Source organism: Amycolatopsis sp. NPDC051716 (assembly GCF_040681595.1).
In the GTDB taxonomy this organism is placed as follows: domain Bacteria; phylum Actinomycetota; class Actinomycetes; order Mycobacteriales; family Pseudonocardiaceae; genus Amycolatopsis.
On the sequence record NZ_JBFAZA010000027.1, the window covers coordinates 1 to 56,530 of the forward strand.

At 71.8% G+C, this 56,530-nt stretch carries 56 protein-coding genes and 1 tRNA gene (1 of these 57 cut by a window edge); 41 read left to right on the forward strand and 16 right to left on the reverse strand.

The genetic code is table 11. From position 1 onward, the window contains the following. Positions 1–530 (forward strand): DUF5753 domain-containing protein (locus tag AB0M30_RS31270; RefSeq protein ID WP_364591005.1); only part of this gene is annotated, 530 nt, incomplete at its 5' end. A gap of 1 nt (position 531) precedes the next feature. Further along, on the forward strand, positions 532–702 hold the full coding sequence (locus tag AB0M30_RS31275) for a DUF397 domain-containing protein (RefSeq protein WP_364591008.1): 171 nt from the start codon (positions 532–534) through the stop codon (positions 700–702). Here AB0M30_RS31275 and AB0M30_RS31280 read toward each other — a convergent pair. Next, positions 686–1,093, reverse strand: coding sequence for a hypothetical protein (locus AB0M30_RS31280; RefSeq protein WP_364591011.1), 408 nt, complete (start codon positions 1,091–1,093; stop codon positions 686–688). The genes AB0M30_RS31275 and AB0M30_RS31280 overlap by 17 nt on opposite strands. Before the next feature lie 85 nt (positions 1,094–1,178). Here AB0M30_RS31280 and AB0M30_RS31285 point away from each other — a divergent pair, with 85 nt between their 5' ends. From AB0M30_RS31285 to AB0M30_RS31320, 8 genes are read left to right on the forward strand one after another with little or no spacing between them, the layout of a single operon-like run. Further along, entirely contained in the window at positions 1,179–2,204 is a 1,026-nt protein-coding gene (locus AB0M30_RS31285; protein WP_364591013.1) for a hypothetical protein, read from the forward strand. Further along, entirely contained in the window at positions 2,201–3,133 is a 933-nt protein-coding gene (locus tag AB0M30_RS31290) for a MazG family protein (RefSeq protein WP_364591016.1), read from the forward strand. Before AB0M30_RS31285 ends, AB0M30_RS31290 begins: the two co-directional genes overlap by 4 nt. Positions 3,134–3,187: 54 nt before the next feature. Beyond that, positions 3,188–3,745 (forward strand): sigma-70 family RNA polymerase sigma factor, encoded by a 558-nt coding sequence (locus AB0M30_RS31295; protein WP_364591018.1) that lies wholly within the window; start codon positions 3,188–3,190, stop codon positions 3,743–3,745. After that, complete coding sequence (locus AB0M30_RS31300) at positions 3,742–4,530, forward strand: zf-HC2 domain-containing protein (protein ID WP_364591021.1); 789 nt, start codon at positions 3,742–3,744, stop codon at positions 4,528–4,530. The genes AB0M30_RS31295 and AB0M30_RS31300 overlap by 4 nt, the downstream gene beginning before the upstream one ends. Positions 4,531–4,570: 40 nt before the next feature. Further along, entirely contained in the window at positions 4,571–5,374 is an 804-nt protein-coding gene (locus AB0M30_RS31305; protein ID WP_364591023.1) for an ABC transporter ATP-binding protein, read from the forward strand. Next, entirely contained in the window at positions 5,371–6,720 is a 1,350-nt protein-coding gene (locus tag AB0M30_RS31310) for a hypothetical protein (protein ID WP_364591026.1), read from the forward strand. Before AB0M30_RS31305 ends, AB0M30_RS31310 begins: the two co-directional genes overlap by 4 nt. Continuing rightward, a complete protein-coding gene (locus AB0M30_RS31315; RefSeq protein ID WP_364591029.1) occupies positions 6,717–7,280 on the forward strand; it encodes a hypothetical protein in 564 nt (187 codons plus the stop codon). Before AB0M30_RS31310 ends, AB0M30_RS31315 begins: the two co-directional genes overlap by 4 nt. 18 nt (positions 7,281–7,298) lie before the next feature. Beyond that, complete coding sequence (locus tag AB0M30_RS31320) at positions 7,299–7,811, forward strand: S1 RNA-binding domain-containing protein (protein WP_364591032.1); 513 nt, start codon at positions 7,299–7,301, stop codon at positions 7,809–7,811. Positions 7,812–7,827: 16 nt separating this feature from the next. Here AB0M30_RS31320 and AB0M30_RS31325 read toward each other — a convergent pair whose 3' ends face one another. The 6 genes from AB0M30_RS31325 to efeU form a co-directional block, all read right to left on the reverse strand. Further along, on the reverse strand, positions 7,828–8,238 hold the full coding sequence (locus tag AB0M30_RS31325) for a PPOX class F420-dependent oxidoreductase (protein WP_360163180.1): 411 nt from the start codon (positions 8,236–8,238) through the stop codon (positions 7,828–7,830). A 17-nt stretch (positions 8,239–8,255) separates the two neighbouring features. Further along, entirely contained in the window at positions 8,256–9,398 is a 1,143-nt protein-coding gene (locus AB0M30_RS31330) for a GDSL-type esterase/lipase family protein (protein ID WP_364591036.1), read from the reverse strand. Beyond that, positions 9,395–9,964: a WHG domain-containing protein gene (locus tag AB0M30_RS31335; protein WP_364591039.1), complete on the reverse strand. Its 570-nt coding sequence runs from the start codon at positions 9,962–9,964 to the stop codon at positions 9,395–9,397. Before AB0M30_RS31335 ends, AB0M30_RS31330 begins: the two co-directional genes overlap by 4 nt. A 62-nt stretch (positions 9,965–10,026) precedes the next feature. Beyond that, on the reverse strand, positions 10,027–11,301 hold the full coding sequence (gene efeB, locus AB0M30_RS31340; RefSeq protein ID WP_364591042.1) for an iron uptake transporter deferrochelatase/peroxidase subunit: 1,275 nt from the start codon (positions 11,299–11,301) through the stop codon (positions 10,027–10,029). Next, positions 11,298–12,443, reverse strand: coding sequence for an iron uptake system protein EfeO (gene efeO, locus AB0M30_RS31345; protein ID WP_364591045.1), 1,146 nt, complete (start codon positions 12,441–12,443; stop codon positions 11,298–11,300). The genes efeB and efeO overlap by 4 nt, the downstream gene beginning before the upstream one ends. Next, the gene (gene efeU / locus AB0M30_RS31350; protein WP_364591048.1) at positions 12,440–13,285 is read right to left on the reverse strand and encodes an iron uptake transporter permease EfeU; all 846 of its coding nucleotides are present in this window, start codon (positions 13,283–13,285) and stop codon (positions 12,440–12,442) included. The genes efeO and efeU overlap by 4 nt, the downstream gene beginning before the upstream one ends. 369 nt (positions 13,286–13,654) lie before the next feature. Between efeU and AB0M30_RS31355 the strand changes: the two genes are divergently transcribed. Next, a complete protein-coding gene (locus tag AB0M30_RS31355; RefSeq protein WP_364591318.1) occupies positions 13,655–14,401 on the forward strand; it encodes a murein transglycosylase in 747 nt (248 codons plus the stop codon). 232 nt (positions 14,402–14,633) lie between these two features. On the opposite strand, the gene AB0M30_RS31360 is transcribed toward AB0M30_RS31355, so the two are convergent. Then, complete coding sequence (locus AB0M30_RS31360; protein WP_103336926.1) at positions 14,634–15,038, reverse strand: tetratricopeptide repeat protein; 405 nt, start codon at positions 15,036–15,038, stop codon at positions 14,634–14,636. A 72-nt stretch (positions 15,039–15,110) separates the two neighbouring features. Here AB0M30_RS31360 and AB0M30_RS31365 point away from each other — a divergent pair, with 72 nt between their 5' ends. The 14 genes from AB0M30_RS31365 (at position 15,111) to AB0M30_RS31430 (ending at position 30,464) form a co-directional block, all read left to right on the forward strand. Further along, positions 15,111–15,557, forward strand: coding sequence for a VOC family protein (locus AB0M30_RS31365; protein ID WP_364591051.1), 447 nt, complete (start codon positions 15,111–15,113; stop codon positions 15,555–15,557). 96 nt (positions 15,558–15,653) lie between these two features. Continuing rightward, positions 15,654–16,940 (forward strand): phosphopyruvate hydratase, encoded by a 1,287-nt coding sequence (gene eno, locus AB0M30_RS31370; protein ID WP_360163166.1) that lies wholly within the window; start codon positions 15,654–15,656, stop codon positions 16,938–16,940. 194 nt (positions 16,941–17,134) lie between these two features. Then, a complete protein-coding gene (locus AB0M30_RS31375) occupies positions 17,135–17,497 on the forward strand; it encodes a septum formation initiator family protein (protein WP_086845214.1) in 363 nt (120 codons plus the stop codon). Between the two features lie 123 nt (positions 17,498–17,620). Then, positions 17,621–18,130, forward strand: coding sequence for a DUF501 domain-containing protein (locus AB0M30_RS31380; RefSeq protein ID WP_091318049.1), 510 nt, complete (start codon positions 17,621–17,623; stop codon positions 18,128–18,130). Between the two features lie 140 nt (positions 18,131–18,270). Then, the gene (locus AB0M30_RS31385) at positions 18,271–19,458 is read left to right on the forward strand and encodes a lytic transglycosylase domain-containing protein (RefSeq protein ID WP_364591054.1); all 1,188 of its coding nucleotides are present in this window, start codon (positions 18,271–18,273) and stop codon (positions 19,456–19,458) included. 27 nt (positions 19,459–19,485) lie between these two features. Beyond that, entirely contained in the window at positions 19,486–20,439 is a 954-nt protein-coding gene (locus AB0M30_RS31390; RefSeq protein ID WP_364591056.1) for a Ppx/GppA phosphatase family protein, read from the forward strand. Between the two features lie 286 nt (positions 20,440–20,725). Beyond that, a complete protein-coding gene (locus AB0M30_RS31395; RefSeq protein ID WP_233225615.1) occupies positions 20,726–22,357 on the forward strand; it encodes an ABC transporter substrate-binding protein in 1,632 nt (543 codons plus the stop codon). 105 nt (positions 22,358–22,462) lie between these two features. After that, positions 22,463–23,392, forward strand: a complete 930-nt coding sequence (locus AB0M30_RS31400; protein WP_364591058.1) for an ABC transporter permease — start codon at positions 22,463–22,465, stop codon at positions 23,390–23,392. Further along, on the forward strand, positions 23,385–24,338 hold the full coding sequence (locus AB0M30_RS31405; protein ID WP_364591060.1) for an ABC transporter permease: 954 nt from the start codon (positions 23,385–23,387) through the stop codon (positions 24,336–24,338). The genes AB0M30_RS31400 and AB0M30_RS31405 overlap by 8 nt, the downstream gene beginning before the upstream one ends. A gap of 6 nt (positions 24,339–24,344) precedes the next feature. Next, positions 24,345–25,340, forward strand: coding sequence for an ABC transporter ATP-binding protein (locus AB0M30_RS31410; protein ID WP_364591063.1), 996 nt, complete (start codon positions 24,345–24,347; stop codon positions 25,338–25,340). Then, positions 25,333–26,331: a dipeptide ABC transporter ATP-binding protein gene (locus tag AB0M30_RS31415; protein WP_364591066.1), complete on the forward strand. Its 999-nt coding sequence runs from the start codon at positions 25,333–25,335 to the stop codon at positions 26,329–26,331. The genes AB0M30_RS31410 and AB0M30_RS31415 overlap by 8 nt, the downstream gene beginning before the upstream one ends. 74 nt (positions 26,332–26,405) lie before the next feature. Beyond that, positions 26,406–28,130 (forward strand): S8 family serine peptidase, encoded by a 1,725-nt coding sequence (locus tag AB0M30_RS31420; protein WP_364591069.1) that lies wholly within the window; start codon positions 26,406–26,408, stop codon positions 28,128–28,130. Between the two features lie 514 nt (positions 28,131–28,644). Beyond that, positions 28,645–29,682 (forward strand): hypothetical protein, encoded by a 1,038-nt coding sequence (locus tag AB0M30_RS31425; RefSeq protein ID WP_364591072.1) that lies wholly within the window; start codon positions 28,645–28,647, stop codon positions 29,680–29,682. Then, positions 29,679–30,464, forward strand: coding sequence for a hypothetical protein (locus AB0M30_RS31430; protein ID WP_364591075.1), 786 nt, complete (start codon positions 29,679–29,681; stop codon positions 30,462–30,464). Before AB0M30_RS31425 ends, AB0M30_RS31430 begins: the two co-directional genes overlap by 4 nt. On the opposite strand, the gene AB0M30_RS31435 is transcribed toward AB0M30_RS31430, so the two are convergent. Further along, positions 30,442–31,935 carry a peptidase S10 gene (locus tag AB0M30_RS31435; RefSeq protein ID WP_360163137.1) on the reverse strand — a complete coding sequence of 498 codons (1,494 nt, stop codon included), beginning with the start codon at positions 31,933–31,935 and terminating at the stop codon, positions 30,442–30,444. The genes AB0M30_RS31430 and AB0M30_RS31435 overlap by 23 nt on opposite strands. A 48-nt stretch (positions 31,936–31,983) precedes the next feature. On the opposite strand from AB0M30_RS31435, the gene AB0M30_RS31440 reads away from it, so the two are divergent. The 4 genes from AB0M30_RS31440 (at position 31,984) to AB0M30_RS31455 (ending at position 35,056) form a co-directional block, all read left to right on the forward strand. After that, positions 31,984–32,643 (forward strand): endonuclease V, encoded by a 660-nt coding sequence (locus AB0M30_RS31440; RefSeq protein WP_364591078.1) that lies wholly within the window; start codon positions 31,984–31,986, stop codon positions 32,641–32,643. 5 nt (positions 32,644–32,648) lie between these two features. Continuing rightward, positions 32,649–32,933: a hypothetical protein gene (locus AB0M30_RS31445; protein WP_364591081.1), complete on the forward strand. Its 285-nt coding sequence runs from the start codon at positions 32,649–32,651 to the stop codon at positions 32,931–32,933. Between the two features lie 20 nt (positions 32,934–32,953). Further along, positions 32,954–33,637, forward strand: coding sequence for a uracil-DNA glycosylase (locus AB0M30_RS31450; RefSeq protein ID WP_364591321.1), 684 nt, complete (start codon positions 32,954–32,956; stop codon positions 33,635–33,637). An 84-nt stretch (positions 33,638–33,721) separates the two neighbouring features. Further along, positions 33,722–35,056, forward strand: coding sequence for an NAD(P)/FAD-dependent oxidoreductase (locus AB0M30_RS31455; RefSeq protein WP_103336939.1), 1,335 nt, complete (start codon positions 33,722–33,724; stop codon positions 35,054–35,056). Positions 35,057–35,116: 60 nt separating this feature from the next. Here AB0M30_RS31455 and AB0M30_RS31460 read toward each other — a convergent pair whose 3' ends face one another. After that, a complete protein-coding gene (locus AB0M30_RS31460) occupies positions 35,117–35,287 on the reverse strand; it encodes a hypothetical protein (protein ID WP_364591084.1) in 171 nt (56 codons plus the stop codon). 78 nt (positions 35,288–35,365) lie between these two features. Next, entirely contained in the window at positions 35,366–36,076 is a 711-nt protein-coding gene (locus AB0M30_RS31465) for an NUDIX domain-containing protein (RefSeq protein WP_364591087.1), read from the reverse strand. A 205-nt stretch (positions 36,077–36,281) separates the two neighbouring features. Here AB0M30_RS31465 and AB0M30_RS31470 point away from each other — a divergent pair, with 205 nt between their 5' ends. From AB0M30_RS31470 to AB0M30_RS31480, 3 genes are all read left to right on the forward strand, one after another. Continuing rightward, a complete protein-coding gene (locus tag AB0M30_RS31470; protein ID WP_364591090.1) occupies positions 36,282–37,145 on the forward strand; it encodes a 5'-methylthioadenosine/S-adenosylhomocysteine nucleosidase in 864 nt (287 codons plus the stop codon). Further along, on the forward strand, positions 37,142–39,259 hold the full coding sequence (locus AB0M30_RS31475) for a hypothetical protein (protein WP_364591093.1): 2,118 nt from the start codon (positions 37,142–37,144) through the stop codon (positions 39,257–39,259). Before AB0M30_RS31470 ends, AB0M30_RS31475 begins: the two co-directional genes overlap by 4 nt. Before the next feature lie 48 nt (positions 39,260–39,307). Beyond that, positions 39,308–39,384 (forward strand) — tRNA-Leu (locus AB0M30_RS31480). A gap of 76 nt (positions 39,385–39,460) precedes the next feature. On the opposite strand, the gene AB0M30_RS31485 is transcribed toward AB0M30_RS31480, so the two are convergent. From AB0M30_RS31485 to AB0M30_RS31495, 3 genes are all read right to left on the reverse strand, one after another. Continuing rightward, entirely contained in the window at positions 39,461–40,210 is a 750-nt protein-coding gene (locus AB0M30_RS31485) for an RNA methyltransferase (RefSeq protein ID WP_364591096.1), read from the reverse strand. 85 nt (positions 40,211–40,295) lie between these two features. Then, a complete protein-coding gene (locus AB0M30_RS31490; protein ID WP_364591099.1) occupies positions 40,296–41,786 on the reverse strand; it encodes an FAD-dependent monooxygenase in 1,491 nt (496 codons plus the stop codon). A gap of 75 nt (positions 41,787–41,861) precedes the next feature. Next, complete coding sequence (locus AB0M30_RS31495) at positions 41,862–45,017, reverse strand: BTAD domain-containing putative transcriptional regulator (RefSeq protein WP_364591102.1); 3,156 nt, start codon at positions 45,015–45,017, stop codon at positions 41,862–41,864. 124 nt (positions 45,018–45,141) lie between these two features. Between AB0M30_RS31495 and AB0M30_RS31500 the strand changes: the two genes are divergently transcribed. The 7 genes from AB0M30_RS31500 (at position 45,142) to AB0M30_RS31530 (ending at position 52,519) form a co-directional block, all read left to right on the forward strand. After that, positions 45,142–46,308, forward strand: coding sequence for a GDSL-type esterase/lipase family protein (locus AB0M30_RS31500; protein WP_364591105.1), 1,167 nt, complete (start codon positions 45,142–45,144; stop codon positions 46,306–46,308). A 67-nt stretch (positions 46,309–46,375) separates the two neighbouring features. Further along, entirely contained in the window at positions 46,376–48,808 is a 2,433-nt protein-coding gene (locus AB0M30_RS31505) for a tetratricopeptide repeat protein (protein ID WP_364591108.1), read from the forward strand. Positions 48,809–49,029: 221 nt separating this feature from the next. After that, positions 49,030–49,197, forward strand: a complete 168-nt coding sequence (locus AB0M30_RS31510) for a hypothetical protein (protein WP_014467740.1) — start codon at positions 49,030–49,032, stop codon at positions 49,195–49,197. 70 nt (positions 49,198–49,267) lie between these two features. After that, positions 49,268–49,768, forward strand: coding sequence for a MauE/DoxX family redox-associated membrane protein (locus AB0M30_RS31515; protein WP_364591111.1), 501 nt, complete (start codon positions 49,268–49,270; stop codon positions 49,766–49,768). Beyond that, the gene (locus AB0M30_RS31520) at positions 49,768–50,271 is read left to right on the forward strand and encodes a TlpA family protein disulfide reductase (protein WP_364591113.1); all 504 of its coding nucleotides are present in this window, start codon (positions 49,768–49,770) and stop codon (positions 50,269–50,271) included. Before AB0M30_RS31515 ends, AB0M30_RS31520 begins: the two co-directional genes overlap by 1 nt. A gap of 2 nt (positions 50,272–50,273) precedes the next feature. After that, positions 50,274–52,091, forward strand: a complete 1,818-nt coding sequence (locus AB0M30_RS31525) for an ABC transporter ATP-binding protein (RefSeq protein WP_364591116.1) — start codon at positions 50,274–50,276, stop codon at positions 52,089–52,091. Beyond that, a complete protein-coding gene (locus tag AB0M30_RS31530) occupies positions 52,088–52,519 on the forward strand; it encodes a S26 family signal peptidase (RefSeq protein WP_364591119.1) in 432 nt (143 codons plus the stop codon). The genes AB0M30_RS31525 and AB0M30_RS31530 overlap by 4 nt, the downstream gene beginning before the upstream one ends. A 40-nt stretch (positions 52,520–52,559) precedes the next feature. On the opposite strand, the gene eno (AB0M30_RS31535) is transcribed toward AB0M30_RS31530, so the two are convergent. Then, positions 52,560–53,843, reverse strand: coding sequence for a phosphopyruvate hydratase (gene eno / locus AB0M30_RS31535; RefSeq protein WP_364591122.1), 1,284 nt, complete (start codon positions 53,841–53,843; stop codon positions 52,560–52,562). Between the two features lie 112 nt (positions 53,844–53,955). Continuing rightward, on the reverse strand, positions 53,956–55,032 hold the full coding sequence (locus AB0M30_RS31540) for a HAMP domain-containing sensor histidine kinase (protein ID WP_364591125.1): 1,077 nt from the start codon (positions 55,030–55,032) through the stop codon (positions 53,956–53,958). A gap of 46 nt (positions 55,033–55,078) precedes the next feature. On the opposite strand from AB0M30_RS31540, the gene AB0M30_RS31545 reads away from it, so the two are divergent. Further along, on the forward strand, positions 55,079–55,996 hold the full coding sequence (locus tag AB0M30_RS31545; protein WP_364591128.1) for an aminoglycoside phosphotransferase family protein: 918 nt from the start codon (positions 55,079–55,081) through the stop codon (positions 55,994–55,996). 128 nt (positions 55,997–56,124) lie between these two features. Then, positions 56,125–56,530, forward strand: partial view of a GTP-binding protein gene (locus AB0M30_RS31550; RefSeq protein ID WP_364591131.1) — the 5' end (the start) only. 3,092 nt of this gene lie beyond the right edge of the window; the window shows 406 of its 3,498 coding nt (coding positions 1–406); its start codon is at positions 56,125–56,127; its stop codon lies off the right edge, out of view.

The window sequence follows — 56,530 nt, forward strand, 5'->3', positions numbered from 1 at the left end:
CAAAAACGGCCTGCATATCATTACCGCGCTGCGTGACGCCATCACCGGAAACCCTTGGCTGCCAACGAACACCGAAATGGCCTGAACAGTTACCCGACAAGCTTGATGAACATGTTTTCGCTCGGCTCTCGCGGCAGGCGATCCTCACTCGGCCGCGCGTGCGATTCCGCTTCTTCGTGCACGAATTCGCGCTCCGCCTCCCGGTCGGAAGTGTGGAAGTGATGAACGGCCAGCTTCGGCAGCTCACGCGGACTTCCCAGCAACCCAACGTGGCAATCCGGATAGTGCCGGCAAGTCTGGGTGGCCACCCCGCATCGGCGGGACAGTTCCAGCTGATGGAATCCAGTTCCTATCCGCCGGTGGTCAGCATCGAAAGCGAGGCAACCTCGATCTACCTGGAGGAGGCCTCGGAGATCGGAGCGTATCGGCGCGTGCTCAGTGGCCTGGACCGTGGGGCCCTCGATGCGGCACAATCGCGGGAGTTGATCGCCGACCTGATGCGCGAACTCTACCCGCCGGGGGTGCAATAACATGCCGAGCGAATGGCGCAAGAGTTCTTACACCAATGTTGGTGATTGTGTTGAGGTCGCCCTCGACCGGACTGTCCTGATCCGGGACACCAAAGACCGTGAAGGCGGCATCCTCACCGCCTCCACCTCCACCTGGCGCGAACTGCTCAGCCGGCTCAGCAAACTTCGCTGAACATCGGCGGCAGAGCCTCCGCCAGCCCCATCCGCACCGACTCCTCCGGTACCGGAACCGCCCCGGCGCCCGCCATCGGCAACGGCCGGGGCCGCCGCGGCATGCGCGACGCCGAACCTCCGCCCCGGCCCGGGTACACCAGCAACCCCCGCGCCGGGTCCGGGACCGCGTCCAGCGCCGCCGTCACCGCCGGCAGCGCCCTGAACGCGTCTCGCCTCTCTTCGGTCAAAAACTCGATCTCCAGCACCACGCCCCAGCGGTGCTCGTGCCAAACCCACTGCTCAGCGCCGTTCGTCAGCGCTGCTTCGGTGAGAGCGTCCCCTTGAGCCAGGCGCCACAGCGAAGCCGAATGCTCCCCGTCGAACACTTCGATGGTCAGCCAATGGTCCATAAGTCGACATTACCGCCGCCGCGTCCTCATGGGTGTTGCGTTTCGGGGGCGATGGTGTGAGAGGGTATGGCCTGTGATGCGGATCATGGGGCGCCCTCGCGCGCTGGTCGCGGTCGTTGCCGGTGCACTTCTGCTCGCCGGGTGCGGCTCGGGCCCCAGCCAGGTCGGCAGTGCCGTCATCGTCGGGGACCGAGCTGTCTCCCTCGACCGGGTCCAGTCGATGATCGACCAGGCCGTCCGCGAACACCCGTACGCGCAGAAGCTCGCCAGTGAGCACAAGCTCGAGCTGCTGGGCCGCGAGATCGTCCGGCAGACCGTGCTGCACGAACTGACCCTGCGCGCCACCAAGCAGGAAAACCTCGTCGCCGACCAGGCGAAGGTCGCCGCGCTGGCCGCGCAGGTGACGCCTGCCCCGGTCACCGACACCGGGCAGGGCGACCCGGTCGCCGTCACGCAGATCGTCTCGAAGCTGCGCGACCGGAACGAGGTCGCGAGCGACGTCCTCCTCGAGCAGGAGCTCGCCCGGAAGGTGCTGCCGAAGCTGTCGGTCGGCGCGGACTACGTCGGCATCAGCGCGACCGGCGACAACGACCAGGCCGCCCGCACCCGCGCCTTCGGCCTCGCGAAGGAGTTCGCCGACGACCCCGGCAAGGTCCAGGGGGTCGTCCAGCAGGCGCAGCAGGAAGGCCAGCAGGCCCAGCAGACCGGCGCTCCCGGCCCGGGCGGGTACTCCGCCGGCCAGACCGCCGAGCTCTTCGGCGCCGCGCAGTACCCCGGCCTCGCGCAGACCGCGCTCTTCGGCTCGGAAAAGAACAGCGTCGTCGTCTTCCAGGCGCAGAAGCCGCAGAGCGCGGACTGGTTCATCTTCGTCATCCGCGCCCGCGGCACCGACAAGCCGGTGCCGGCCGACCAGGAAGCGCAGAAGCCGACGGACGCCCAGCTGACCGCGATCGGCACCCGCCTGCTGCAGCCGTACCTCGGCCAGAGCGGCCTGCGCGTCAACCCGCGGTACGGCGTGTGGGATGTTGTGGGCATGAACCTCGTGCCCAACTCCGACGCCACCCAGGGCGTCGTGCTGCCCATTCGCGGTGCCGCGACCGCACAGCAGTGAGCACGGGTGTCGTCGTCATCGTCCGCGGGACGACGCTGCCCGGCGCGGCGCTCAAGATCCTGCGTGACTCTGCCGCCGTCTACGCGGCCACGGACGTCGATCCGGCCGCGTTCGGCGTCCCGGCCGTCATCGAGGCGCCTTCGCTGAAGGACGTCGTGCTGCTGGCCGGGTCTCGCGACGAGCCCGCGGCGTCGCTGCTCATCGCGACCGGCGCGGAGGTCATCGAGACGCCGGTGCCGCCGCTGGTCGAGGCCGCGGAGGTGATGGACCGGCTCCGCTCGCCGGGCGGCTGCCCGTGGGACGCGGTGCAGACGCACGATTCGCTGCGGCAGTACCTGGTCGAGGAGACCTACGAGCTGCTCGACGCCATCGAAGAAGGCGACCGCGAGGCCCTGCGCGAAGAGCTCGGTGACGTCCTGCTGCAGGTCCTCTTCCACGCGCGGGTCGCGGCCGAGGACGCCGAAGACCCGTTCGGCATCGACGACGTCGCCGCGGCGCTCGTCGCGAAGCTGGTCGGCCGGCACCCGCACGTCTTCGCCGGCGCCGACCAGGTGCACACCGTCGAGCACCAGAACCTCAAGTGGGAAGAGCTGAAGCAGCGCGAAAAACAACGTCGGTCCATTGTGGACGGCGTCGCGCTCGGCCAGCCCGCCGTCGCGCTGGCGGGCAAGCTGGGGCAGCGCTCCGGGCGTGCGGGCATCCCGCTCGACCTCTTCCCCGAAGGGACCGCGGCGGCCGCCCAGCTGTTCCGCATCGCGGCCACCGCGCGCCGGGCGGGTGTCGACGCCGAGGGCGAGCTGAGGGCGGTGGCCAAGCAGTTCGCGAAGGACATCCAGGCCGCCGAGCAGGCCGCCCGCGACGCCGGGCTGGAGCCGACGACCCTGGAGGCCGACGGCTGGCGGAAGTTCTGGCCGCCGCGCCCACTGTGACGCAGCACACGTCCGGGTGAGAACCGTTTCCGAGCATCCGGCGTCTTGCCTGGTGTGAAGCACACGCCACTGGAGGACGCCGACGAGGACCACCTCGTCCGGCGCACCGCCCAGGGCGATCGCGCGGCGTTCGAGGAGCTCTACCGCCGCACGGCGCCCTGGCTCGCCGTGCGCCTGCGCCGCCGCTGCGCGGACGAGCAGCTCGTCGCGGAGGTCGTGCAGGAGACGTTCCTGGCCGTCTGGCGGGCGGCGGCGTCGTTCGCAGGCGCCACCACCGGCGGGAGCGCGGTCGGCTGGGTCTGGACGATCGCCGCGCGCCGGCTGGTCGACGCGTTCCGGCGCCGGGCGCACCACGCGCAGCCGCCGCCGGCGGTGGCCCTCGACGTCGCGCCGGTGGTGGCGGCCGAAGACGAGGCGCTGGCAGCGACGATCGGCGACGAGGTCGGTGCCGCGCTGCGCGACCTCGCGCCGGAGCTGCGGGCGGTGCTGCAGGCGATGGTGCTCGACGGGCTGACCGTGCGGGAGACCGCCGTCCTGCTGGGGTTGCCGGAGGGGACCGTCAAGACCCGGGCGCGCCGGGCCCGGATCGCATTGCGGGAGGCACTGTCATGAACCACGCGCCGGAGCGGCTCATCGTCGCGTACGCGGTGGGCGACGACCTCCCGGGTGACCAGCTGTGGGGCCTCGAGGCCCACCTCGAGGCGTGCCGCGAATGCCGGGCGCGGCTCGCGCGGGCCGCACCGGTCCAGCCGGTCGTGGACCTGGTCTGGGAGCGGCTTTCGGCCGAGGTCCGGCAGCCGCTCGCCCGGCCGCGGCGCCGGAGCCGGTGGCTCGACACCTGGGTGACGCCGGCGATGGCGCCGTGGCTGGCGATGATCGTGGCCGTCACGCTGGCCGCGCTCCTGCTCGACAGCGTGTGGCACGCGGTGCTCGACGTGCCGGCGGTGCAGCTCTTCGCCCCGGTGCTGCCGGTGCTCGGGGTCGCCGTGTCGTGGGCGCGGGGGCTCGATCCGGCCTACGAGGTCGTCACCGCGACCCCGCGGGCGGGGCTGTACCTGGTCGCCCGGCGGACGGTGGCGGTGCTCGTCGTCGTCCTGCCGGTGCTGGGGGTCGCCGGGTGGCTGACCGGCACCCAGCCGGCGCTCTGGCTGCTGCCGAGCCTGGCCTTCACCACCGGCACGCTCGCGCTCGGCGGGCTGATCGGCGTCAGCCGGGCGGCGTACGCGCTGGTCGCGGTGTGGGTGGTGATCGTCGTCCTGCCGGCGTTCGTCCAGCGGGGGCAGGCGTTTTCGCTCGGCACCGGCGCGCTGCCGGTGTGGGCGGCGGTCTTCGTGCTGACCACGGTGGTCGTCGCCCTGCGCGGGCCGGCGTTCACCCGGCTCGGCGCACGTCATTAGGACTTCGGTCTCCAGTCTTCAGGTCTTCAGGAGGAAGCGCATGCGGGCAGTAGGGGCCGCCGAGGTCGCACCGGCGACGTACGCCTGGGAAATCCAGGCGCAGGGGCTGCGGGTGCGGGTGGGGCGGCGGACGATGGCGGTGGACGGGCTGGACCTGTCCCTCGGCAAGGGGGTGCACGGGCTGCTCGGACCGAACGGTGCCGGCAAGACGACGCTGATCCGGGCGTTGGCGACGGTGCTCCGGCCGGCGTCGGGCAGCTTGTCGCTGCTCGGCACCCCGGCCGCCGGGAGCTCGGGCCAGCGGGAGCTGCGCCGGCGGATCGGGTACCTGCCGCAGAACTTCGGCTACTACAAGCGGTTCACCGTCCGCGAGTTCGTCGAATACCTGGCGTGGCTGAAGGAGATGTCCAAAGAGGACATCCCGGGGGCCGTCCAGCGGGCGGTGGAGCGCGTCGGCCTGGCCGACCGCGCGAACGACCGCATGAAGACGCTCTCGGGCGGGATGGTGCGCCGGGTCGGCATCGCCCAGGCGATCGTCAACGACCCGGACATCCTGCTCCTCGACGAGCCGACGGCCGGCCTCGACCCGGCGCAGCGGGTCCGGTTCCGCGAGCTGGTCCAGGAACTGGGCCGCGACTCGTGCGTGCTGATCTCGACGCACCTGGTGGAGGACGTGGCCACGGCGTGCACGGACGTCGTGCTGTTCGCCGGGGGAAAGCTGGTGTTCCAGGGAACGCCGGACGGGCTGGCCGCCGCGGGCACCCTCGAGCACGTCGGGGACAGCCCGATCGAACGCGGTTATTCGGCGCTGCTGAACCACGAGCCGGGCCAGGGGGCGTGGTGATCTTCCGCATCGAACTCCGGCGCTCGATCGCGCCCTGGGCCGGTCTGGCGCTCGTCGTCTTCGCGCTCGCGTTCCTCTTCCTGCTCTCGGGGCCGTGGTGGAAGACCCCGGCACCCTGGTCGGCGAACACGACCACGACCGCGATCTGGGTCCGGTTCCTGCTGCAGTTCCTCTGGCCCGTCGTGGTCGGCGCCGGGGCCATCCAGGGCATGCGTGACAGCCGCTCCGGCATGACCGAGCTGCTGGCCACCACCCCGCGGCCTGGGTGGCACCGGGCGATCCGGCTCGCCGGCGCCGTCGGCGCGCTGACCGCGCTGGCCTACCTGGTCGTGTTCGGCGTGGGCGTCGCCGAAGTCCTCGCCCACGGCGGGTTCGTCTCGGCCGTCTTCCTCCCGGTGCTGGGCGTCGGGGTGCTCGCGGTGGTCGCCGGTGGCTGGCTGGGGCTGGCCGTCGGGCGGCTGCTGCCGCACCCGCTGACGGCCCCCGGGCTGGCCGTGCTCACCCTCGTCGGGACGGTCCTCTGCTGGATGTCGCTCGAAGGGGGCCTGGACGCCGTCGTGCCACGCCGGGCCGGGCCGCTGGCGCCGGCGCTGGCCGAGCCGCGCGGGTCGATGGTGACGACGGCGGCGTCGCTCGACGTGGGGCAGGCGGCGTGGTTCCTCGGCCTCGCCGTCACCGGGTTCCTGCTGCTGTCGGTGCGGTCGGTGCGAGCGCGGCTGCTGAGCCTGCTGCCGCTCGTCGCCGGGGCCGCCATCGCGCTGCCGCTGTTCCCGGCGGAGGCCCTCACCGCCGACAGCCCCGCCGCCCGGAAGGTCTGCGACGGCCCGGTCTGCGTGGCCGAACTGCACCGGGACCGGCTGGCCGCGCTGGCCGGCCCCGGGCGTGAAGCGCTCGCGATGCTGGCGAAGCTGCCCGGAGCGCCGACCCGGGTCGAGGAGCAGGTCGCGCCGGTCTCCCCGCTCGAACGCACCCAGCGCGACCCCGGCGTCGTCCTGCTCGACTTCCAGCGCAACGACGCACTGCTGACGGCGGACGCGAGCGACCTGCGGGTGGCGGTGCTCTCCGGGGTCGGCGTGCCGTCCTGCGAGCGGCCGAGTGCGCCCAGCCTGTCGGACACGGGCGCGCGGATGATCGCGGCGGCGTACTTCACCGGGGAGCTGAAACCGCTGCCCGAGCTCTTCCGAAACTGGTTCAGGAGTCAGTCCGGCCCGATCGAGCAGGCCTGGCGGCAATTCCGGGCCCTGCCGGCGGACGTCCGGTTCGCGCGGATCGTCGCGCTGCGCCAGGCGTTGCTGACGTGCCAGGGCGATCCGATGGACACGCTGGTGCCGGGAGCGCTCCGATGAGGTGGGCGACGCTGTACGCCCGCTCGCGGCAGCTGCCGGTGGCCTTCGCGGCCCTGCTGGTGGCGACCTCGGGGGTGTGGTTCCTGGGGCGGGACTCGTGGAACACGGTCGTCGTCGCGCTGACGCTGACCACGGCGGTCGCGGTGGCGGCGATCGGGCTCAGCGGCCAGGACCCCGACCTCGACCGGACCGCGGCGCTGCCGTGGCCGATCCGGCGGTTCGCCCACCTGGCGCTGATCGCGATCGTGGCCGGCGCGGTGGTGCTGGGGGTGCAGGAGCTGGGCCCGTCGGCGGTCGCGGCGTCGATCATCGTCCGCGACGCGGCCGGGCTGGCGGGCTTGGCCGGCCTGGCGGCCACGATGGCGGGCGGCCAGTTCGGCTGGACGCTCCCGCTGGCGTGGTCCGCGGTCAGCCCGTTCGTCCCGCGGGACTCTTCGACGCTGAGCCGGGTCCTGACCTGGGCCTTGCAGCCCGCGGAAACCCCGGCGGCCACCTGGACGGCGGTGCTCCTGGCGGCCACGGGAGCGGCGGCGTACACCGCCTGGGGTGGCCGCCGGTGACGTGAGAGCCTGGAGACCATGATGGGCCGAGCCGAGCACCCCGAGCTCTGGGAGTTCCTCGAAGCACGGCACCACGGCGAGGTCCTGTCCGGCACCGTCGCGGCGATCGAACCGTTCGGCGTGTTCGTGGCGCTGGACGACGGCCCCGAGCACCCGGTCTTCCCCGGCGTCGGGTTCGTCGCCTACCCCGAGCTGGCGTGGCGCCGGTTCGAAGCCGCCACCGAAGTCGTGCGGGTCGGCGGGCGCGTCTCGGGGGAGTTTCTCGTGTTCGACACCACGAACCTGGAAGCCCGGCTGTCCTTGCGGGCGTTGCAGCCGGATCCGTTCCAGGCGTTCGCCGACGACACCGCGGTGGGGCAGCAGCTGCCCGGCCGGGTGATCCGGTCGACCCCGATCGGCGTCTTCGTCGAGGTCGCCGACGGAGTCGAAGGGCTGGTCCGGGAGCCCATCGGCGAAAGCCGGGCCGGTGCCGCGATCACGGTCGTCGTGATCGGGATCGACCGCGAGCGGCGCCGGCTCACGCTCGCCTGACGCCACCGCCCGGCGATCACACGTTGCGGATGTTCGTCTCCAGCTCCAGGGGCTCCCGGTCCCAGTCCTCCACGCCGAAGGCGAGGATGCGTTCCGGGTGGATCCGGATCACCGCGTCGTCGAAGTGGTTGTCCGGCAGGTTCACGCCCACCAGGGCCTCCGCGCGGCCGCGGATCTCCAGGCACCGCACCCGCCACGGGTTCGTCGAGGGGAGGTCGTCCACGACGAACGCCACGCGGTCGTGCGTCGCGATGTTGCGGAACTTCTTGCTGGTGCGCAGGTTGTGCCCGGTGACGTCGATGGTCTTCTCGTCCGGGTTGTAGCGGAAGCCGACCGGGTTGGCCTGCAGGGTTCCGTCGGGCTGCTGGGTCGCCAGCCGGCCCAGTGGCTGGGCGGCGAGGTAGGCGAGTTCTGCTTCGGTGAACATGCCCGAAGCTTCCAACTTCAAGCTCCCTTGAAGTCAAGGGCCAGCGAAGCGAACCGTGCGCCGATCCGGCGGTGGGCCGCCGGGGACGGGTGGAGGTCGTCCGGCAGCGGTAACTCCGCGAAGTCCTCCGGGCCGTACAGCGAGAGGCCGTCGAGGTAGGTCAAGTGCGGGTCCGACTCCTGCCGCTGGGCCACGATCCGGGCCAGCTCGTCGCGGATGACCTCCAGGGTCAGCTTGCCCGCCGCGCGCTCGGCCGGGTCGCCGGTCGCGCGGAACCGGACCTCGCCGCGGGCCAGTGCCTCGTGGTCGAAGTCGCCCGGCCCGGGTGTCTGCTCGTGGATCGGGCAGTACAGCGGCGAGACGACCACGAGCGGGGTGTCCGGGTGGCCGTCGCGGATCGTGTCGAGGAAGCCGTGCACCGCGGGCCCGAACGCGCGCAGGCGCATCAGGTCCGCGTTGACCACGTTGATCCCCAGCTTGACGCTGATCAGGTCGGCGGGCGTGTCGCGCAGCGCCCGCGCGGTGAACGGGTCGAGCAGTGCGCTGCCGCTGAAGCCGAGGTTGACCAGCTCGACGCCGGCCGCGGTGGCGGCGAGCGCGGGCCACGTCGTCGCGGGGCTCGCCGCGTTCGAACCGTGGCTGATCGAGCTGCCGTGGTGCAGCCACACGCGGCCGAGCGGCACGGGCTCGACCGGCGCGTCGGTGCGCAGGGCGATCAGCTCGGTGAGCTCGTTGTGCGGCAGCCAGAGCTCGACGTCCTTGGGGTGCCCGCCCAGCCCGGCGAACCGGACGACACCGGGTTGCCCCGCGGTAAGCGAGGACGCCCCGGTCGTCATGTCGACGTTCAGGGTGTTGCCGCCGGCCACGCTCGCCTGGGCGGCCAACGAGCCGTCGACGAGCAGGTCGTACACCCCGTCCGGCCGCGGTGGGGCGCCGGCGAAGAGCTGCTTGGTCGGCAGCGTCTCCAGCTCGACGACGTCCGCCCGGGTCCGGAACCGCAGCCGGATGCCCGCGGGCTGCGCTTCGACCACGGCGAGCCGCGGGTCGCTGTTCTGCGCCCGCGCGCGAGCCGGGAGCCGGTGCGGCAGCAGGCCGCGCTCGGTGCGTTCGAGTTCGAGGGCACCGCGGACGAGGTCCGCGGTCAGGGGAATGTCGATCACGACCGTGGCCAATCACGCAGGAGGGAATCGAGGACGGCGAGGATGCGGACCCAGCTTTCGGGCGCGGCGGGCGAGCTGTGGTCGAACCCGCCCTGGGTTTCGAGGCTGATGAACCCCTGGAAGACGCTGCCCAGCAGCCGCACGGCGTGCGTCTCGTCCGGCCCGGTCAGGTCGTAGCCGCGGAGGATCGCGCGCATCATTTCGGCGTGCCGGGGGCCGGCGCTCGCCGCGGCGGTCTCCGGATCGAGCCGCAGCTGTGCGGCGGCGTACCGGCCGGGGTGCTCGCGGGCGTAGTCGCGGTAAACGTCGGCGAAGGCGACGAGCGCGTCTCGCCCGGCGCGGCCCGCCAGAGCTGCGGCGGCCCCGTCGGCGAGCTCGTCCAGCGCCAGCAGCGCGACCTTCGTCCGCAGGTCGTGCGCGTTCTTGACGTGCGAATACAGGCTGGCGACCTGGACGCCGAGCCGCCGGGCCAGCTCCGACGGCGTCACCCGGTCGAAGCCCGCCTCATCGGCCAGCTCCGCGCCGGCGCGCACCACGCGTTCGGTGGTCAATCCCGCCCGAGCCATCAGCCCTCTCCCGTTTGCCTAAAGCCAGAGTAGATCAACCTAAAGGCTTTAGGCAAACGGGGTCAGGAGAACAGGGCGTCCGCCCAGCTCGACTCGCGGGTCACGCCCGGCGGGACCGCGAAGTGCGCGGAGCCGGTGTGCTGGACGTACTCCATCATCGCGTCCTTCGACGACAGCGCCTGCTGCATCGGCACGTACTGCTTGCGGGTGTCGCGGTTGAACGCCAGGAAGAACAACCCCGCTTCGAGGTGCCCGACGCCGTCGGAGCCGTCGACGAAGTTGTAGCCGCGCCGCAGGATCCGGACGCCGTTCAGCGCCTGGTGGGAGGCCAGCCGCACGTGCGCGTCCGCCGGGATCAGCTTCTCGCCGCCCGCGCCGCCGACGTCGAGGTCCAGCTCGTCGAACTCCGCGGTCTGGCCCAGCGGGGCGCCGGTGCCCTTCGTGCGGCCGATGATCTTCTCCTGGCCGTCGAGGGTCTCGCGGTCCCACGTCTCGATGTGCATCCGGATCCGGCGCGCCACCAGGTACGAGCCGCCCGCCATCCAGGCCGGGCCGTCGGCCGCGGTGGCCCACACCTGGTCGCCCAGCACGTCGGGTTCCTCGGCCTTGATGTTGTTCGTGCCGTCCTTGAACCCGAAGAGGTTCCGGGGCGTCTGCTGCTCCCTCGACGTCGACGAGCTGCGGCCGAAGCCGAGCTGCGACCAGCGGACCTCGGTGACGCCGAAGCCGAGCCGCACCAGGTTGCGGACCGCGTGCACCGCCACCTGCGGGTCGTCCGCGCAGGCCTGGATGCACAGGTCGCCGCCGCTGCGGGCCGGGTCGAGCTTGTCCTTCGGGAACAGCGGCAGGTCGATCAGCTGCGGCGGGCGCTTGCCCGCCAGGCCGAACCGGCCGTCGAACAGCGACGGCCCGAACCCGATGGTCAGCGTCAGGTTCGAGGGCGGCAGGTCGAGCGCCTCACCGGTGTCGCCGGGCGGGGCGTACGCGCCGTTGCCCACCGCGCCGTTCGCGACGACCTCCTGGCCCGCCGTCATCCGGCGGGCCGCGTCGGTCCACGTCTTGAGCAGCTGCCGCAGCTTTTCGCGGTCTTTCGTCGTGACGTCGAGGGCCGCGAAGTGCAGGTTGGCCTGCGCCGGCGTGACGATCCCGGCCTGGTGCTCGCCGTGGAAGTCGACGGTGTTCGTCGACGCCTCGGCGTGGCCGCTCGTCGCCTTGTCGATCCCGATACCGGCGGCGGCCCCGGCCCCGGCGAGCGCGACACCCGCGCCCGCCAGGCCGAACAGCTTCCGCCGCGAGACGCGCGTGCCCTCCGCTTGGATGCCCTCTGCCGACGTCACTTGGAGACGACCTCCGCAACTTTGCTCAGCGGTTCGCTCAGCGCGTCGACGGCCGAGGCGAACTCCTTGACCTGGTCCTGGGACAGCTCGGTGTAGGACTTGAAACCGTCACCGGCCCGCTGCTTGTCGAGCAGGCCCTGGACGTTCGCGAACTCCTTGTCCAGAGTGGACACCAGCGCGGGGTCCTTGGCCTGCAGGACCGGCCGCAGCGCGGTGATCGCGCCCTTCGAGCCGTCCACATTGGCCTGGAAGTCCCAGAGGTCGGTGTGCGAGAAGGCCTCTTCCTCGCCGGTGATCTTGCCGGTCGCGACCTCGTCGAGCAGGCCCTTCGCGCCGTTCGCGAGGTCCAAAGCGGACAGTTCGAGCGTCTTCGTCTTGGCGACCAGGTCCTTGACGTCGGTCACCAGCTTGTCGGCGATCTGGCCGCTGTCGGGCTGCAGGCCGGTCTGGAACAGGTCCTTCTCCAGCCGGTGGAAGCCGGTGAACTGCTGGTTCGGCTCGAGGTCGGCCTCGCGGACGTCGATGGCCGGGTCGAGGTCGCCGAACTTCTCGGCCACCGGCTCGATCCGCTCGTAGTAGACGCGGGTGCGCGCGTACGCGGCCTTCGCCTCGTCGACCTTGCCCGCCTTCACGAGGTCGGCGAACTTCCCCGTCTCGTCCTGCAGCGCGGAGGTGTTGTTCGCGATGTAGTCGGCGTAGCTCTTGGTGGCCTGGGCCTTCTGCGCGTTGCTGTCGTTCTGCTTCGCGACGCCGCCGGTGACGGTGAAGTCGCCGCGGATGCCGGTGCCGGACATGCCCGGCTTGCACGCGGTCTGGTACTTGCCGGCGTCGGCGACCTCGACGATCAGCCGCCGGTTGAGCCCGGGCGCGATGTTCTCGACCTCGCCCATGATCCGGTCACCCTCGGCGTAGAGGTAGAACTCGGTGACCTTGGTGCCCTTGTTGGTGATCTCGAAGGTGAGGTTGCCCGCACCGGCCGTGGTGGCGGAGACCTCGCACGCGGCGTCGGACGCCGAGACCTTGATCGGGCCACCGCCGGCCGAGGCGCCCGCGGGGTCGCTCTTGCCGTCGCACGCGGCCAGCGTCACCAGGACGGCGGCGCCGGCCAGTACGGCCAGCGAGGGGGTCTTGCGCACGGTCACTCCTTCGAGGCGGCCGCGACGGCGGGCGCCGGCGCGGTCTTCTTGCTGGGCTTGAGGAAGAGGGGCAGCACGACGGCGACGTAGGCCACCCAGGCGACGGCCTGCAGCACGGTCGTCTGCTGCGAGTAGTTGAAGATGCCCTTCAGCAGCGCGCCGTACCAGGACGTCTCGGGCAGCGCGGCCGAAGCGTCGAAGGCGAGGGTGTCGATGCCGGGCAGGAACGCGGCCTCCTGCAGGTCGTGCAGGCCGTAGCCGAGCACGCCCGCGGCGACGAACACCAGCAGCACACCGGTGATCGTGAAGAACTTGGCGAGGTTGAACCGCACCGCGCCCCTGTAGAGCAGGTACGCGAGCACCACCGCGGCCGCGATGCCGATGGCGAAGCCGATCAGCGGCTGCACGGTCTCGTTCTGCGCGGCCTGGACGGTCGAGTAGAAGAACACCGCCGTCTCCAGCCCCTCGCGCCCGACCGCGAGGAACGACAGCAGCAGCACGGCCGCGGGGCCGACGTCCAGCGCGTCGTCCATCTTCCCGCGCAGCTCGGCGGCGATGCTCTTCGACGCCTTGCGCATCCAGAAGATCATCGCGGTGACGAACACGACGGCGACGATCGACAGGCTGCCGCCGAGCAGCTCCTGGTGCTTGAAGGTCAGCTGGGCGGTCGTGAAGGTGAGGACCGCGCCGACGGCGACCGACAGCAGCACCGCGGCGCCGACACCCGGCCACACCCAGCGCAGCGCGTGGCGCCGGTCCGTCTTGACCAGGAACGCCACCAGGATGCTGACGACCAGCGCCGCTTCCAGGCCTTCGCGCAGCCCGATCAGCGCGCTCGAGAACAACACCGGTCCGCCTCCCTGAGTTCTGCTTCCGTGATGTTTTTAGGTAAGGCTCACCTGTAAGTCCAGTGAGCGTACGCCCGGCGGACCCGGAGTAATCGGGCAAAAGGGACTCGATTTTGAAGTTAGGTTAGGGTAACCGCAGGTCAGGGGCCTGCGCGTCGACTCGGTAACAAAATTTGTGATGTCGCAGGCAGGGAGAGGGTTTTTACCTTCCGCTTGCCTGGTCAGGCTTCCGGGGGTCCCTCTTGAGTGCGTCCGTAACCTGTTCGGGTGGCCGATACCGCTCAGCCGACCGTCACGCCTCCGGGACCGCCTCCTTCGGGTGGTCCGCCGCGGCGGTATCTCGGCCGGGCGGCCCTCGCGGTGGGGCTCGTGCTCACCGGCGTGGTCCTGGTCGTCACCATCGGTGTCCGGAACCCGGACGCACCGACGGCGTCGCCGTCGGTCCAGCCGGCGCTCGCCATCCCCGAACAGCGTCCGCAGCCCGGCGCCGAAGCACCGCGGGCCGGGCTCGCCGCGCCGGTCGACCGGCCGCAGGTGTCCGACCGGGCCGAGCTGGACGCGTGGGCGACCCGCGTCGCGGACAAGACGCACGTCCCGGTGCGCGCGCTGGGGGCGTACGGGCGGGCGGAGATGTGGATGCAGCGCCAGAAACCGACGTGCCACCTCTCGTGGGCGACCCTCGCGGGCATCGGCCGGGTCGAGAACGAGCGCGGGGAGTTCGACCTCGCGGCGATCGGCGCGGACGGCCGGGTGGCGAAGCCGGTGGTCGGTCCGCCGCTGGACGGCTCGCCGGGCATCCCGGCGGTGCACGACAGCGACGGCGGCAAGCTCGACGGCGACAAGTCGTGGGACCACGCGATCGGCCCGATGCAGTTCCTGCCGTCGACGTGGAAGAAGTACCAGGAGCGCGCGAGCGGCGACGGCGGCACCCCGGACCCGCAGAACATCGACGACGCGGCCTTCACCGCGGCCCGGTTCCTGTGCTCGGGCGGCGACGACCTCGGCACGCCGGCCGGCTGGTGGCGGGCGATCCTGTTCTACAACCAGGCCCTGGCGTACGGCCAGGACGTCTTCAGCGCGGCGGACGCCTACGCGGAGGCGAGCGTCGCGCCCTGAGGGTTCAGAGGGTTCAGAGCTCGCGGTCGGCAACGAACGGCGTGACGGCCATCAGCACGAGCAGCAGCAGTCCGGCGTAAGCACCCAGCGTGGCGAAGATCGACATCGTGGTCCCTCCCTGTTCGGTCTGGAACCAGCTTCGCCGGACGAGGGCCTGCCGGACATCGGTCGAGGGGCCCGCCTCGGTCGGCCGAACGGCCGAGGTGACCCGGGCCGTTCGGCCCTGGTCGGCTCAGGGTTCGCGCAGCGCGATGCGGGCCTTGACCTCGCTGATCGCCTCGAGGTACTCCGGCACCGGGTGCATCGCCGAGGCGATCTTCATCTGCGCCAGCGCCTCGACGAGCCGGCCGAGGCGCTGCAGCGTGCGGCCCAGGATGAACCGCGCGTAGTGATCCGTCGGGTCCAGTTCGAGCACCCGGGTGAACGCCGCTTCGGCGCGCCGCAACTGAGCGGAGTGGAAGTACGCGCGCCCGGCCAGCAGGTGCACCGACGGTTTGTCCGTTTCGGATTCCAGCAGGGGCTGCAACGCCTTCAGCGCGTCGAGCGGACGACGGCGGCCGACGAGGTCTTCGGCCTGGCGGAAGGCATGAAACCGCGACTCCTCGGGAGGCTGCGAAGCAGCTGCGGCGTCCGTCATGGTCGCTCCCACGTTACCCGTGGAGAGGGGCTTGCACACGCCTCCGATCGGGACGTGATGGACTGTGCCGCCATGAGCAGCGGGTACCGGGGCCTGGCGCCCTACCTCTACTACGCCGACGCCACGGCGGCACTCGCCTGGCTGACCAGGACCTTCGGCTTCACCGAGGAGGTCCGGTTCTGCGACGCGGCGGGCGAGGTGTTCCAAGCGACCCTGCGCGCCGGCGGAGCGCCGATCCAGATCGCCGGCGTCGGCCCGGACTACTGGCAGGCCAAGGGCGTCGACGGCCCGGTCGGCCAGCTCAACATCGTCTACGTCGACGACGTCGACGAGCACTACGAGCGGATCTCCGCCGCGCTCGGGGACGAGTGCGAGCTCGATCCACCGCAGGACCAGCCGTACGGCGCCCGGGTGTACACCGTCGCCGATCTCGGGGGCAACAGCTGGACCTTCTGGCAGCAGACGTCCGAGACCGTCGAGCTGCCGCCGGGCTGGCAGGCGATCCGCGCGGAGGGCTGAGGACCGGCCGCTACCGGCCGTGCCTCCAACGGGTGAACTGCCGCGACGGCTAGGCTGGGCGCGAAACCGCAGGCACGACGCACCGAGGAGCATGGCGTGGCTCTCATCGAGCAGGTAGGCGCGCGCGAGATTCTGGACTCGCGCGGCAACCCGACGGTCGAGGTGGAGGTGGCTCTCGACGACGGCACCCTGGCGCGGGCCGCGGTCCCGTCGGGTGCGTCGACCGGTGAGCACGAAGCGGTCGAGCTGCGGGACGGCGACACCGGCCGCTACAACGGCAAGGGCGTCGAGCGCGCGGTCGCCGCGGTGCTCGACGAGATCGGCCCGGAGATGGTCGGCATCGAGGCCGTCGACCAGCGGATCGTCGACCAGAAGCTGGTCGACCTCGACGGCACGCCGGCGAAGTCCCGCCTCGGCGCGAACGCCATCCTCGGCGTCTCGCTGGCCGTCGCGAAGGCCGCCGCCGAGTCGGCCGAGCTGGAGCTGTTCCGCTACCTGGGCGGGCCGAACGCGCACGTGCTGCCGGTGCCGATGCTGAACATCCTCAACGGCGGTTCGCACGCGGACAGCAACGTCGACGTCCAGGAGTTCATGATCGCGCCGATCGGCGCGGAGACCTTCCGCGAGGCCCTGCGCTGGGGCGCCGAGGTCTACCACTCGCTGAAGTCGGTGCTGAAGGGCCGCGGCCTCTCGACCGGTCTCGGCGACGAAGGCGGCTTCGCGCCGAACCTGGCGAACAACCGCGAGGCGCTCGACCTGATCCTGCAGGCCATCGAGAAGGCCGGCTACACCCCGGGCCGCGACGTCGCGCTCGCGCTGGACGTCGCCGCGACGGAGTTCTTCGCCGACGGCGCGTACACCTTCGAGGGCAGCAAGAAGAGCGCCGAGCAGATGTCGGCGTACTACGCCGAGCTGATCCGCGACTACCCGATGGTCTCCATCGAGGACCCGCTGAGCGAGGACGACTGGGACGGCTGGGTCACCCTGACCGCCGAGATCGGCGAGAAGGTCCAGATCGTCGGCGACGACCTGTTCGTCACGAACCCGGACCGCCTCGAAGAGGGCATCACCCGCCGCGCCGCCAACGCGCTGCTGGTGAAGGTCAACCAGATCGGCACCCTGTCCGAGACGCTCGACGCGATCTCGCTGGCCACGTCGTTCGGCTACAAGTCGATGATGAGCCACCGCTCCGGCGAGACCGAGGACACGTTCATCGCCGACCTCGCGGTCGCCACCGGCGTCGGCCAGATCAAGACCGGTGCCCCGGCCCGCGGCGAGCGGATCGCCAAGTACAACCAGCTGCTGCGCATCGAGGAGACCCTCGGTGACGCCGCCCGGTACGCCGGCGAGCTGGCCTTCCCGCGGTTCAGCGCCGAGGCCTGACGCCGATGGCGGACCGGGGGAGGACACGCGGCCGCCGCGACGGTGGCGGCGGGGCTTCGCGGGGCAACCGGCCCGCACCGGCCCGCCGCCCCGAAGCGGCGCGCCGCCGCACCGGCGACGCGGAGACCACCAGGGCCCGGCTGCGCCGGGGCTTGGCGGCGAAGCGGGCGTCGGGTGCGGCGAAGGTGCTCGGCATGTCCACCACCCGCCGCGCGGCGGTGGTGGCGATCGTGGTGTGCGCGCTGGCGTTCACCATCGCCGTGCCCCTGCGCACGTACCTCTCCCAGCGGACCGAGGTCCGCGAACAGCAGGCCCAGCAGGCTCAGTTGCAGCAGGAGGTCGCTCAGCTCCAAGGCCGCAAGGCGGAGCTGAGCGACCCCGCGCAGATCGAGGCCGAAGCCCGCCGGCGGCTGCGGTACGTCAAGCCGGGCGAGACGCCGTACATCGTCCAGCTGCCGGAGGACAAGGCGCCCGACGCGGCCCCGCCGGCCGGACAGCAGCAGGTCGCGGGCAGCTCCTGGTACGAGAACCTCTGGAACCAGGTCTCGGGCGGCTGAGGGGCACGCTCACTGTGCTGTTGGTTACCAATCCGGCCACAGCCACGGCCATCCAGTTGTGGAGCAACGGTTACCCGCCGCTCGGGGTGGGCCTGCTTTTGGCCGGATTGGTAACGTGACCCCGTGAACAGCACGCAGCAGCACCGGTTCGAGCCCGTCACCGACGCCGACCGCGAGATCATCGCGGAGCAGCTCGGACGGCCGCCGCGGGCGCTGCGCGCGATCGCCGCGCGGTGCCCGAGCGGGCACCCGTCCGTGGTGCAGACCAGCCCTCGGCTGGAGAACGGGACGCCGTTCCCGACGCTCTACTACCTCACCTGCCCGAAGCTGAACTCGATGATCGGCACCATCGAGGCGTCCGGGATCATGAAGGAGATGACGGAGCGGCTGACCACCGATCCCGAGCTCGCAGCGCAGTACCAGCGCACCCACGAGGGCTACCTCGCCGAGCGGGACGCCATCGAGCCGCTCGGCCACCAGGTCACCGCCGGCGGCATGCCCGGCCGCGTCAAGTGCCTGCACGTGCACGTCGCCCACTCGCTGGCCGTCGGTCCCGGCGTGAATCCGTTCGGTGACGAGACGCTGGCGCTGCTTAAGGCCAACGGGTGGCCCTCGGGAGACTGCGCCGCGTAACACTCGCGCGCTGTGAACAGATAACTGGTCTGGGTGAGCGAAAACCTCGATCGCGACTCTCGATGGGCTGAAACTTCGCCGCACTTGCGGCAGGCTGTGTCCCGAAAGCGGCGATCGATCCGGCCAGGAGGGCTCTGAGCATGCGTGTGCGGCGGCTGCCAGACGCAGCCGGGAGCTACGCGCGAAGATTCGGGATCCGCCACCGCACCGCGTACCCCCTGATCACCGGCATCCTGGCCGTGCTCCCGGCGCTGGTCGCCGGCGGCGGCACCCTCGGCTGGCTCGGCGGCACCGGTGAGCACACCCGCGACGCCGCGCTCGGCCAGGGCTACGACCCCGGGCACGCCGCTCTCCAGCAGATCGCCGTCGACGGCACCCTCCCCGGCGTCCCCACCCCGCTGCCCCTGCCGGCCTACGAGCTCCCGGACGGCCCGCTGGGCATCCCGGCCACGGCGCTCGCCGCGTACAAGAACGCCGCCGACATCCTCGGCCGCGAACAGCCCGCCTGCCACATCGACTGGGCCCTGATCGCCAGCATCGGCCGGATCGAGTCCAACCACGCGCGCGGCGGCTACGTGGACAGTGCCGGGACCACCCGCGAGCCGATCCTCGGCCCGCAGCTCAACGGCCAGGGCGGGTTCGCCGCGATCCCGGACACCGACCAGGGCCTGCTCGACACCGACCCGGTGTGGGACCGCGCGGTCGGCCCGACCCAGTTCATCCCGGGGACGTGGCGGGGCTACGCGTCCGACGGCAACGGCGACGGCAAGTCCGACCCGAACAACCTCTTCGACGCGGCCCTGGCCACCGGCCGCTACCTGTGCTCCGGCGGGTTCGACCTGGCGAACCCGGACCAGCTGCGCGGGGCGATCTACCGGTACAACAACTCCGACACGTACGTGAACACGGTGGTCCTGTGGGCGGACGCCTACCGCAACGGGATCATGCAGGTGCCGGACAGCACGGTGCCGATCGGCGCGCCGAACGCGGCGGCCCTGCCCGCGCCGCCGTCGATCCCGCCCCCGCCGGTCCCGGAGACGACGGTTTCCACGCCGCCGCCGGCCACTTCGGGCACTTCGGGCACTTCGGGCACTTCGGAGCCACCGACCACGTCGTCGCCCACGTGCGTGCCGCCGACGACGACAACGGGCGTCCCGACGACGATCACGAGCTTCACGACCGTGCCGGCACCGACCGGCACCACCAGTGAGACCACCACGACGTCGACGAAGACCACGCCGCCGGAACCGACGTGCGGGCAGATCGTCACGGAGGTGCCCACGTCGGTCGTCCTGATCACGACCACGCCGCCGACGCCTACGCCCTGACGCATCCGCGCCGGTTAGGGTGATCGCATGCCTCGTGTTGCCGCGATCGACTGTGGGACCAACTCCATCCGCCTGCTCGTCGCCGAGCTGACGCCGCGCCACGACGGCACGGTCGACCTGCGCGACCTGCACCGCGAGATGCGGATCGTCCGGCTCGGCCAGGGCGTCGACGCCACCGGCGAGCTGGCCCCCGAGGCCCTCGAGCGCACCCGGGCCGCGCTCGCCGACTACACGATCGCCGCGCGGCGCAAGGGCGTGGAAAAGGTCCGCATGGTCGCCACGTCCGCGACTCGCGACGCGAAGAACCGCGACGAGTTCTTCCGGATGACCCGCGAAACCCTCGGCACCGAGGCCGAGGTGATCAGCGGCGACGAAGAGGCGCGGCTGTCGTTCACCGGCGCGGTGGGCGAGCAGGACCCGGACGACGGCCCGTTCGTGGTGGTCGACGTCGGCGGCGGCTCGACCGAGCTGGTCCTCGGCACCTGGGACGGCAAGCGGGCCGACGTGCTCGCGGCGAAGTCCGTCGACATCGGCTGCGTCCGCATCACCGAGCGCGCGCTGAAGAGCGACCCGCCGACGGCGGGCGAGATCGCGACCGCCCGTGACCTGGCGGGCAAGGTGCTGACGGACGCGTTCGACGTGGTCGACGTCGCCCGCGCCCGGACGTGGGTGGGCGTGGCGGGCACGGTGACGACGCTGTCGGCCATCGCGCTGGGGCTGCCGGAGTACGACAGCGAGCGGGTGCACCTGTCCACGTTGAGCGCGGCGGACATCGACCGGCTCGCGTCCCGCCTGCTCAGCGAGGACCACGCCACCCGCGCGGCCAACCCGGTGATCCACCCGGGCCGGGTCGACGTGATCGGCGGCGGCGCGGTGGTGGTCCAGACCCTCGCCGAGCAGCTGGCGGCCCGCGGCGGCCCGACGGAGCTGGTCGTCAGCGAGCACGACATCCTCGACGGCATCGCCCTCTCCCTCGTCTGACCGGCCCACCGAGGCACCCCGCCCTGCCACCGCCCCCCTCGCTCGCCTGACCGACCGTTCGGCCGCCCGAAAGGGCTTGTGCCACAACGGGACCGAGGGTGAGCGCGCGATGACCTGCTGTCCGCGTTGGACCGTCCGGAGTATCCGGATTCCTACGTTGGTTGTACTCCAACCAGGTGGTCCTGACGACCGTCACACATTTGCAACACCGCACTCCTGTGATCAGCTTCACCGCCCCCGATAGCGTGCGTCTCACCTTTCGGACACACCGGAAATGGAGGGGAACATGCGTCGTTCGCGCAGGCTCTGGGGACCCACGGTGGTGATGACCTCGCTGGCGCTCGCGCTGGCCGCGTGCGGCGGCGGCGGGTCGGGCAGCAACTCCGCGGGCGCCGGCGAGACGAACCCGGACGGCACGGTGAGCGTGTACGGCACCGAGCCGCAGAACGCGCTGGTCCCGACCAACATCAACGATCTGGGCGGCACCAAGGCGATCCAGGTCATGTTCGCCACCCTGGTCGGGTTCAAGGGCGCGGACGCCAAGCCGTTCAACCTGATGGCGGACTCGATCACGACGACCGATTCCAAGGTCTACGACATCAAGATCAAGCAGGGCTGGAAGTTCCACGACGGCACCGAGGTGAAGGCGCACAACTTCATCGACGCCTGGAACTACGGCGCCTACGGGCCGAACGGCCAGCTCAACACCGACTTCTTCTCGAACATCCAGGGGTACAAGGACGTCCACCCCGAGGACGAGAACGCCAAGCCGGCCACGGACAAGATGTCGGGCCTGGTCGCCAAGGGCGACTACGAGTTCCAGGTGACGCTGGACGCGCCGTTCTCCGTGTTCGACATCAAGGTGGGCTACCAGGCGTTCGCGCCGCTGCCCGACGCGTTCTTCAAGGACCCCAAGGGCTTCGAGCAGCACCCGATCGGCAACGGCCCGATGAAGTTCGTCTCGCGGACGCCGAACCAGGACATCAAGCTCACCCGCAACGACGACTACAAGGGTGACGACAAGGTCCACTTCAAGGACCTCGACATCAAGATCTACGCCAGCCAGGAGACCGCCTACCAGGACCTGCTGAGCGGGCGGCTCGACTTCATGGAGGCGCTGCCGCCGTCGGCGGTCGCGGGCGGCAAGTACAAGAACGACCTCGGCGACCGGCTGGTCACCGGCCACCTGCTCGGGATCAGCACCATCGCCGTGCCCTACTACGTGCCGGGGTACAACAACCTCGAGCTGCGCAAGGCCATCTCGATGGCGATCGACCGCACGCAGATCACCAAGACCGTCATGAACGACACCTACGTGCCCGCGGACGGCTACATCTCGCAGGGCATCCCCGGTGCGCGTCCGGGTGTCTGCGAGTTCTGCAAGTTCGACCCGGCGGCGGCCAAGGCGGCGTTCCAGAAGTCCGGCTTCCAGGGCAAGCTGACCATCGCGTCCAACGCGGACGGTGGCCGCAAGGAACCGCTGGTCGCGGCCTGCAACAGCATCAAGAACACGCTCGGCGTCGAGTGTGACTTCGTGCCCGCGACCGACTTCGGCCAGTGGCGCAGCATCGTCACCAAGAAGAAGCTGACCGGCATGGGCCGCTCGGACTGGTCCGCGGACTACCCGTCCATCGAGGACTTCCTCAACCCGATCTACAAGACCGGCGGGTCCTCGAACGACTCCAGCTACTCGAACCCGCAGGTGGACGCGCTCCTCGCGCGGGCGGACGCCACCGCCGACAAGGACGCGGCGGTCAAGCTGTACCAGCAGGCCGAGGACCTGATCGCCAAGGACCTCCCGTCGATCCCGGTGTGGGACGAGAAGGGCGTCGCGGCGAAGTCGAAGAACCTCAAGTCCGCGGCTCTCGACTTCCGGCGCATGCCGGACTACCCGTCCATCGAGGTCCTCAAGAAGTAGTGGCGCGCTGACCTGCCGCAACCACCACCACGCCGTCGTGAGTGGCCAGGAGGGTGCCCACCCGCCTCGCCACTCACGGCGGCCGGCGCGCACTAGGAACTCGTCATGATCCGCTATGTCCTGCGACGGCTGCTCCAGCTGATCCCGGTGTTCTTCGGCACCACGTTCCTGATCTACGTCCTGGTCTGGGCGCTGCCCGGCGATCCGTTCTCGGGCAAGTGCGGCCAGGCCGCCTGCCCGGCGGCCTACATCGCCCAGATGACCGAGAAGTACCACCTGAACGACAACATCTTCGTCCAGTACTTCAAGTACCTCGGGAGCCTCTTCACCGGTGACTGGGGCGAAACCTTCAACGGCACCTCCGTCGGCGAACTGATCGCGACGTCGTACCCGATCACGCTGCGGCTGGCCGTGATCGCCGTCGCCATCGAAGCCGTCATCGGCCTCACCGCCGGCGTGCTGACCGGCCTGCGCGGCAAGGGTTTCCTCGACAACCTGGTGCTGGTGTCCACGACGTTCCTGATCTCGCTGCCGGTGTTCGTCACGGCGATCGTGCTGCAGCTCGCGCTGGGCGGCAACGGCCTCGGCTGGATCGAGGCGAGCGTGTCGGAGGATCCGAGCGTCGGCGAGCTGATCGTGCCCGGCATCGCGCTCGGCAGCTTGTCGATGGCCTACGTCGCCCGGCTGTCGAGAAGCAGCATCGCCGAAAACCGCCGCGCCGACTACGTGCGGACGGCGATCGCGAAAGGGCTGCCGCAGAGCCGGGTCGTCGGCGTCCACCTGCTCCGCAACTCGGTGATCCCGGTGCTCACGTTCCTCGGCACCGACCTCGGCGCCCTGATGGGCGGCGCGATCGTCACCGAAGGCGTGTTCAACATCAACGGGCTGGGCCGGCTGATCTTCCGCGGCATCCAGGACCGGGAGAGCGCCACCGTCGTCGGCGTCGTCGTCCTGCTGGTACTGGTGTACCTGCTGATGAGCCTGATCGTCGACCTGCTCTACGCCGTTCTCGACCCGAGGATCCGCTATGACTGACCCGAACCTGGTGGGTGGTGGCGGTGCCGACGCGGCCGAGCTGTCCCGCGTCGACGACTCCGCCACCAGCCCGCAGAAAGCCCGCAGCCTGTGGAGCGACGCCTGGCAGCAGCTGCGGCGCAAGCCCGCGGTCATCGCCTCGGCGGTGATCATCCTGTTCATCGTGCTGCTCGCGATCGCCCCCGGCCTGTTCAGCTCGCGGGACGCGGGTTTCAGCGATCTGGCCCACGCCAACGAAGGGCCGTCCGCGGACGCCTGGTTCGGCTACGACAACCAGGGCGCCGACGTCTACGCCCGCACGATCTACGGCACCCGCGCGTCGGTGCTGGTCGGCGTGTTCTCCACGCTGCTGACCGTTCTCTTCGGCTCGCTCGTCGGCATCCTCGCCGGCTACTACGGGCGGTTCGTCGACAGCCTGCTCTCCCGCTTCGGCGACATCTTCGCGGGCCTGCCGTTCATCCTCGGCGCGATCGTCATCCTGACGACGTTCAACGCACCCGGCTCGAACCCCGGCGGCGTCACGATCATCGTCCAGGTGGTGTGCTCGATCGCCGCGCTGAGCTGGCCGGTGGCCATGCGGATCATGCGCTCGGCGACGCTGGTGGCCAAGCAGCTCGACTACGTCAAGGCCGCGCGCGGCCTCGGCGCGAGCACCCCGCGGATCATCTTCCGGCACCTGCTGCCGAACACGATCGCGCCGGTGCTGGTGTACGCCACCATCGCGCTCGGCGCGTTCATCGGTGCCGAAGCGACGCTCGCCTTCCTCGGCATCGGCGTGCGCGCGCCGGTGGTTTCGTGGGGCGTGCTGATCTCCGACTCGAAGGACTACTTCCAGAACGACCCGCACATGCTGCTGTTCCCCGGCGCCTTCGTCACCCTGACCGTGCTGGCCTTCGTGATGCTCGGTGACGGCATCCGCGACGCGCTCGATCCGAAGTCGAGGTAGATCCCCTTGTCCGACAACGAACTCCTGCTCGAAGTAGAGGATCTGCGCGTCGAGTTCCGGACGTCCGACGGCGTGGCGAACGTGCTCAACGGCGTCAGCTACTCCGTGCACGCCGGGGAAACCCTGGCCGTGCTCGGCGAGTCCGGTTCCGGGAAGAGCGTCACCGCCCAGACGGTGATGGGCATCCTCGACATGCCACCGGGCGTGATCACCGACGGTGCCGTGCGCTGGCGCGGCGAGGACCTGCTGACCGCGCCCGACGACCGCCGTCGCGAAGTCCGCGGCAGCGAGATCGCGATGATCTTCCAGGACGCGCTGTCCGCGCTGAACCCGGTGTTCACCGTGGGCTTCCAGATCGAGGAACAGCTGCGCGTCCGGCTCGGCATGTCCAAAAAGGACGCCCGGAAGCGCGCGATCGAGCTGCTCGACACCGTCCGCATCCCGGCCGCGGACCGGCGGATCAAGGACTACCCGCACCAGTTCTCCGGCGGCATGCGCCAGCGCGCGATGATCGCGATGTCGCTCGCGCTCGATCCCGACCTGCTCATCGCCGACGAGCCGACCACCGCCCTCGACGTCACCGTCCAGGCCCAGATCATGGACCTGCTGGGCGAGATCCAGGCCGAACGCAAGATGGGGCTGGTGCTCATCACCCACGACCTGGGCGTGGTCGCCGAGGTCGCCGACCGGATCGCGGTGATGTACGCCGGCCGGATCGTCGAGCAGGCCGAGGTCGGCGAGCTGTTCCGCGCGCCGGGCCACCCGTACACCGCGGCGTTGATGGATTCCCTGCCCCGGCTCGACCTCAAAGGACAGACACTGGAGACCATCAAGGGCCTGCCGCCCAGCCTCCTGGACATCCCGCCCGGCTGCCCGTTCCACCCGCGGTGCAAGCGGGCGGAGGCGCGCTGCTCCTCGGAGGTCCCGCCCCAGCACGCCCTCGGCTTCGGCCGCACGAGCGCGTGTCACTTCGCCGAAGAGGTGGTGAGCTCCCGTGCCTGACCCCATCCTTTCGGTCACCGACCTGAAGAAGCATTTCCCGGTCCGCGTCGGCGTCCTGTTCAAGCGCACGATCGGCCAGGTCAAGGCGGTCGACGGCGTCTCGTTCGACCTGATGCCGGGCGAGACGCTCGGCGTCGTCGGCGAGTCCGGCTGCGGGAAGTCGACGCTGGCCCAGGTGCTGATGCGGCTCGAAGAGCCGACGAGCGGGACGGCGACCTTCGAGGGCCGCGACATCTTCGCGATGCGCGGCGCCGAGCTGCGGAAGCTGCGGCGCGAGATCCAGATCGTGCTGCAGGACCCGTACACCTCGCTCAACCCGCGCATGACGGTCGGCGACATCGTCGGCGAGCCGTTCGAGATCCACTCCGAGGTCGCCCCGAAGGGCTCGCGGGCGGGGAAGGTGCGCGAACTGCTGGAGGTGGTCGGGCTCAACCCCGAGCACCTCAACCGCTACCCGCACCAGTTCTCCGGCGGGCAGCGCCAGCGCATCGGCATCGCGCGGGCGCTCGCGCTGCGGCCGAAGGTGATCATCTGTGACGAGCCGGTGTCCGCTTTGGACGTCTCGATCCAGGCGCAGGTGATGAACCTGCTCGGTGACCTGCAGGGCGAGTTCGGCCTGTCGTACGTCTTCATCGCGCACGACCTTTCGGTGGTGCGGCACCTGTCGAACCGGGTCGCGGTGATGTACCTCGGCAAGATCGTCGAGCTCGGCACCGAAGAGGAGATCTACGAACGGCCGTCCCACCCGTACACCCAGGCGCTGCTGTCCGCGGTGCCGGTGGCGGACCCGGCCGTGCGCGGGCACCGCCAGGTGATCCGGCTGACCGGCGACGTGCCGAGCCCCCTGGATCCCCCGTCCGGGTGCCGGTTCCGCACGCGGTGCTGGAAGGCCGAGGACCGGTGCGCGTCGGAAGTGCCGGAACTGGTGCCCAGGACGGACGGCCACTTGTCAGCTTGTCACTTCGCCGAGCAGAAGTCGGTTGTTCCATAACGTACTTTTTGCCGTTGTACGCGCTATGTCCGGTCTATACGGTGCAGGAACCGCTTTCCGCGAGGAGGAGAAACGTGAAGAGACCCAGGCTTTTGGCCGCGGTACTGGCCGTGCCGCTGTTCGGCGCGGTTTCCGCGGTCGCGGTCCCGGTCGCGTCGGCGCAGCCCGCGCTGTCCGGCCCGGCGACCGAATTCACCGTGCTCGCCAAGGACGTCCAGAGCATCGGCGGCGCCCAGCAGGCGATCAAGGCCGCGGGCGGCACGGTCCTGGAGACCAACACCGCGGTCGGCCTGATCAGGGCCAGCGCGCCGGCCACCGGCTTCACCGAGCGCGTGGCCACGAACCGCGCGGTGTTCGGCGCGGCCAAGGCCCAGTCCATCGGCTCGGTGCCGAAGATGGGCAAGAAGACCAAGGGTGACGCCGGCGTCGAGAAGGAAGGCCGCGGCACCGCTTCTCCGAAGAAGGCCGCGGCCGCGCCGGCGGGCCTGGACCCGCTGGACGACCAGCTCTGGGGCCTCAAGTCCGTCCGCTCGGACCTCTCGCGCACCAAGCAGCCGGGCAGCAAGCAGGTCAAGGTCGGCGTCATCGACACCGGCATCGACGGCACGCACCCGGACATCGCGCCGAACTTCGACGAGGCCGACTCGCGCAACTTCACCCGTGACATCCCGACCGACGTCAACGGCGCCGAAGTCGACGGGCCGTGCGAGTTCCGCGGCTGCGTCGACCCGGCCAACCACGACGACGGCGGCCACGGCACGCACGTCGCCGGCACCATCGCCGCCGCGGCCAACGGCTTCGGCGTCTCCGGTGTCGCGCCGAACGTGACGCTGGTGAACATCCGCGCCGGCCAGGACTCGGGCTTCTTCTTCCTGCAGCCGACGGTCGACGCGCTGACCTACGCCGGCGACGCCGGCATCGACGTGGTCAACATGTCGTTCTACACCGACCCGTGGCTGTACAACTGCACGGCGAACCCGGCGGATTCGCCCGCCGAGCAGGCCGAGCAGCGCACGATCATCGAGGCGACCCAGCGCGCGCTGAACTACGCGCACCGCAAGGGCGTCACGATGGTGGTCGCGCTGGGCAACCAGCACACCGACCTGGGCGCACCGCAGCCGGACACCACGAGCCCCGACTACCCGGCGAACGGCACGCACCCGCGCACGGTGGACAACAGCTCCTGCCTGAGCCTGCCGGTCGAGGGCAACCACACGATCGGCGTGAGCGCGTTCGGGCCGTCCCAGAAGAAGGCGGACTACTCGAACTACGGCCTCGAGCAGATCTCGGTGTCGGCCCCGGGCGGCTTCTTCCGCGACGGCTTCGGCACGCCGTGGTACCGCACGGTGGAGAACGAAATCCTCTCGACGTACCCGAAGAACGTGGGAATCGCCGACGGCAACATCGACGCGGACGGCAACATCACCGAAGCCGGCCTGACCGCGGGCGTCAAGAAGGCCACCGCCCCGGACGGCCGCGTCGGCTACTACCAGTGGCTGCAGGGCACGTCGATGGCCACCCCGCACGCCACCGGCGTCGCGGCGCTGATCATTTCCCAGTACGGCAAGAAGTCGCACGGCGAGTTCGGGCTTGACCCCGACAAGGTCCAGCGCGTCCTCGAGGGCACGGCGGCGAAGATCGCCTGCCCGGTGCCCCGCACGGTGGATTATCTGAAGGAAGGCCGCGACGCGACGTTCACGGCCACCTGCGAGGGTGACCCGCCGTTCAACGGCTTCTACGGCCACGGCGCGGTCGACGCCTACGCGGCGGTGACGCGCGGTTCGCAGTACCTGAAGTAGGTTTTCGCCCGGAAACGGCCCATCTCCTCCGGGAGGTGGGCCGTTTCCCGTGTACGAGGGACATGGGGATGAACTCGGGCGGACTGCGGTCGTTCGCGAGGTGATCCAGGACCTGAGCATCCACCTGCCGCCGGAACGGATCGCGGAGCAGAAGGCGGACCCCGATCTGGTCGATGAGTCCGACGACCTCGACATCTGGTGGATGGTCACCGAGGACATGCACGTGGAGCTCAGGCGCCACGAGGACATCGCGGAGGCCGGCGCGCTCGAAGCGCTGTCCCCGGCCCGAGCGGTACTTCGGCGCCTGAGGCTCCCTTCGAGGGGGCGCTCCGCGTGTACGTGGGGACCCGCTCCGGAGCGCGGTGCACCGGATCGGATCGGCTGGGTAGTACCTGATCTCGACGGCCGTCACGTTCGCCGGCGGGGCGGCGCTGTGCGCGGCGGCCTTCCTGACCGAACCGCAGTTCGCCTGGAAGCACTGGTACCCGCCGGCGGTGGCGGCCGGGGTGAGCACGTGCGCGCTCGCTGTCGGGGGTCGCAGTGGGTCGACGGGCTGCTGCGGGCCGAGGACGCGTACCGGTTCGCCCCGAGCGCGGTGTGCACCCTGTTGGCGATGCCGATCTACGTCGTCGACTGGGCGGCGCCCGGCCCGCTGGGGTGGTCGGCGCCGGTGTACCTGGTGACCGTGGCCGGTGTGCAGCTGACGGGCCGGCTGCTGGTCCGCCGCCACCGGCTGCCGCCCGGTAAACCTTTCCGGCCTTTCGAGCGTGTACGGCGGGACGGGGGAGGTCCGATGGTGGTGGAAGCGGCGTGGACGACGCTCGCCGAGAGACAGGGGGCGCGGGCGTGGCTGGCCCGCCGCGGCGTGGAGGTGGACGAGCCGACGCCGCTGCTCGCGGTGCGCGTCGGGGCCCGGGTGCTGGCCACGCGGTCCTACCAGGCCTACAGCGTGCTTTCGTCCGTGGTCTGGGTGGTCGCCTTGCTCCCGCCGATCCCGGTGCTCGCGCGGTTCCTGGTGTTCACCGTGGTCTGCACCGCCTACCCGCTGCTGCAGTGGCGCCGGGTGTGCCGGGCCGACCGCGCCGCCGCCCGGCTGGTTCCCGCGGGCGCCCGGCCGTCGCTGCGGGTGGCGGCCGCGCAGGTGGGTTGGCGGTACCTCGCCGCGGTGGTGACGACGTTCGGCGCCGGCGTGGTCCTGTGCGGGTGGTACGCCGCCAACCCGGTGGGCTGGGCGGCCGCACTGGTCATCGCCGCCGCGGGCGTGGCCCCGGTCTTCGGCCGGGCCCTGCGCGCCCCGGTGATCGCCGAGGACGAGGCTTCAGCCGCCGTCGACGCGGCCTTGCGCGCCCACGACACCCGCGCGTTCGCGGCGCCGTTCACGTTCACGTTCCTCGTTTGCATCGACCTGTCCACCAGCTGGCCGTGGCCCCCGGCGCGGTTCGTGCCCGCCCTGGGGTACTTCGTCCTGGTGACGGCGGTCTGCGTCGGCGTCGCGATCGAGGCCCGGCGGCAAAGCCTGCCGCGCGGCCACTACGGAACGGTGAACCGGTGAGCGCCCCGGTGCCGACGGACGCGGAGCGCGCGGCGGCCGGCCGCTGGCTGGTCAAGCACCGCGTCGAGGTGCCGACGATGACCGACCTGCTGGCCCTGCGGCTCGGCTTCCGCGCCGGCGCGCGGCCCCCGGGGTCGTGGCGGTGGATCGTCGTGGGTTTCCTGGGGTACGCGGCCGTCATGATCGGGTTCGCGAGCTTGACTTTCCTGCCCGGTGTCCGCGGCGGGGAGCTGATGGACAGCTCGTACGTCTTCTTCATCATCATCGCCCAGCACCTCGGCTACTGGCTTCCGGCGCGGATCCGCGACCGCCAGGCGCTGGCGCGGTTCGGGACGCTCGGCGGCCCGCCGCGGACCGACGTGACCGGCTGGTTCCTCGCCGTGCCGCTGGTCACCTTCGGCGGCGGCGCGGCGCTCGCCGTGACGATGTTCGCCACGACGCCGTACCGCACGTACGCGGGGAGCTGGCTCCTCCTGCTGGCCCTGGGCGCGGCGGTCACGGCCGCGATGGTGACCGACGTCTATCGGCGGCCGGTCATCGCGGAGGACGCGACGTCCCGGGCCGTGGACACCGCCTTGCGACAGCACGACCTGCTCATGGCGATGCCCGGGATCTACGCCGTTCCGGCGCTGGTCGATCCGCTGGTCGGCCACGCCCAGCCGCCGGAGTGGCGGCCGTGGCTGGCCGGCTACGCCGGTCTCGCGGTGGCGACGCAGGTCGTCGTGGGTGTCGCGCAGTGGCGGCGGCTGCGGGCCGTGCTCAGCGGTTCGACGCCTTCTTGACGAACTTCGCCAGGTCCTTCGACTGCTGGACCCGGGTCGGTTCGTGGATGTACATCATGTGGCCCGCCGGGTAGTACGCCGAGTCGATGTTCTCGCGCAGTTCCTCCGGGATCTGCAGATGGGCCAGCACGTGCTCGGCCGCGTAGTACGCCGTCGCGCCGTCGTAGTGACCGAAGGCCACGTGCACCTTCAGGTGCGGGTTCGCGCGCATCGCCGCGCTCAGCGAGTCCACCACCGAAACCGAACGGCCCTCGAAGTCCGAGTACGACCACGCCTTGAACGTGTCCTCGCTGATGAGCTCGTAGGGCAGGTCGTTGGCGTACCCGAGCTCGGCCCGCACGTAGTGGTTGAACGCCGCCGCGTACGCGCCGACCACGCGGGAGATCGACGGGTCGTCGCTCATGTGCTCGCGGCCGCCGTCCGGCTCCCACGTCGTGAACCGGCCGTCCATCCGGCCGACCGTCAGGCCGCGGTCGCGCAGCAGCTCGGTGAAGAACCGGACGTGCTCGATCCGCAGGTTCACCCGGTCCACATAGGACTCGGCGAGGCCGGTCAGCGACGCCAGCGTGGCCACCGCGTCCGTCCGGTCCTGAGTGGACAGCCGGGCGCCGCGGGCCAGCGCCCACGGCAGGTCCTTCGCCGCGAAGTCCTCGGCGTCGGCGAGGACGTCGTCGAGCGGGCGCTCGCCGTGCAGGCCGTGGTAGTGCGCGATCGCCGCGTACGTCGGCACGTACAGCGAGTACGGGAGGTCGTTGCCCTCGGTGAACCGCAGCGTGCCCAGGTCGAGCACCGACGAGATGAGCAGCAGGCCGTTCAGGTACAGCCCGTGCCGGTCCTGCAGGTGCGCGGCCAGCCCGGCGGCGCGCAGCGTGCCGTACGACTCGCCGGCCAGGAACTTCGGCGACAGCCAGCGCTGGTGGCGCGACACCCACAGCCGGATGATCTCGCCGACCGACTCGATGTCGCCCTTGAAGCCGTGGAAGTCCTTCGTCTCGCCGCCCTCGGACGCGCGCGAGTAGCCGGTCGACACCGGGTCGATGAACACCAGATCGCTGTGCACCAGCAGCGTCTCGGGGTTGTCGGCCAGCCCGTACGGCGGCGGCACCAGGTCGTCGACGTCGCCCGAGAGCACCCGGCGCGGTCCCAGCAGGCCCATGTGCAGCCAGATGCTCGACGAGCCGGGGCCGCCGTTGAAGGCGAACGTCACCGGCCGTGACCCCGGATCGGCGTCGTCGAGGGTGTAGGAGGTGATGAACACCTCCGCCTTCGCCTTGACGCCCTCGGACTTGCCGTCCTTGACGATCTCCTTGCGGAGGACGATCCGCCCCGCCTTCGCCGTGTATGCGAGCTTCTTCCGCTTCACGGTCAAGGTGTGCTGGGTCGTGACGATGTCGTCGGTCGGCTCGGCCGGGATCTCGGTCGTCTCCGCGGCCTTCGGCTCGGAGGCCTCTTCGGGGGTGCTGTCCGCCATGGACCCAACTTAGTCGGCGGGACCGGGCGGCTGTGGCAGGGTGACCTGGTGCACACCGAGGACTGGCCGGCGACGATCGAGGAGGCGCTCGCCGTGCAAGACCGGCTTCGCGGCCGGGTCGAGCTCGCCGACGACTGCCCCGAGCTGCCGCCGACGGTCACCGGCCTCGACGTCGCCTACGACGACACCGGCGGCATCGCCGCGGCCGTCGTCACCCTCGAGACCACCGGGCTCACCGTGGTCGAGGAGCGGACCCACCGCGCGAAGGCCATCTTCCCGTACGAACCGGGCTTGTTCGCCTTCCGCGAGCTGCCGCCACTGCTGGCCGCGCTCGAGCGGCTGGAGCACCCGCCCGACGTCCTGGTCTGCGACGGCCACGGCCTCGCCCACCCCCGGCGCTTCGGCCTGGCCTGCCACCTGGGGGTGTTGACCGGGTTGCCCGCGTTCGGCGTCGGCAAGACCCGGTTCATCGGCTCGCACGGCACGCCGGCGCACGAGCGCGGGTCGTCGGAGCCGCTGGTCGACGCCGGGGAGGAGGTCGGCGCGGTGCTGCGGACCCAGGACGGCGTCAAACCGGTGTACGTCTCGGCCGGCCACCGGATCGGCCTGGCCCACGCGTGCCGGCTGACGCTGGCGCTGACCCCGCGCTACCGGCTGCCCGAGACCACGCGGCACGCCGACCGGCTGTCCCGGGCGGCGCTGCGATGAAGTCGATGAAGATGAGGTCGCTGCCCGAGCTGGACGCCGCGGTGGCCGGCTGCCGCGAGCTGCGGCGCGTGCCGACCGCGCTGGTTCAGGTGCCCGGTGTGCTTGGCGAATCGCGCCACGAGCCGGGCGCCCACCGCCCGCGGATGCGGCCGGTCGATCCGGCCGGAAGGAAGCCGGAGTACCCCTCGCAGGGGTGCCCGATCATCCACATCGGCGCGCTGACCCCGCGCTACCGGCTGCCGGAGACCACGCGGCAAGCTGACCGGCTGTCCCGGGCGGCGCTGCGATGAAGCCGACGAAGTCGATGAAGATGAGGTCGCTGCCCGAGCTGGACGCCGCGGTGGCCGGCTGCCGCGCGTGCCCGCGGCTGGTGGCCTGGCGCGAGGGCGTCGCGGGCACCAAGGCGGCCTTCCGCGGCGAGGAGTACTGGGCGCGCCCGGTGCCGGGCTTCGGGCCGCCGGACGCGTCGCTCGCCGTTGTCGGGCTGGCGCCCTCGGCGCACGGCGCGAACCGCACCGGGCGGATGTTCACCGGCGATCCGTCGGGTGATTTCCTGTTCCGGGTCCTGCACGAGGTCGGGCTCGCCTCGCAGCCGACGTCCGAGCGGCTCGGTGACGGCCTCGAGCTGTACGGCACCCGGCTCGTTTCGCCCGTGCGGTGCGCGCCGCCGGAGAACAAGCCGACGCCGGCCGAGCGGAACACCTGCCGCCCGTGGCTGGCGGAGGAACTCGCCCTGTTACGTCCGACACTGCGGGCGATCGTCGTGCTGGGCGCGTTCGGCTGGCAGGCGTCACTGCCCGTGCTGGCGGCGGCCGGCTGGCCGGTGCCGCAGCCGCGGCCGGCGTTCGCCCACGGAGCCGTCGTGGAACTGGGCGACCTGCGGCTTTTCGGCTGTTATCACGTCTCGCCGCGCAATGTCCAGACACACCGCGTGACCCACGCCATGGTGGCGGACGTCTTCCGGGCCGCGACCTCGGTGACAGGGCACGACTGAATCGTTACGGAAACCGCAGCGACGCTGGTCACAGCCGGATGGGGCCCCCGAGCGAGGTCGCGGCGAAGGTGTCACCATGAGGACATGGCTGCTGCGAAGTCGAAGTCGGAACCGACTCGGATCCTCGTCCTCGGTGGTGGGTACGTCGGGCTCTACACGGCGTACGGCCTCCAGAAGATGCTCCGGGCCAACGAGGCCTCCGTGACCGTCGTTGACCCGCAGCCCCACATGACCTACGCGCCGTTCCTCCCGGAGGCCGCGGCCGGCGCGATCGAGCCCCGGCACGTGGTCGTGCCGCTGCGGCGCGTGCTCAAGCGGTGCCACGTGCTGACCGCGCGCGTCACCAAGATCGAGAACGAGAAGAAGTCCGTCACGGTCGAGGCGGCCGACGGCCACGTCGAGCAGCTGGGCTACGACATCCTGGTCGTCGCGCTCGGCGCCGTCGCGCGCATCCTCCCGATCCCGGGCCTGGTCGAGCAGGGCATCGCCTTCAAGACCATCGGCGAGGCGATCTACCTGCGCAACCACATCATGACCAAGCTCGACGAGGCGGCCAGCACGCTCGACCCCGAGCTGCGCAAGCGCCTGCTGACGTTCACGGTGGTCGGCGGCGGGTTCGCCGGCATCGAGGCGCTGGCCGAGCTCGAGGACATGACCCGGTTCGCGGTCGAGAACTACTACCCGAACATCAAGACCTCCGACATCCGCTGGGTGCTCGTCGAGGCGGCCGGCCGCATCCTCCCCGAGGTCCGCGAGACCCTCGGCGTGTACACGGTCGAGCAGCTGGAGAAGCGCGGCATCGAGGTCTACCTGTCGACGGCGGCGAAGTCGTTCGAAAACGGCCACGTCGTGCTCTCGGACGGGACGGAGTTCGACACCGACACGATCATCTGGACGGCCGGCGTGAAGGCCAACCCGGTGGTCGGCCAGTCGGACCTGCCGGTCGACAAGCGCGGCCGCCTCGAGGCGACCGCCGCGATGCAGGTCGTCGGCCACCCCGACGTCTGGACCGCCGGTGACAACGCCGCGATCCCGGACCTCTCGCGCACGGAAGAGGACCCGACGGCGACCTGCCCGCCGAACGCGCAGCACGCGGTCCGCCAGGCCCGCCTGCTGGCGAAGAACATCATCAAGGTCCTGCGCGGCGGCAAGCCGAAGGACTACTACCACAAGAACCTCGGCGCGGTGGCGAGCCTCGGCCTCCACAAGGGCGTCGCGGACGCGCTGAACCTGAAGATCAAGGGCTTCCCGGCCTGGCTGTTCCACCGCGCCTACCACCTCAAGGCGATGCCGACGTGGAACCGCCGCATCCGGATCCTGTTCGACTGGATCCTCGGTGGCCTGTTCCGCCGCGAGGTGATCTCGCTCGGGCAGATCAACAACCCGAAGGACGAGTTCGCGCGCGTCTCGAAGTCCTGACGTCTTTTCGTCGAAGCCCCCGGCCCTCGTGGCCGGGGGCTTTCGTCGTTTCGGGCAGGCTCAGCCGTCGTGGGGTCCGGTGGCCGAGGGGGCGACGGCGCTGTGTGCCGCGGGCTCGTTCTGCCCGGTCGACACGGCGTACCCGGTGACGACCGCGCCCAGCACCGCGCCCGCGGCGAAGGCCAGCGCCACCGTCCGGACCGCGAACCTCGCCTTGCAGTGGATCTCCATGCCGGCACTTCCCGTCAGAGTGACGTTTAAGGTCGAGCCGACGGTAGCCCGTCCGGTCGGTTAACGTCAAGGTGACGATTATGGGCGCGACCGGAGCATGGCCGGGTGGAGCACCGTGGCGGGACCGCGGCGGTAGAGCGCGGCGGGCCGGCCGGGCTGTCGCGAGACCCGCTCCCCGGTCGGGATCAGGAACCCGTCGACGCCGATGATCTTGCGGTGGAAGTTCCGCGGATCGAGCTGTTCGCCCCAGACGATCTCGTAGACCTCGCGCAGGTCGGTCATCGTGAACTCCGGTGCGCAGAAGGCCGCCGCGAGCGTGGTGTACTCGAGCTTGCCGCGGGCGCGTTCGACCGCGTCGGCGATGATCTTCTTGTGGTCGAACGCGATCCGGGTGCGCGGTTTCAGCACCTTCTCCACGGGCAGGAGGACCGCTTCACGGGCGTCGCCGCCGGCCACCGGAACCGGCAGCTGGGGCGAGAAGGCGACGTAGCAGACCGCGATCACCCGCTGGCGCGGATCGCGGCCCGGCGTCCCGTACGTGCGCAGTTGCTCCAGGTGTAACGCCCGCGCGTCGAGGCCCGTCTCTTCGTGTAGTTCGCGGGCCGCGGCGTGGTCGAGGTCTTCCGACGCCGACGCGAGGAACCCGCCGGGGAGGGCCAGCATGCCCTCGTACGGCGGAATTCCCCGCTTCACGAGCATGATCTGCAGCGAACTGTCGTGCACGGTGAGGATGGCCAGGTCGACGGCGACCGCGACCTCGGGAATCGTCCACTCGCCGGGCTCAGGCATGGTCGGCGACCCGGCCGGTCGTGGTCGGTGGAGTGTCCATAGTGCACAGTGTACGCAGCCGGCCAATATTCGTCTTATTGACGAGAATAGCCCGATAGGGCTACCTTGCACGTTGCACTCGGCATCCTGCCGGTCGCGAGGGCGCCGTTTTCGGCGAACAGAGGGAGATCGTCATGGCAGAGCGGAACGAGGGGGCGGTCGCCCCGTGCTGGTGATCCTGACCGCCTTGGAAGTGGAGCGCGCCGCGGTGCGCGCCCGGATGACCGGGGTGCGGCGGCACGTGCACCACGCGGGCACGGTGTTCGACGTCGGCGAGCTGGCCGGTCGCCCGGCCGCGCTCGGCATGGTGGGAACGGGCAACGCCCGCGCCGCGGCGATCGCCGAACGCGCGGTCGCGGAGTTCTCGCCGTCCGCGGTCGTGTTCACCGGCGTCGCCGGCGGGCTGCGCGACTGGCTCCGGCTGGGCGACGTCGTCGTCGCCCGGAAGGTCTACGCGTACCACGGTGGCTACAGCGACGACACGGGCTTCCGGAGCAGGCCGGAGGCCTGGGAACCGTCGCACCGGTTGCTGGAACTGGCGCGGGCGCTGGCCAGGGAGGGGAACTGGGGCGGCGCGGAGAGCGTGCCGGAAGTCCACTTCGAGCCGGTCGCGGCGGGCGAGGTGGTGGTCGACGGGCGGACGTCCGCGGCGGCGCGGTACCTGTGGGACAGCTACAACGACGCGGTGGCGGTCGAAATGGAAAGCGCGGGCTTCGCGCTGACCGGCCACCTCAACGACGACGTCCCGGCGCTGACGGTCCGCGGGATCAGCGACCGCGCGGACGGCGCCAAGGACGTCGCGGACAAGGCGGACTGGCAGGCGGTCGCCGCCGGCAACGCGGCGGACTTCGTCCGTGCGCTCGCCGCCGGGATCGGGGGCGCGGAGGGTGCCCGCGAGGACGAGCGCACCCAGGTACCGGTGGCGACCTACACCAACGTGGCCAAGGACAACGCGCGCGTCGGGCAGCAGGTGGGCGCCGTCTACGGGGACTTCCACGTGACGCAGCGGTCCCCGCGGAGGCACGCATGAACGACCCGCGCGGGTTCCAGAACCAGGCGTCCGGCGAATCCCACGTCGAGCAGCAGATCGGCGCGATCTACGGCGGCACGTTCCACCGCAACGAAACGACCTACAACATCAATCCGTCGGATCCGCCGAAGCGGCGGTTCCAGGTCGCGCTGAACCACCTGCGCGGTGGTACTCCGCGGATGGCCGAGACGCTCTTCCAAGAGCTGCTGCAGCAAGGGCACACGTCCACCGAGCTCGCCTACCACTACGCCTTGTCCGTCCTCAGCGACCGGTCGCTCAACGAGATCAGCGACGACGTGTACGCGCGGTTCCGGATGGCGGACCTCACGGCCCGGCGGTTCGCCCACGACGAGTGGCGTGGCGCGCTGAGCGTGGTGTGGGAGCTCATGTCCTTCGTGTGGCGGCAGGAGATGGGGAGTTCCCTCGATGCCGCCGACCTGGCGAAGGCCATGGCGAACCTGCAGGAACTGCCCCGGGACCGGCAGAACGAGATCACGCGTCACCTCGCGCTCGTCCTCGGCGGCGCGCTCCAGGACAGCGTGGACGTCGTGGACGCCCAGCGCGTCCGGACCGAGCGGCTCGGGCACGACCGGGTGGACCGGGCGTGGAAGTTCTTCGAACCGGATCCCGCCGTGCCGCGGTACTTCGTGCCCGCACGCGCGGCCATCCCCTCCGCGGAATGGGTGAAGGCGGGCCTCGGGGGCGCGGGCGTGCTCCTCGGCCTGATCGCTTTCCTCAGCGGGTTCGGCGACGGCCGGCCCGGGGCGGGCATCGCCGGCCTGCTCGTCATGGCGGCGGGGTTCGCCGGCGCGATCTGGGCGGGGCGAGAGCAGCAGCTGGGGACGATGCGGCTGGTCGCCCGCGACCGCGAGCACGGCGTCCCGCTGCAGTTCCAGGCCGCCGGCTCGCCCGGGCACTGGGTGTCGTCCCGGTTCGTCGAGCAGATCCACAAGCTGGTGGAGGCGCGGTTCTGGGACGCGCGGCCGCACACGCCGGGCAGCTGGGTGAACGACACCCGCGGCATCTGCGAGTACTACAAATGGCGGTTCGTGACCCTGTTCGGCAACGCGCAGGTCGAGGCCGGGGCGGTGAACTGGCTGATCCGGTGGCACGCCCGCCGGGTGGCCGCGCAGTGGCGGAACGGCACCCTGTTCGCCTACCGCGACGAGGTCCGCCCGTCGTCGACCAGCCTCCTCGTCCACCGCACCGGGATCGCCGTCGCGATCGTCGGAGGCCTGATCATGCTCGGCGGCGCGGGCAGCTTCATCGGAGCGGCGCTCTTCCTCGGCGCAGGCGGCTTCTTCGCGATGCAGCACGGCCTCCGGATCATGGTGTCCCACCAGTTCCAGGCGGAGGAGAACGAGCGCGGCAGCCGGCTGCTGAAGGAGGAGGAGCAGGCGTTCGTGGAGTGGTCGCGGGTGCTCGCGGACCGGCCCGACGACGCCGAGATGGCCTGGTGGCTCGACCTGGACAAGTCCCACCTCAAGACCGAGGCCCTGCGCCGGTGCGCGCTGACCAACCGCGACCTGGTGGCGCACGTGGTCCTGACGGAGGGAGCGGCCAACGCCCAGCGAGCCCGCGTCCTCGGCGGCCCGATGCGCTACTCCCGTTACGTGATCCTCGTGTTCCTCCTGACCCACAGCGGCGTCCGCGAGATCGAGGTGGACCTGGACTTCCTCAAGGCGGACGTCCACGACGAGCGCCGGACATCCTTCCGCTACGACGCCCTTTCCGCAGCCCGCGTCGCCGAAGTCGGCGTCCGGTACGCGGACGGGTGGCACTACCAGATCCTGAACGGCGACAACGCGGTCCTCCAGCAGACACAGTCCGTGCGAAAGCGGGCATTCCGGCTGACGCTGGTGAGCGGCGAGCAGATTTCCGTCGTCGCCGAGGGCTTCGAAGGCCTGACGGACGAGAGCGTGGAGAACGAGGCGATGTTGCAGCGCCTCGCCCTGGAGTCCTCGGGCATCGCGGGCGCACTGCACGTGCTGGAAGCGGTCTCGGCGGAGGGCCGCGATTGGATAGCCAGGGAGCAGGAACGCCGCCGCCGCAGATCAGAGGACTGGCGCAGAGCCGAGCACGGCCCGGGGCTCCTGGACGCCGACCCGGAATAGTGCGGCGCACTGGACGCAAGACCGGCTCGATCACCTAGAGTGTGCGGTGCCCCCGTAGCCCAACCGGCAGAGGCAGTCGACTTAAAATCGATTCAGTGCGGGTTCGAGTCCCGTCGGGGGCACCAAACACCCAGGTCGACGGCTGGGAGTGGCCCAGTGAAGGGCGTGCCCGAGGAAGTCGGCGATCTTGCGCGGTCCTGGTCAGAGTTGATGGCCGGAGCTGAGTACCCAGTGATACGCCGCCATCGCGACCGAAGTCGTCAGGTTGTAGCTCGATACCTCCGCACGCATGGGAATCGAGAGCAATACGTCGGAGTGGCGGCGGAGTTCGGGGGAAATGCCACTGCGTTCGGATCCGAAGGCCAGCAAGGCGTCCTGCGGAATGACCGCTTCACGAAGATCGATGCCTTCGGGGTCGAGGGAATAGATCGGCCCCTCGGCTTCGTGGATGCCGGCCAGCCGGCGGACGGGCAGCGCGTAGTGCAGGCCGGCGCTTCCGCGGAGCACCGTCGGGTGCCAAGGGTCGACCGTGCCGGTCGAATACACCGCGGACAGTCCGAGCCCGGCGGCGACGCGGATCACCGCCCCGATGTTGCCGAGATTCCGGGGGTTTTCCAGGAGCACCGCCGGGCTGGTCCGGTTTGCGGGCTGCGCCGCTTCCGACCAGGCGGGCCTGCGGGCGAGAGCGGCCACTTCGGTTTGATGAACGCGCCCGAGAAGCCGCGCGATTTCCGCCGCGCTCACGGTCTGCGCGGGTGCGGTGATCGCGTCCTCGATGTCCGGGGCGAGCTCTTGTGCCAGCTTCCGGAGCGCGGCCGTACTGGTGGTCACGATGGCATCGACGGCGCCACCGAACCGGAGGGCGTGTTTGATGGCGTGGAAGCCCTCCAGGACGACGACGTCCTGCTGGCTGCGCAGGCGTTCCCACTGCGCCGAGATGGCATCATGCACGTCGCCGAACCTACCTTCGGGGCGGCTGGAGCCGCTTCCCACATCCCTTGATCTACCGATGTCTTGCGCGCCGACTAGACCGGGTTCAGAACCAGCGGCGCACGGCCCGTTCGAACGAACCGGAGTCCAGGACGCCTTCACCGGCCCACGCGACGATTCCGTCCGGCCGGATCAGCGCCGCGCCGAAGCCCAGGTCGTCGCGCGCCGGGCCGGCCACGTACCGGATCCGGTCCGAGTACCGCCGCGCCACCTCTCGCAGGGGCCCGTCCACGCCGAAGTCGAGCGCGACGCCGAGGCCGTCCTGCAGCAGGTCGCCGACGCGGGTTTCGTTGGCCAGTACGAAGTCCGGGGCGTTGTGGCCCACCAGGCCGTGGCCGCCCAGGTCGTAATGGAGCGAAGTACCGCTGGTGCGCTCGAAGACGTACGTCGTGCCGTCGCGGGTGGCCAGCAGGTCGCGGACCACGGACCGGATCGCGCGGGAATGCGGGTCCGGGCGCATGGTCGCCACCTGGGCGCGTGACCAGTCGAGCACCCGCGCGCCGACCGGGTGGCGTTCGGCCGTGTACGTGTCGAGCAGGCCCGCAGGGGCGCGCTCGGCCACCGTGGCCGCGAGCTTCCAGCCCAGGTTCATCGCGTCGCCGAGACCGAGGTTGAGGCCCTGGCCGCCCAGGGGCGAGTGGATGTGCGCCGCGTCCCCGGCCAGCAGGACGCGGTCGCGGCGGTACGTGGTCGCCTGCTTCGCGCGGTCGGTGAACGTGGAGGCGAAGCGCACTTCACCGATCGTCACGTCGGTGCCGGACACCCGGCGCAGCACCGACTGGAGGTGCTCGCGGGCCGGCGGCCGGGAACGGTCGTACGCGCCGCCGTCGAAGTCCATGACGCCCAGGTGGCCCGGCTCGGACATCGTCAGGTACATGCCCTGCGGCGTCACGGTGAAGCCCGGAGCGAGGAGACCGGGCTCGGCCAGCGTGACCAGCGCGAGGTAGCCGGTCAGCTGTGGCTCGGTGCCGGCGAACTCGAAGCCCGCCAGCCGCCGGACCGTGCTGCGGCCGCCGTCGCAGCCGACGAGCCAGCGGCCCGGGTACTCCTGCTCGCCGGCCCGGGCGACCGCCGCCGAGGCGTCCTGGGTGATCGCCGTGACCGGGACGCCGCGGCGGATTTCGACGCCGAGTTTCGCGGCCCGCTCGGCCAGGACCGTCTCCACCGCCTCGAGACTGGTCATGATGCCGTCCAGCGCCGGGCTGGGCAGCCGGTACGGCAGGCGGGCGAGGTCGACGTCGGCCGGGTCGACGGGCGTTCCGGCGAAGTGGCCGGCCGACCGCGGCGGGGCCGGCTCGTCCGGGACCGGCCGTTCGTCCACACCGGACGCCGCCAGGAGCGGCGCCAGTATCCCGCGGCGGTAGAACGCCTCGACCGAACCGCCCGACAGGCCCCGCATGCCGAGCGGGAAGCTCCGCCACGGGGTCCGCGGCTCCGGCTCCCGTTCGAGCACCAGCACCGAACAGCCCGCGAGGCCGAGCTCGCAGGCCAGGAACAGCCCGACCGGGCCGGCTCCCACGATCACCACGTCGTGCATGACAAACCGCTTTCTCGAGGTCTTGGACGTGCCTCGAGACTGACGGCCGTCACGCACACGGCGCGCACACCGCGCTCACAGCGCGAGCCGGGCCGGGTCGGCGGCGGCGACGGCGGCCGGCGCCGCCAGCTCCCAGCCCGCCGCGTACGCCGCGGCGAACTCGTCCTCGCCCAGTGCGGCCCGGCCGCGGTGGGTGAGCTCGCGGACCTGCGGATCGGTGCGGTCGTGCGCACCACGCAGCCGGGCGGCGACGCCGAGCAGCTCGGCCGACTCCCGCGGCCGCCCGCGTGCTTCGGCGAGCGCGGCCGTGTGCACCGTCACCAGCGACAGGATCGGCAGGTCCCGGGCCGCCAGCGCCGCCGCGTACGCCGCTCGCCCGGCCTGGTCCGCGCCGGCTGGGTCGCCCAGGGCCAGGCAGAGCGCGGACCGCGCGCCGGCGATCAGCGCCCGGGCGTGGTCGGAGGGGAATCCCGTGTCGACGAGCAGCCGGTGTTCGGCGTCGTCGAGCAGGGCACCCGCCCCGGCCAGGTCGCCCAGGCGCACGCGCAGGCCGGCCTCCCAGCCGTCGATCAGGACGGGTGTTTCCGCCGCCGACGCGCGCAGCAGCCGCTCCCGGACCGAGCCGATCACCGCCAGCGCCCGGCCGGTTTCGCCGCGCCGGATGTGCAGGTCGATCCAGCGCAGGTCGTTGTAGAGCTGGTCGCCGAGGCTGAGCGTGCCGAACTCGCCCGCCAGCGCCTGGGCCTCGCGCAGGTCGGCCAGCGCGCCGTCGAGCTCGTCGTAGCGCCTCAGCTGGGCCCGCATCGGCAGCGTCGCCGCCTGGCCCCACCGGTCGCCGGCCCGCCGGAAGCCGGCCAGCGCCGCCGCCACGTGGACGCCGACCCGGTCGAGCTCGCCCGAGTTTTCGGCGATCTCGGCCTGGAACATGTGGGCCAGCGCCGACAGCCACCCGTCGTCGCCGTCGGCCAGCTGCCGGAAGATCGCGAGTGCGGACTCGTCGCCCAGCAGGAAGAGCAGCATCGGGCCGAACACGCGGTAGTGGCCGGGCAGCCGCGGGTGCGCCAGCAGCCGTCCGGCCAGCTCGCGCATCTCCGCCCGGTCTTCCGCCGCTTCCCCGGCGGTGATCCCGGACATGATGTCCGCGCGGCTGAGCAGGTGGGCGGCCCGGGCGCAGTCCCGCTCGGGCGCCGGCTCGCCGCCGGGCACCGCCAAGGCCTCGCCCAGCCAGTAGCCGGCGTCGGAGTCGCGGCCGAACATCTGCCAGTACCAGGTCAGCGCGAGGGCCAGCGCGATCGCGGCGGCGGAGTCGTGGGTGGCGCACAGGTGACGCAGGGCGGCGAGCGCGTTGTCGTACTCGGCGCCGATGACCGCCATGGCCGCCAGCTGGCCGGGGCCGCGCAGCTCGGCGTCGTGGCGGGCGATCAGCACGGTGAAGTGGGCGGCGGCCAGGTCGCGAACCGGGCCGAGGTCGCCGTCGAGGCGTTCGATGCCGTACTCGCGGATGGTTTCGAGCATCCGGTAGCGGCCGGTGCCGGGCGCGAGCTGCAGCAGCGACCGGTCGACGAGGGCGGCGAGCAGGTCGGGGACCTCGCCGGCGGGCACGCCGGTGCCCGCGCAGACGGCGGCGGCCGAGGCGGGCGTGACGCCGCCGGGCAGGACGGCGATCCGCTCCGCGACCGTGCGTTCGCGCTCGTCGAGCAGCTCCCAGCTCCACGCGATGACCGCACGCAGGGTGCGGTGCCGCGGCGGCGCGGTGCGGCTGCCGGTGGTGAGCAGCCGGAACCGGTCGGCGAGCCCGTCGGCCAGGCCGGGCAGCGACAGCGTCCGCAACCGGGCGGCGGCCAGCTCCAGGGCCAGCGGCAGGCCGTCCAGGCCGCGGACCACGCGCACGATGTCGGGCAGCGTGGTTTCGTCGACGGCGAAACCGGGGCGCACGGCGGCGGCCCGCTCGGTGAACAACCGCACCGAGGCCACTGCGCGGATGTCGTCGTCCGGCCCGGGCAGGGCGAGCGGCCCCAGCGGTACCAGTGCTTCGCCGTCCACGGCCAGGGGTTCGCGGCTGGTGGCGAGCACCCGCAGGGCGGGGCAGCGCGGCAGCAGCGTCGCGACCAGGTGGGCCACGGCGTCGATGAGGTGCTCGCAGTTGTCGATCAGCAGCAGGCTCTCCCGGCCGCCGAGTTCGCTGACGAGCACGGCCAGCTCGTCGGTTCCGGCGCGCCTGCGGGCGTCGAACACTGCGCTGCCGCGCAGGCCGATCCCGGCGAGCACGGCCGGCGCGACCTTCGCCGGTTCGGTGACGGAGGCGAGGTCGATGAGCCGGACGTCGTGGCCGTGCCGGCGGGCGGCCTCCAGCGCGAGCCGGGTCTTGCCGGCGCCACCGGGCCCGAGGACGGTGACCAGGCGTCCGGTCGTGAGCAGGGCGGAGACGCGCGCGAGGTCGTCGTCGCGGCCGATGAAGCTGGTCAGCGGCGCGGGCAGGGGAACGGGCCGGACCCGGTCCGGGGCCGGGGCGGGGTGCAGCAGCCGGAGGTGGCGTTCCCGCAGGGCGGTGCCCGGGTCGGCGCCGAGGGCGCCGGCCAGCGTCCGGCGGACCCGCTCGTAGACGGTCAGCGCTTCGGCCTGACGTCCCTGCGCGGCGAGCGCGTCCATCAGCAGGGCCGCCGCCCGTTCGTGCGCCGGGTGCTCGGCCAGCAGCCCGGTCAGCCGGGCGGCGGCCGGCTCGGCGCGTCCCAGCGACAACTCGGCTTCGGCGAGGTCGGCGACGGCCTCGATCGACAGCCGGGCCAGCCGGGTCGCCACCGCCGGGGCGACGGCGGCGATGAGCGCGGGCTCGCCCCACAACGCCACCGCCTCGGCGAGGGCGGCGCTCGCGGCTCCGGCGTCCCCGGCCCGCAGCCGCTCCCGGCCGGCCGCGGTGAGCTGCTCGAAGCGCAGGGCGTCCACGTCGGCCACCGCCAGCCGGTAGCCGCCCGCGACCTGCACGAGCAAGCCGTCGGCCGGGGCGAGGGTGCGGCGCAGCCGGGAAACGAGGGTCTGCAGGGCGGAGGCGGTACCGGACGGCGGTTCGGCGCCCCACACCGCGTCGACCAGCACGCCCGGCTCGACCGCGCGGCCCCCGGCGAGCGCCAGCCGGACGAGCAGCGCCCGCAACCGCGCGCCCGGGACGGGCAGGACCGTTTCACCCCGGGACACCTGGAACGTGCCCAGCAGCGTGATGCGAAGCCCGTCCATGCCCCGATCTTCGCGCGCCCGGCCGCGTGGCCTCAACGAGGGCGGCCGTGTGAGCGCGGTGTGCGTCCCGTGTGCGCGGCCCACCGCAGCCTTCGGCGGTCAGCACGACCACGGGAGGCAACAGATGACCGACACGAACATCGGCTGGGTCCGCAGCTGGGGCGCCTCGCCCCAATCGCCGTACGGCGGGCTGGGCTCGCTCGACGACCACCCGCCCTTCGCCGACGTGACGCTCCGCCAGGTGGTGCGGCTCAGCGGCGGCGGACGCCGGGTGCGCGTCCGCTTCACCAACGAGTTCGGGACCGCGCCGGTCACCATCGGCGCGGCGCAAGTGGGCTTCGCGGTGCCCGGCGGCGGCGTGCGGGACGGGCGCGTGCTGACGTTCTCCGGTGCCACCGCTGTCACCATTCCGACGGGCGCACCGATGCTGAGCGATCCGGTGGACCTGCCCGCGGCGGCGTTGACCGAGCTGTCCGTCAGCCTCTACCTGCCCGGGCGCGTGGACACCTGTACGTGCCACGAACCCGTCTTCGACACCGGCTGGACGATCCCGGGCGACGCCGTCGCGGCTTCGTTGCTGCCGACGGACGCCACGGTCCTGCCGGTGCGGGCGCTCATCTCCGCGGTCGACGTGGTCCCCGACGCTCCGGCCTCGGCCGTCGTCGTGGTCGGCGACTCGCGCACCGACGGCGCCGGGTCCACTCCGGACACCCACCACAGCTGGCCGGAGCTGCTGGCCGCGCGGGGCGCGGGTTTCGTCGTCAACCAGGGCATCAGCGGCAACCGGCTGCTCAACGAAGGCGTCGGGGCCGCGGTCCTGGCCCGCTTCGACCGGGACGTGCTGGCGACGCCGGGCCTCGGCTGCGTCGTGTTGTCCGTGGGCGGCAACGACCTCGCCATCTCCTTCGCCCCACGCGACGACGGTCCGCTCGCCGACTTCCTGAAGGTGTTCCCCGGCGCCCCGGTGACGGCGGACGACGTCATCGCCGGCTACCGGCAGCTGGTGACGCGGGCGCGTGACCGCGGGGTGCGGGTCTACGCCACCACGATCGCGCCCTTCGAAGGCGCCGACGCCTTCACCCCGGGGTGCGAGATCGCACGCCAGGTGGTGAACGAGTGGATCCGCACCGGCGGCGAGTTCGACGCGGTGCTGGACTTCGACGCCGTCTGGCGCGACCCGGACCACCCCGGCCGGATCCGGGAGGATTTCCACTCCGGTGACCACCTGCACGGCAGCGACGCGGGCTACCGGGCACTGGCCGGCTCGATCGACCTGGCGCTGTTCGGCTGATCCCGACCCGGCGGCGATCTCCGGAAAACCGGGACGCCGGCCGGGTGAACGCGGTCACCATGGCGGGATGGCGTTCACCGAACCCCCCGATCCCGGTCAGGCACGCACGCTGGCCGAGCTCATCGCGCAGCTGCGGCTGCTCAAGGCGTGGGCGGGCGGCCCGTCGTACGCGCAGATCGCCGAGCGCGTCAACCGGCTCTGGACGGCTGCCGGGCGGCCGCCCGGCGAGCGCACCGCCCGCACGACCGTCGCCGACTGCTTCAAGACCGGCCGGGCGCGGCCCAACACCGATCTGCTGCTGGCCGTCGTCGAGGTGCTGCACCCGGACCCGGGTTACGTCGGCGACTGGCAGCACGTGCTGCGGGTGGTCCGCGGCCGCGCGGAGGCGGCGACCTTCGTCCAGGCGCAGCTCGGCCTGCCGGAGGCGGTCGCGCACTTCACCGGCCGCCGGGCGGAACTCGCGCGGCTGGGTGCGGTGCTCGGCGACGGCGCGGGCGGGCGGGTGGCGGTGATCGCGGGCATGGCCGGGGTCGGCAAGACCGGGCTGGCGATCCAGGCCGGCCACGAGTTCCTGCGCACGGGCCGGTGCGCAGGAGCGCTGTTCGTGAACCTGCGCGGGTTCGACCCCGACCCCGGCCGGCCGCCGGTCGATCCGGCCGCCGCGCTCGACTCGTTCCTGCGGTTGCTCGGCGTGCCCGGGCACGCCATCCCCGCCGACCTGGCCGGCAAGACGCGGGTCTACCAGGAACGATCGGCCGGGCGGCGCCTGCTGGTCGTCCTCGACAACGCGGGCAGCGAGGAGCAGATCTGCCCCCTGCTGCCCGGCGAGCGGGGCGGCCCGGTGCTCGTCACCAGCCGCCTGGTGTTCGCCGGGCCGGCCGGGGCCACGCCGGTGCCCTTGGACGTGCTGAGCCCGGACGACGCGCTCGCGTACCTGCGGCGCACCGTCGGCGCGGAGCGGGTCGACCAGGCACCCGCCGTGGCCCGGCGGATCACCGCCGAACTCGGCCGGCTGCCGCTCGCATTGAGCCTCGCCGCGCTGTGGATGACCGCGCCGGCCCACCGGCCGTGGCTGCTGGCCGACCACCTCGAGCGGCTCGAGCAGCGGCGCGCGCACCTGCGGCTCGACAATGCCGTGGACGCGTCGATCAGCCTGTCCTACGACCAGCTCGCCGAGCCGGAGCGGCGGGTCTTGCGGCTGCTTGCGTTGCACCCCGGCGCGGACCTGGACGCCTACGGCATCGCCGCGCTCGCCGGTACCGGCCTGGCGGAGGCGACCCGGATCGTGGACCGGCTCGTCACCGCGCACCTGGTGCGGCGCGGCGAAGCGGGCCGGTTCGAGCTGCACGACCTCATCCGCGCGTTCGGGATGGCGCGGGCCGAGGACGAGGACGCCCCCGCCGGCCGGAAGGCCGCGCTGACGAGGTTGCTCGGCTACTACACCTTCGCCACGGCCACCGCGATGGACGAGTACGCGCCGCGGATGCGGGCCTACCGGCCGCGCGTCCCCGACCCCGGCCTGCCGATCCCGCCGCTGACCGATCGCGAGCCGGCGACCGCGTGGCTGGACGCCGAACGCGCCAACCTCATCGGCGCCGGTGTCCACGGGGTGCCGTCCGGCCACGCGGGTCTGCTGTCGCGGCTGCTGTTCCGGTACCTGCAGACCGGCGGCTACATCAGCGAAGCGCTGGTCCTGCACGCGAGCGCGGCGGAATCGGCCGACCCGGCCGCCCGCGGGCACGCGCTGGTGAGCCTCGCGGCCACCCACAGCCAGGTCGGCCGCTACGAGGTGGCGACGCGGTACGCCGAGGAGGCTTTGGACTGCCTCCGCGGCGCCGGAGACCGCTCCGGCGAGTGCCGGGCGCTCGGCACGCTTGGCGCGATCGCGTCCTGGAACGCCGACTTCGTGCGGTCGGCGGGGTTCCTGCGGGAGGCGTTGACGCTGGCCCGCGAGCTCCGCGACCGGGCCGGCGAACGGACCGCGCTGACCAACCTCGGTTTCGTCTACGGCCGGCTGGGCTGGTACGCCGAGGCGCTGGAGAGCCACCGGAAAGCGCTGGCCATCGACCAGCAGACCGGCGACCTGTGCGACACGGGACGCACCCTGCTCAACATCGGCGACACGCATCTGCGTTCGGGCGGTCCCGCGCAGGCCTGCGGCTACTTCCGCCGCGCCACGGCGATCGCCGAGCAGACGGGCGACCGCGACCTGCACGTGGAAGCGTTGCTGTGCCTCGCGGACGCGTCGATGGAACTGGGCCGGACGGAGCACGCGCGGACGACGCACGAGTGCGCGCTGGCCATCGCGGTGGAGCTGGGGAGCCTGCACGCGGCGGCCCGGGCGCACACGGGCCTGGCCCGGGCGCTGACCGCCTTGGGGGACCCGGAGCGTGCCCGGCCGCACTGGCTCGCGGCCCGGGAGCACCACCGGGAGCTGGCGCTGCCGGAATCGGCGGAGATCGCCGCGGGAGTGGAGTGCTCGGTGGCGGCCGGCGGGTGACGGGGGGCCGCGGAATGGGTGGCAGGCGCGGGCGGGGCCTGCCGGAATCGACGGATATCCCCGCAGGTGCGGGCTATTCCGTGGCCGCCGGGCCGAGTCGGCGTCCGGGTTCGTCCGGGATTGCTGCCCGCGGCCGCACCGGCCGCGATGCTCGCAGCCGGTGCGGGATCGCGGTAGCGCGTCCCACACCGCGGACACACTCACCGTCGAAGGGAAAAACCATGGGGCGCCTGATCGACCGCGTGCTGAACCGGGTGGTGCCCACTGCGAAGGCCTCCGCCTGCAGTGGCCTGTACTTCTGCAACGCCCAGGGCCACCCCGGCTACTGGTACCGGTTCTGCTGCCCGCAGACCGGTTGCGAGTGGTCGAAGGTCCGCAGCAGCTGCTGATCCGATCCGAGCGTGCCGGGTGGTGTCCGCCGCCTTCCCCGCGGACACCACCCGGTGTGGATGGAGTGCCATGGAGTACCTGCGGGCCGCCGGCGCGGCACTGATCGCCGTGGTGTTCGCCGCCTCGGCCTTTTCGAAGCTGCGGGACTTCCGCGGGTTCGCGCGCTCGGTGCCCGCGCTGGTGCCGATGCCCGCGAAGTGGGTCATGCCGGTGTCGGTGGCCGTCGTGGTCACGGAACTCGCTTCCGCGGTCCTCGTGCTGGTCACCCCGACGGCCGGCTTCGTCCTCGCCTCGGCGTTGCTGCTGGCCTTCACCGCCGCCATCGCCGCGTCCCTGCGACGCGGGCGGCATGCCCCGTGCCGCTGCTTCGGCGCGACCGAAACCCCGATCGGCCCGCGTCACCTGGCCCGCAACACCCTGCTGATCTGCTTCGCCGTCCTCGGTGCGCTCGCGCCGGAGCACCAGCCACCCGTCGCGGGGGCCGCCGTCGCCTTCGCCGCCGGTGTGGTGGTGGCCGTGCTCGTCATCGCCATGGACGACATCGCCGTCGTGTTCGCAAGGAGTTCCTGATGCCTTACGTCGTCGCCACCCTGGTGCTGCTGGGCCTGATGTGCCTGCTGAACCTGCTCCTGACCGTCGGGATCCTGCGCCGGATGCGGGCCCAGCCGGCCGGGATGTCCGAGCCGCCCTTCGTGCTGCGCCCCGGTTCGGCGATCGGCGAGTTCGCCGTCACCACGACCGCCGGCGAGCCGCTCACCCTCGCTGGGCTCCAGGGCACGGTGGCGTTCTTCTCCGCCGACTGCGCCGCCTGCCACGAGACCCTGCCGGACTTCCTCGCCTACGCCCGCGCCCAGGGCCGCGACAACGTCTTCGCCGTCTTCGGCGGCGACGAGCCGGACACCGTGCGCGCGCTCGCCGAAGTCGCCCACGTGGTGACGGCCGAACTCGACGGCGGCCCGGTCGCCGCCGCGTTCCGCAACACCTGGACGCCCGCGTTGTACGTGGTGGCGGACGGGCGGGTGACCGCGACCGCCGGCCGCGTGCACGAACTGCCCGTGCCCGCCGGACGGTGACCGTGGGCGAACCGGACCGCCGGATCGGCGCGGGCGAGGTCCGGGCGGCGGGCGCGGCCGCCGCCCGGCTGCTCTGGCGGTCCGGCCCCGCCCGGCTGCTGGGACTCGTGGCCATGACGGCGGCCGCGGCCACCGCCCCGATCGCCACCGCCTGGCTGACCAAGCTCGTCCTCGACCGGCTCGTCGAGCGCACCGGCGCGGTCGGCGGCCTCGCCGTGGCGCTGGTGCTGACCGGGCTCGCCGTCGCCGCGCTGCCGGTGGTCGTCCACTACGTCCGCGCGCAGATCGGCCGCGCGGCGAGCACGGTCGCCACCGACCGGCTGTTCGCCGCGCTGGGCCGCCAGGTCGGGTTGCGCACCTTCGAAAACCCGGCCTACCAGGACCGGCTGCGGCTGGCCCAGGAAAGCTGCGGCCGGATGCCGGAAATCGTCGACGGCGTCGGCGGCACGCTCAGCGGGACGCTTTCCCTGGCCGGGTTCCTCGGCTCGCTGCTCCTGCTGAGCCCGGCGATGACCGGCGTCGTGCTGGCCGCCGCGATCCCCGCCCTGCTCGCCGAGCTGCTGCTGGCCCGGCGCCGAGCCGCGGTGGAGTGGCGCATCGAGCGATTCACCCGGCGTGAGTTCTTCTACAGCCAGCTGCTCACCGGCATCCCCGCCGCGTCCGAAATCCGGCTGTTCGGCATCGGGGCGTTCCTGCGCGCGCGGCTGATGGAGGAGCGCCGCAGCGCCAACGAAGCCCAGCGTCGCATGGACGAACGGGAGCTGTGGACCATGGGCGGCCTGACGGCGCTGAGCGCGGCCGTCGCCGGGGCGGGGCTCTGGTGGGCGATCACGTCGGCGCGTGAGGGGTCGCTCAGCGCCGGCGACGTCTCGATGTTCGTGGCCGCCGTCGCCGGGGTGCAGGCCGCGCTGGGCACGCTGGCGTCGTCGATCGCCAACGGACAGGCCCGGCTGCTGTCGTTCGCCCATTACGTCGCCGTGGTCCACGCGGAACCCGATCTGCCGAGCGGGTCCGGCGACACCGTTCCCGCGCTGCGGCAGGGGATCGAGCTGCGTGACGTCTGGTTCCGGTACAGCGACGACCACCCGTGGGTGCTGCGCGGGGTCGACCTCACCATCCCGCACGGCGCCGCGGTGGCCCTCGTCGGTCTCAACGGCGCGGGCAAGAGCACGCTCGTGAAGCTGTTGTGCCGCATGTACGACCCGACGCGCGGGCAGATCCTCTGGGACGGCACCGATCTGCGCGACCTGCCGCCCGCCTCGCTGCGCGACCGGATCAGCGCCGTCTTCCAGGACCACATGAACTACGACATGACCGCAGCCGAGAACATCGGGCTCGGCGAGCTGTCCGCGCTGGACGACCGGGCCCGGCTGGTGGAAGCGGCGACCCGGGCGGGCGCGCACGAGCGGATCGCCGCCCTGCCCAGGGGCTACGACACGCCGCTGACCCGGATCTTCGAGATCGGCACCGAGGACACCTCGGCCGGCGTGGTGCTTTCCGGCGGGCAGTGGCAGCGGCTGGCGCTGGCGCGCTCGCTCGTCCGGGAGGGCCGGGACCTGATGATCCTCGACGAGCCGAGCTCCGGCCTCGACCCGGAGGCCGAACAGGAGGTGCACGCGCGCATCCGCGAGCACCGGCAAGGCCGGACGAGCCTGCTCATCTCGCACCGGCTGAGCGCGGTGCGCGACGCCGACCGCATCGCCGTGCTCGAGGGTGGCCGGGTCACCGAGCTGGGCACGCACGAGAGCCTGCTCGCCACCGGTGGTGGTTACGCGCGCCTGTTCCGCCTGCAGGCCGACGGTTACCAGGCGGTGTCGTGAAGGGACCGGTTTTCGTCGGCTTGCTCGCGGCCGCCGGGATTTTCGTCGTCCGCCGCCGGCTGATCCTGACCACAGTGGACGGTTCGAGCATGGCCCCGGCGTTGCTGTCCGGCGATCGGGTCCTGGTGCGCCGGACCCGCCGCCCGCGCTGCGGCCAGGTGGCCCTGCTGCGCTTTCCGCGGCTGCCGAGCGGAGCGCCGGTGGGGAACCAGTTGCTGCTCAAGCGCGTGGTGGCGGTGGCGGGCGAGCGCATCCCGCCCGGCTGGGCCGACCCGGACGCGCACGGCCTCGGCGGCGAGGTGGTGCCGGGCGGCTGCGCCGTCGTGCTGGGCGACAACCGGCCGGCCAGCTGGGACTCCCGGCACTACGGGTTCGTGCCGCGGGAGCGGATCGTCGGCGTGGTGGTGCGCCACGTCTCCCGCGGGTGAACCGGCCCGGAGGTCCGGTCGCCTCCGGGCCGCGGTGAGCTCAGCGGCGGCCGCTGATCGTGCTCGCGCCCGCGTAGCGTGCTTCGGAGCCGAGCTCTTCTTCGATGCGGATGAGCTGGTTGTACTTGGCGGTGCGGTCGGCGCGGGACAGCGAGCCGGTCTTGATCTGGCCGCAGTTGGTGGCGACCGCGAGGTCGGCGATCGTGGTGTCCTCGGTTTCGCCGGAGCGGTGGGACATGACCACGGAGTAGCCCGCCTTGTGGGCCGTTTCGACGGTGGTCAGGGTCTCGGTGAGGGTACCGATCTGGTTGACCTTGACCAGGATCGAGTTCCCGATGCCGCGTTCGATGCCGTCGGTCAGCAGGTGCACGTTGGTGCAGAAGACGTCGTCGCCGACGAGCTGGACGCGTTCGCCGATGGTGTCGGTCAGCTGCTTCCAGCCGGCGTAGTCGTCCTGGGCGAGACCGTCCTCAATGGACACGATCGGGTAGCGGGCGGTGAGTTCGGCGAGGTAGCCGACGTGCTCTTCGACGCTGCGCTTGCGGCCTTCGCCGGTGTAGTCGTAGACCTCGCCGGTGTAGAACTCCGACGCGGCCGGGTCGAGCAGCAGGGCGATGTCCTCGCCGGGGGTGTAGCCGGACTGCTCGATGGCCCGCAGCACGAACTCCAGCGCCTCGTCGGCCGAGCTGAGGTTGGGCGCGAACCCGCCTTCGTCGCCGACGTTGGTGCTGTGCCCGGCGTCGTGCAGGGACTTGCGCAGCGTGTGGAACACCTCGGAGCCCATCCGCACCGCCTCGGCGAACGTCGTCGCGCCGACCGGGCCGATCATGAACTCCTGGAAGTCGATCGGGTTGTCGGCGTGCGCGCCGCCGTTGATGATGTTCATCATCGGCATCGGCAGCAGGTGCGCGAACACGCCGCCGGCGTACCGGTACAGCGGGAGACCGTGGGCGGCCGCGGCCGCCTTGACCACGGCGAGCGAGACGCCCAGGGTGGCGTTCGCGCCGAGCCGGGCCTTGTTCGCGGTGCCGTCCAGCTCGATCAGCGCGCGGTCGACCGTCGCCTGCGCCTCGGCGTCCAGGCCCACGATGGCCTCGGCGATCTCGGTGTTGACCGCGTCGACGGCCTTGCGCACCCCTTTGCCGTGGAACCGGGTCTTGTCCCCGTCCCGCAGTTCGACCGCTTCCCGGGTGCCGGTGGAGGCACCCGAGGGCACCGCGGCCCGGCCGCGCGAACCGTCCGCCAGTTCGACGTCGACCTCGACGGTCGGGTTGCCCCGGCTGTCCAGCACTTCGCGGCCCTTGACACCGACGATGGCAGTCATCGCACTCCTCGTGAAGTTCGTCGAGCGGGAGCGGCGCCACGGTGAGCCGCGAGACGTGGCGAGGCTAGCAGAATTTACTGAATCGATCCCGAAAAATTTGTGGCCGCGATCGTCACCGCCGGGCGGGGAGCCGGACCGTGACGAGGAGGCCGCCGGCCGGGCGGGGAGCCAGCTCGAGCATCCCGTCGTGGGCCCGCACGATGCTGTGCACGATCGCCAGCCCGAGGCCGACGCCGTCGTGCTCGTCGGTGCGTGTCCGCCGGGTGCCGCGCTGGAAGGGCTCGGTCAGGGTCGGGACCAGCTCGGGCGGAAGCGGCCGGCCGGTGTTCTCGACCAGCAGCACGCTCGCGTAGCGCCGTTGCTCGGTGTGGACGGTGACCGTGCCGTCCGGGACGTTGTGCACGATCGCGTTCTGGACGAGGTTCGTCGCCATGCGCAGGAGCAGCGCGACCGAACCGCTCGCGTGGACCGGCTTGCCGGTGACGTCGAGCGTGATCCGGCGCTGTTCCGCCAGCGGCAGCAGCGTTTCGGCGGCTTCTTCGGCGACCAGGGACAGGTCGACGGGCTCGCGGGTGAAGTGCCGCCGGTCGCTGCGGCTGAGCAGCAGGAGGGCCTCGGTGAGGTCGATCGCCCGCGTGTTCACCGTGCGGAGCCGGGCGATGAGCTCGCCCCGTTCGTAGGTCGGGTCCCGGCCGGCGACGTCGAGGATGGCCTGCGAAACGGCCAGCGGGGTGCGCAGTTCGTGGGAGGCGTTCGCGGCGAACCGCTGCTGCTCGCCGACCTGGGATTCGAGTCGTGCGAGCATCGTGTCGAAGACGTCGGCTAGCTCGCGGAACTCGTCGGCGGGGCCGGTCAGGCGGATGCGGTGGGACAGCGACCCGTGCGCGGCCAGCCGGGCGGCGTCCGCGATCCGGGTGAGCGGGGCGAGCATCCGGCCGGCGAGGAGCCAGCCGCCCAGGAGCCCGAACAGCAGCAGGAAGCCGAGCGCGATGGCCGCGGAGCGAGCGAACATGCGCGTGAGGAGGTACCGGTTCGGAGCGATCCCGAGCAGGCCCTGGTCGTTGTCCGGCACATAGCGCAGCAGCGACACCTGCACGACGGCGAGCAGCACCCCGCCGGCGAGCATGAGGAACCCGGCGTAGCTGATGGTGAGTTTCAGCCGCGCGCTGAGCCCGGAGCGCCTGTGCACGGGCGGATCGTAGGCAGCGCGGGATATCGCTGGCATATTGTTCTTCGTGATCAAGCCGAACGGTGTCCCGGACCTCGGTCCCGTGCCGCAGCGCCGCATCGTCGGCCCTGATCTGGTGCGCCGGTTGATCGGCGAACAATTCCCGCGGTGGGCGGATCTCCCGGTCCGGCCGGTGTCCCGCGGCGGGTGGGACAACTGCACCTTCCACGTCGGCGACGAGCTGGTGGCGCGGCTGCCCAGCGCGGCCGAATACGCCTTGGCGGTCGGCAAGGAACAGCGGTGGCTCCCGGTGCTCGCTCGCCGGTTGCCGCTGCCCATCCCGGTCCCGCTGGCGAACGGGCGGCCCGGCGCGGATTACCCTTTTCCGTGGTCGGTTCACCCGTGGCTCGACGGCGAACCCGCTACCCCCGGCCGGATTTCCGACCCCGTCCGCTTCGCCGCCGACCTGGCCGGATTCCTGGCCGCCCTGCGGGACGTCGAGGCCACCGACGGGCCCCAGCCGGGCAAGCACAACTGGTTCCGCGGCGCCACCTTGCGGACTTACGAGCCGCAGGCCGAGCGCGCGCTCACGGCGTTGCGCGGCCGGATCGACACCGGCCTGGCCCGCGAGATCTGGGCGGCCGCGCTGGCCGCGCCCTGGGACGGCCGGGACGTCTGGTTCCACGGTGACGTCGCCGCCGGGAACCTCCTGCTCGCCGACGGGAACCTGACCGCCGTCATCGACTTCGGGACCTGCGGGGTCGGCGACCCGTCCTGCGACACGGCCATCGCCTGGACGCTGCTGACCGCCGACGGCCGGCGGGCGTTCCGCGAGCGCTTGTCCGTCGACGACGAGACGTGGGCGCGCGGACGCGGCTGGGCGCTCTGGAAGACGCTCGTGTCCGCGGCCCGGACCGGCGAGGAGGCCGGGGAAGCGCATCGCGTCCTCGGCGAAATCTTCGCCGAATACTCGACCGGCCGTTAATCCGTTGGCCTGCCGCCGATCCGTCGGCTACGGTCGGGCCGGCTTCGATCGATCCGTGAGGGGCACCATGCGCCAGATCCGCACCACCGCCGAATCCCGAGTACGCGTTGCGGAAGCTGGAGCCCTCATTGCCCGAACCCTCTTTGAACATCGGAATTCTCGCCCACGTCGACGCCGGTAAAACCAGCCTGACCGAGCGGCTGCTGTTCGACACCGGCGCGGTCGGTGCGCTCGGCCGCGTCGACGACGGCAGCACCCAGACCGACACCCTCGACATCGAACGGCGTCGCGGCATCACGATCAGCACCGGCGTGGTCTCCTTCCAGGCCGGCGGCCGTACGGTCAACGTCATCGACACACCGGGGCACGCCGACTTCGTCGCCGAGGTCGAACGCGCGCTCGGCGTGCTCGACGGCGTCGTGCTGGTCGTCTCCGGGCCCGCGGGCGTCCAGGCGAGCACCCGGATCCTCTGGCGCATCCTGCGCCGGCTGCGCGTGCCGACGCTGGTGTTCGTCAACAAGCTCGACCAGGCCG

Excerpts from the sequence above, each read along its gene's own strand:
- AB0M30_RS31275 (WP_364591008.1), top strand. The coding sequence starts at position 532 with ATGCCGAGCGAATGGCGCAAGAGTTCTTACACCAATGTTGGTGATTGT.
- AB0M30_RS31280 (WP_364591011.1), bottom strand. The coding sequence starts at position 1,093 with ATGGACCATTGGCTGACCATCGAAGTGTTCGACGGGGAGCATTCGGCT.
- AB0M30_RS31285 (WP_364591013.1), top strand. The coding sequence starts at position 1,179 with ATGGGGCGCCCTCGCGCGCTGGTCGCGGTCGTTGCCGGTGCACTTCTG.
- AB0M30_RS31300 (WP_364591021.1), top strand. The coding sequence starts at position 3,742 with ATGAACCACGCGCCGGAGCGGCTCATCGTCGCGTACGCGGTGGGCGAC.
- AB0M30_RS31305 (WP_364591023.1), top strand. The coding sequence starts at position 4,571 with ATGCGGGCAGTAGGGGCCGCCGAGGTCGCACCGGCGACGTACGCCTGG.
- AB0M30_RS31315 (WP_364591029.1), top strand. The coding sequence starts at position 6,717 with ATGAGGTGGGCGACGCTGTACGCCCGCTCGCGGCAGCTGCCGGTGGCC.
- AB0M30_RS31320 (WP_364591032.1), top strand. The coding sequence starts at position 7,299 with ATGATGGGCCGAGCCGAGCACCCCGAGCTCTGGGAGTTCCTCGAAGCA.
- AB0M30_RS31325 (WP_360163180.1), bottom strand. The coding sequence starts at position 8,238 with ATGTTCACCGAAGCAGAACTCGCCTACCTCGCCGCCCAGCCACTGGGC.
- AB0M30_RS31335 (WP_364591039.1), bottom strand. The coding sequence starts at position 9,964 with ATGGCTCGGGCGGGATTGACCACCGAACGCGTGGTGCGCGCCGGCGCG.
- AB0M30_RS31360 (WP_103336926.1), bottom strand. The coding sequence starts at position 15,038 with ATGACGGACGCCGCAGCTGCTTCGCAGCCTCCCGAGGAGTCGCGGTTT.
- AB0M30_RS31365 (WP_364591051.1), top strand. The coding sequence starts at position 15,111 with ATGAGCAGCGGGTACCGGGGCCTGGCGCCCTACCTCTACTACGCCGAC.
- AB0M30_RS31375 (WP_086845214.1), top strand. The coding sequence starts at position 17,135 with ATGTCCACCACCCGCCGCGCGGCGGTGGTGGCGATCGTGGTGTGCGCG.
- AB0M30_RS31385 (WP_364591054.1), top strand. The coding sequence starts at position 18,271 with ATGCGTGTGCGGCGGCTGCCAGACGCAGCCGGGAGCTACGCGCGAAGA.
- AB0M30_RS31390 (WP_364591056.1), top strand. The coding sequence starts at position 19,486 with ATGCCTCGTGTTGCCGCGATCGACTGTGGGACCAACTCCATCCGCCTG.
- AB0M30_RS31395 (WP_233225615.1), top strand. The coding sequence starts at position 20,726 with ATGCGTCGTTCGCGCAGGCTCTGGGGACCCACGGTGGTGATGACCTCG.
- AB0M30_RS31400 (WP_364591058.1), top strand. The coding sequence starts at position 22,463 with ATGATCCGCTATGTCCTGCGACGGCTGCTCCAGCTGATCCCGGTGTTC.
- AB0M30_RS31405 (WP_364591060.1), top strand. The coding sequence starts at position 23,385 with ATGACTGACCCGAACCTGGTGGGTGGTGGCGGTGCCGACGCGGCCGAG.
- AB0M30_RS31435 (WP_360163137.1), bottom strand. The coding sequence starts at position 31,935 with ATGGCGGACAGCACCCCCGAAGAGGCCTCCGAGCCGAAGGCCGCGGAG.
- AB0M30_RS31445 (WP_364591081.1), top strand. The coding sequence starts at position 32,649 with ATGAAGATGAGGTCGCTGCCCGAGCTGGACGCCGCGGTGGCCGGCTGC.
- AB0M30_RS31450 (WP_364591321.1), top strand. The coding sequence starts at position 32,954 with ATGAGGTCGCTGCCCGAGCTGGACGCCGCGGTGGCCGGCTGCCGCGCG.
- AB0M30_RS31455 (WP_103336939.1), top strand. The coding sequence starts at position 33,722 with ATGGCTGCTGCGAAGTCGAAGTCGGAACCGACTCGGATCCTCGTCCTC.
- AB0M30_RS31460 (WP_364591084.1), bottom strand. The coding sequence starts at position 35,287 with ATGGAGATCCACTGCAAGGCGAGGTTCGCGGTCCGGACGGTGGCGCTG.
- AB0M30_RS31465 (WP_364591087.1), bottom strand. The coding sequence starts at position 36,076 with ATGCCTGAGCCCGGCGAGTGGACGATTCCCGAGGTCGCGGTCGCCGTC.
- AB0M30_RS31475 (WP_364591093.1), top strand. The coding sequence starts at position 37,142 with ATGAACGACCCGCGCGGGTTCCAGAACCAGGCGTCCGGCGAATCCCAC.
- AB0M30_RS31490 (WP_364591099.1), bottom strand. The coding sequence starts at position 41,786 with ATGCACGACGTGGTGATCGTGGGAGCCGGCCCGGTCGGGCTGTTCCTG.
- AB0M30_RS31495 (WP_364591102.1), bottom strand. The coding sequence starts at position 45,017 with ATGGACGGGCTTCGCATCACGCTGCTGGGCACGTTCCAGGTGTCCCGG.
- AB0M30_RS31500 (WP_364591105.1), top strand. The coding sequence starts at position 45,142 with ATGACCGACACGAACATCGGCTGGGTCCGCAGCTGGGGCGCCTCGCCC.
- AB0M30_RS31505 (WP_364591108.1), top strand. The coding sequence starts at position 46,376 with ATGGCGTTCACCGAACCCCCCGATCCCGGTCAGGCACGCACGCTGGCC.
- AB0M30_RS31510 (WP_014467740.1), top strand. The coding sequence starts at position 49,030 with ATGGGGCGCCTGATCGACCGCGTGCTGAACCGGGTGGTGCCCACTGCG.
- AB0M30_RS31515 (WP_364591111.1), top strand. The coding sequence starts at position 49,268 with ATGGAGTACCTGCGGGCCGCCGGCGCGGCACTGATCGCCGTGGTGTTC.
- AB0M30_RS31520 (WP_364591113.1), top strand. The coding sequence starts at position 49,768 with ATGCCTTACGTCGTCGCCACCCTGGTGCTGCTGGGCCTGATGTGCCTG.
- eno (WP_364591122.1), bottom strand. The coding sequence starts at position 53,843 with ATGACTGCCATCGTCGGTGTCAAGGGCCGCGAAGTGCTGGACAGCCGG.